The organism is Caballeronia sp. (assembly GCF_028292365.1).
In the GTDB taxonomy this organism is placed as follows: domain Bacteria; phylum Pseudomonadota; class Gammaproteobacteria; order Burkholderiales; family Burkholderiaceae; genus Caballeronia.
In genome coordinates this window covers 1-57,671 of record NZ_JAQGMM010000173.1, presented here as the reverse complement: position 1 = coordinate 57,671, position 57,671 = coordinate 1, and the positions used below count along the sequence as shown (strand labels likewise).

At 60.0% G+C, this 57,671-nt stretch carries 42 protein-coding genes and 3 pseudogenes (1 of these 45 running past the window's edge); 24 read left to right on the top strand and 21 right to left on the bottom strand.

Features of this window, described 5'->3' with window-relative positions:
* The 3 genes in view from JWR14_RS10730 to JWR14_RS10720 are tightly spaced (at most 59 nt apart) and all read left to right on the top strand, a layout consistent with a single transcriptional unit that may run on beyond the window.
* Positions 1–354 carry the 3' portion of a response regulator transcription factor gene (locus JWR14_RS10730; RefSeq protein ID WP_299705673.1) on the top strand. The gene continues 327 nt to the left of window position 1, outside the view, so the window shows 354 of its 681 coding nt (coding positions 328–681); the start codon falls outside the window, past its left edge; its stop codon occupies positions 352–354.
* Between the two features lie 21 nt (positions 355–375).
* Positions 376–1,791 (top strand): HAMP domain-containing sensor histidine kinase, encoded by a 1,416-nt coding sequence (locus JWR14_RS10725; protein ID WP_299705670.1) that lies wholly within the window; start codon positions 376–378, stop codon positions 1,789–1,791.
* A 59-nt stretch (positions 1,792–1,850) separates the two neighbouring features.
* Complete coding sequence (locus tag JWR14_RS10720; RefSeq protein WP_299705667.1) at positions 1,851–2,528, top strand: response regulator transcription factor; 678 nt, start codon at positions 1,851–1,853, stop codon at positions 2,526–2,528.
* A 480-nt stretch (positions 2,529–3,008) separates the two neighbouring features.
* Here JWR14_RS10720 and JWR14_RS10715 read toward each other — a convergent pair whose 3' ends face one another.
* A complete protein-coding gene (locus JWR14_RS10715; RefSeq protein ID WP_299705664.1) occupies positions 3,009–3,272 on the bottom strand; it encodes a DUF4148 domain-containing protein in 264 nt (87 codons plus the stop codon).
* Positions 3,273–3,643: 371 nt separating this feature from the next.
* Here JWR14_RS10715 and JWR14_RS10710 point away from each other — a divergent pair, with 371 nt between their 5' ends.
* A complete protein-coding gene (locus JWR14_RS10710; RefSeq protein WP_299705662.1) occupies positions 3,644–4,822 on the top strand; it encodes a porin in 1,179 nt (392 codons plus the stop codon).
* Between the two features lie 90 nt (positions 4,823–4,912).
* Here JWR14_RS10710 and JWR14_RS10705 read toward each other — a convergent pair whose 3' ends face one another.
* The 5 genes from JWR14_RS10705 to JWR14_RS10685 all read right to left on the bottom strand — a co-directional run bounded on the left by JWR14_RS10705 (position 4,913) and on the right by JWR14_RS10685 (position 12,622).
* Positions 4,913–6,328, bottom strand: coding sequence for an efflux transporter outer membrane subunit (locus JWR14_RS10705; RefSeq protein WP_299705659.1), 1,416 nt, complete (start codon positions 6,326–6,328; stop codon positions 4,913–4,915).
* Positions 6,321–7,520 carry an efflux RND transporter periplasmic adaptor subunit gene (locus tag JWR14_RS10700; protein WP_299705656.1) on the bottom strand — a complete coding sequence of 400 codons (1,200 nt, stop codon included), beginning with the start codon at positions 7,518–7,520 and terminating at the stop codon, positions 6,321–6,323. Before JWR14_RS10700 ends, JWR14_RS10705 begins: the two co-directional genes overlap by 8 nt.
* Complete coding sequence (locus tag JWR14_RS10695) at positions 7,510–10,740, bottom strand: efflux RND transporter permease subunit (protein ID WP_299705653.1); 3,231 nt, start codon at positions 10,738–10,740, stop codon at positions 7,510–7,512. The genes JWR14_RS10700 and JWR14_RS10695 overlap by 11 nt, the downstream gene beginning before the upstream one ends.
* Before the next feature lie 244 nt (positions 10,741–10,984).
* Positions 10,985–11,659: a response regulator transcription factor gene (locus JWR14_RS10690; protein ID WP_299705650.1), complete on the bottom strand. Its 675-nt coding sequence runs from the start codon at positions 11,657–11,659 to the stop codon at positions 10,985–10,987.
* A gap of 39 nt (positions 11,660–11,698) precedes the next feature.
* Positions 11,699–12,622, bottom strand: a complete 924-nt coding sequence (locus JWR14_RS10685) for a LysR family transcriptional regulator (protein WP_299705647.1) — start codon at positions 12,620–12,622, stop codon at positions 11,699–11,701.
* A gap of 448 nt (positions 12,623–13,070) precedes the next feature.
* On the opposite strand from JWR14_RS10685, the gene JWR14_RS10680 reads away from it, so the two are divergent.
* Complete coding sequence (locus tag JWR14_RS10680) at positions 13,071–14,237, top strand: porin (protein ID WP_299705644.1); 1,167 nt, start codon at positions 13,071–13,073, stop codon at positions 14,235–14,237.
* Between the two features lie 202 nt (positions 14,238–14,439).
* Here the strand turns inward: JWR14_RS10680 and JWR14_RS10675 are convergent, their stop codons facing one another.
* From JWR14_RS10675 to JWR14_RS10650, 6 genes and pseudogenes are all read right to left on the bottom strand, one after another.
* Complete coding sequence (locus tag JWR14_RS10675; protein ID WP_299705641.1) at positions 14,440–14,814, bottom strand: hypothetical protein; 375 nt, start codon at positions 14,812–14,814, stop codon at positions 14,440–14,442.
* Positions 14,815–15,036: 222 nt separating this feature from the next.
* Positions 15,037–16,250: pseudogene (locus tag JWR14_RS10670) on the bottom strand (glycosyltransferase).
* A gap of 11 nt (positions 16,251–16,261) precedes the next feature.
* Positions 16,262–18,103 (bottom strand): ABC transporter ATP-binding protein, encoded by a 1,842-nt coding sequence (locus JWR14_RS10665; RefSeq protein WP_299705637.1) that lies wholly within the window; start codon positions 18,101–18,103, stop codon positions 16,262–16,264.
* Between the two features lie 449 nt (positions 18,104–18,552).
* Positions 18,553–19,374: an isocitrate lyase/phosphoenolpyruvate mutase family protein gene (locus JWR14_RS10660; RefSeq protein ID WP_299705635.1), complete on the bottom strand. Its 822-nt coding sequence runs from the start codon at positions 19,372–19,374 to the stop codon at positions 18,553–18,555.
* A gap of 157 nt (positions 19,375–19,531) precedes the next feature.
* Positions 19,532–20,654, bottom strand: a pseudogene (locus JWR14_RS10655) (PLP-dependent cysteine synthase family protein).
* Positions 20,655–21,141: 487 nt separating this feature from the next.
* Complete coding sequence (locus tag JWR14_RS10650; protein ID WP_299705632.1) at positions 21,142–21,273, bottom strand: hypothetical protein; 132 nt, start codon at positions 21,271–21,273, stop codon at positions 21,142–21,144.
* A gap of 920 nt (positions 21,274–22,193) precedes the next feature.
* Here JWR14_RS10650 and JWR14_RS10645 point away from each other — a divergent pair.
* Positions 22,194–23,255 (top strand): NAD(P)-dependent alcohol dehydrogenase, encoded by a 1,062-nt coding sequence (locus tag JWR14_RS10645; protein ID WP_299705629.1) that lies wholly within the window; start codon positions 22,194–22,196, stop codon positions 23,253–23,255.
* Positions 23,256–23,560: 305 nt separating this feature from the next.
* On the opposite strand, the pseudogene JWR14_RS10640 reads toward JWR14_RS10645, so the two are convergent.
* Positions 23,561–25,333, bottom strand: a pseudogene (locus JWR14_RS10640) (NAD(P)/FAD-dependent oxidoreductase).
* A gap of 309 nt (positions 25,334–25,642) precedes the next feature.
* Between JWR14_RS10640 and JWR14_RS10635 the strand changes: the two are divergent.
* A complete protein-coding gene (locus JWR14_RS10635; RefSeq protein WP_299705626.1) occupies positions 25,643–26,410 on the top strand; it encodes a helix-turn-helix transcriptional regulator in 768 nt (255 codons plus the stop codon).
* Positions 26,411–26,806: 396 nt separating this feature from the next.
* Positions 26,807–27,040, top strand: a complete 234-nt coding sequence (locus tag JWR14_RS10630; RefSeq protein ID WP_299705623.1) for a hypothetical protein — start codon at positions 26,807–26,809, stop codon at positions 27,038–27,040.
* Between the two features lie 308 nt (positions 27,041–27,348).
* On the opposite strand, the gene JWR14_RS10625 is transcribed toward JWR14_RS10630, so the two are convergent.
* Both JWR14_RS10625 and JWR14_RS10620 read right to left on the bottom strand, forming a co-directional pair.
* Positions 27,349–27,945, bottom strand: a complete 597-nt coding sequence (locus JWR14_RS10625; protein ID WP_299705620.1) for a TetR/AcrR family transcriptional regulator — start codon at positions 27,943–27,945, stop codon at positions 27,349–27,351.
* Positions 27,946–28,038: 93 nt separating this feature from the next.
* Positions 28,039–28,905, bottom strand: a complete 867-nt coding sequence (locus tag JWR14_RS10620) for a LysR family transcriptional regulator (protein WP_299705617.1) — start codon at positions 28,903–28,905, stop codon at positions 28,039–28,041.
* Between the two features lie 353 nt (positions 28,906–29,258).
* On the opposite strand from JWR14_RS10620, the gene hpaC reads away from it, so the two are divergent.
* Positions 29,259–29,771 (top strand): 4-hydroxyphenylacetate 3-monooxygenase, reductase component, encoded by a 513-nt coding sequence (gene hpaC, locus JWR14_RS10615; protein ID WP_299705614.1) that lies wholly within the window; start codon positions 29,259–29,261, stop codon positions 29,769–29,771.
* Positions 29,772–29,795: 24 nt separating this feature from the next.
* On the opposite strand, the gene JWR14_RS10610 is transcribed toward hpaC, so the two are convergent.
* Positions 29,796–30,599, bottom strand: coding sequence for a transglutaminase family protein (locus tag JWR14_RS10610; protein WP_299705611.1), 804 nt, complete (start codon positions 30,597–30,599; stop codon positions 29,796–29,798).
* Between the two features lie 85 nt (positions 30,600–30,684).
* Entirely contained in the window at positions 30,685–31,833 is a 1,149-nt protein-coding gene (locus tag JWR14_RS10605; protein ID WP_299705609.1) for a putative zinc-binding metallopeptidase, read from the bottom strand.
* Positions 31,834–32,104: 271 nt separating this feature from the next.
* Here JWR14_RS10605 and JWR14_RS10600 point away from each other — a divergent pair, with 271 nt between their 5' ends.
* The 3 genes from JWR14_RS10600 to JWR14_RS10590 are packed head-to-tail and all read left to right on the top strand — an operon-like array spanning position 32,105 to position 39,066.
* Entirely contained in the window at positions 32,105–35,554 is a 3,450-nt protein-coding gene (locus tag JWR14_RS10600; RefSeq protein WP_299705607.1) for a transglutaminase family protein, read from the top strand.
* 24 nt (positions 35,555–35,578) lie between these two features.
* A complete protein-coding gene (locus JWR14_RS10595) occupies positions 35,579–38,152 on the top strand; it encodes a circularly permuted type 2 ATP-grasp protein (protein WP_299705604.1) in 2,574 nt (857 codons plus the stop codon).
* Entirely contained in the window at positions 38,149–39,066 is a 918-nt protein-coding gene (locus JWR14_RS10590; protein WP_299705601.1) for a transglutaminase family protein, read from the top strand. Before JWR14_RS10595 ends, JWR14_RS10590 begins: the two co-directional genes overlap by 4 nt.
* Before the next feature lie 45 nt (positions 39,067–39,111).
* Here the strand turns inward: JWR14_RS10590 and JWR14_RS10585 are convergent, their stop codons facing one another.
* Positions 39,112–40,671 carry a methyl-accepting chemotaxis protein gene (locus tag JWR14_RS10585; protein ID WP_299705597.1) on the bottom strand — a complete coding sequence of 520 codons (1,560 nt, stop codon included), beginning with the start codon at positions 40,669–40,671 and terminating at the stop codon, positions 39,112–39,114.
* A gap of 169 nt (positions 40,672–40,840) precedes the next feature.
* Positions 40,841–41,464, bottom strand: coding sequence for a glutathione S-transferase (locus tag JWR14_RS10580; protein WP_299705594.1), 624 nt, complete (start codon positions 41,462–41,464; stop codon positions 40,841–40,843).
* A 156-nt stretch (positions 41,465–41,620) separates the two neighbouring features.
* Here JWR14_RS10580 and JWR14_RS10575 point away from each other — a divergent pair, with 156 nt between their 5' ends.
* Together JWR14_RS10575 and JWR14_RS10570 are read left to right on the top strand one after the other, a co-directional pair.
* Positions 41,621–42,514, top strand: a complete 894-nt coding sequence (locus JWR14_RS10575; RefSeq protein WP_299705591.1) for a LysR substrate-binding domain-containing protein — start codon at positions 41,621–41,623, stop codon at positions 42,512–42,514.
* A 64-nt stretch (positions 42,515–42,578) separates the two neighbouring features.
* Entirely contained in the window at positions 42,579–43,202 is a 624-nt protein-coding gene (locus JWR14_RS10570) for a trimeric intracellular cation channel family protein (protein WP_299705588.1), read from the top strand.
* Between the two features lie 28 nt (positions 43,203–43,230).
* Here the strand turns inward: JWR14_RS10570 and JWR14_RS10565 are convergent, their stop codons facing one another.
* Positions 43,231–44,160 (bottom strand): LysR family transcriptional regulator, encoded by a 930-nt coding sequence (locus JWR14_RS10565; RefSeq protein ID WP_299705585.1) that lies wholly within the window; start codon positions 44,158–44,160, stop codon positions 43,231–43,233.
* Between the two features lie 285 nt (positions 44,161–44,445).
* Here JWR14_RS10565 and JWR14_RS10560 point away from each other — a divergent pair, with 285 nt between their 5' ends.
* The 10 genes from JWR14_RS10560 to JWR14_RS10515 all read left to right on the top strand — a co-directional run bounded on the left by JWR14_RS10560 (position 44,446) and on the right by JWR14_RS10515 (position 56,225).
* Positions 44,446–45,990 (top strand): MFS transporter, encoded by a 1,545-nt coding sequence (locus JWR14_RS10560; RefSeq protein ID WP_299705582.1) that lies wholly within the window; start codon positions 44,446–44,448, stop codon positions 45,988–45,990.
* A gap of 126 nt (positions 45,991–46,116) precedes the next feature.
* The gene (locus tag JWR14_RS10555; protein ID WP_299705579.1) at positions 46,117–46,335 is read left to right on the top strand and encodes a hypothetical protein; all 219 of its coding nucleotides are present in this window, start codon (positions 46,117–46,119) and stop codon (positions 46,333–46,335) included.
* Between the two features lie 377 nt (positions 46,336–46,712).
* The gene (locus tag JWR14_RS10550) at positions 46,713–47,699 is read left to right on the top strand and encodes a MurR/RpiR family transcriptional regulator (protein ID WP_299705576.1); all 987 of its coding nucleotides are present in this window, start codon (positions 46,713–46,715) and stop codon (positions 47,697–47,699) included.
* Positions 47,696–48,691 carry an isoaspartyl peptidase/L-asparaginase family protein gene (locus JWR14_RS10545; RefSeq protein WP_299705573.1) on the top strand — a complete coding sequence of 332 codons (996 nt, stop codon included), beginning with the start codon at positions 47,696–47,698 and terminating at the stop codon, positions 48,689–48,691. Before JWR14_RS10550 ends, JWR14_RS10545 begins: the two co-directional genes overlap by 4 nt.
* A gap of 82 nt (positions 48,692–48,773) precedes the next feature.
* On the top strand, positions 48,774–50,687 hold the full coding sequence (locus tag JWR14_RS10540; protein WP_299705570.1) for a dipeptide ABC transporter ATP-binding protein: 1,914 nt from the start codon (positions 48,774–48,776) through the stop codon (positions 50,685–50,687).
* A gap of 87 nt (positions 50,688–50,774) precedes the next feature.
* Positions 50,775–52,337 carry a glutathione ABC transporter substrate-binding protein GsiB gene (gene gsiB, locus JWR14_RS10535; protein WP_299705567.1) on the top strand — a complete coding sequence of 521 codons (1,563 nt, stop codon included), beginning with the start codon at positions 50,775–50,777 and terminating at the stop codon, positions 52,335–52,337.
* Positions 52,338–52,480: 143 nt separating this feature from the next.
* Positions 52,481–53,401 (top strand): glutathione ABC transporter permease GsiC, encoded by a 921-nt coding sequence (gsiC, locus tag JWR14_RS10530; RefSeq protein WP_299705564.1) that lies wholly within the window; start codon positions 52,481–52,483, stop codon positions 53,399–53,401.
* Between the two features lie 7 nt (positions 53,402–53,408).
* Positions 53,409–54,317, top strand: a complete 909-nt coding sequence (gene gsiD, locus JWR14_RS10525) for a glutathione ABC transporter permease GsiD (RefSeq protein WP_299705562.1) — start codon at positions 53,409–53,411, stop codon at positions 54,315–54,317.
* Positions 54,314–55,372 carry a P1 family peptidase gene (locus JWR14_RS10520; protein ID WP_299705559.1) on the top strand — a complete coding sequence of 353 codons (1,059 nt, stop codon included), beginning with the start codon at positions 54,314–54,316 and terminating at the stop codon, positions 55,370–55,372. Before gsiD ends, JWR14_RS10520 begins: the two co-directional genes overlap by 4 nt.
* A gap of 19 nt (positions 55,373–55,391) precedes the next feature.
* A complete protein-coding gene (locus JWR14_RS10515; RefSeq protein WP_299705556.1) occupies positions 55,392–56,225 on the top strand; it encodes a M55 family metallopeptidase in 834 nt (277 codons plus the stop codon).
* Between the two features lie 76 nt (positions 56,226–56,301).
* On the opposite strand, the gene JWR14_RS10510 is transcribed toward JWR14_RS10515, so the two are convergent.
* Positions 56,302–57,246: a PhzF family phenazine biosynthesis protein gene (locus JWR14_RS10510; RefSeq protein ID WP_299705553.1), complete on the bottom strand. Its 945-nt coding sequence runs from the start codon at positions 57,244–57,246 to the stop codon at positions 56,302–56,304.
* Between the last annotated feature and the right edge of the window lie 425 nt (positions 57,247–57,671).

Sequence of the window (57,671 nt, the reverse complement as noted above, 5' to 3'; positions counted from 1 at the left end):
CTCACCGCACGTCTCGAAGTATTGTTGCGACGCCGGCGCGAGACGCCCGCACGCAATGAAACAACGCTGAACGCAGGACCGCTTCTCATCGACCTGATCTCGCGCAAGGTGACACGCGACGGCATTGAAGTGTCGCTGCTGCTAACCGAGTACCGGATCCTGGAGTTCATGATGCGGCACGCCGGCCAAACCATCACGCGCACCATGCTGTTCGAAGCAGTGTGGGGTTATCACTTCGATCCCGGCACGAACCTGATCGACGTTCACATGGGACGCTTGCGCAAGAAGATCGATCCCCCCGGTGCTACAGCAACGATTCAGACCGTGCGTGGTTCGGGCTACATCCTGACGTGATCCATCTCCTATAAGAACACCTTGGCTGACTCAACGAATCGAACGCATCCCGTAGAATTGGGGCGCCGCTGGCATAACACGACCTTCAGGTGGCTTTCGGTCTACGCCGTGATCTTCGCGCTGTCGGTCATGGTGCTGATCGGATTTATCGGCTGGTCTGCAACCACGCGCATGGAGTTCGACGCGGACTCGGTGCTGCATTGGCAGCTCTTCTACTTCGGGTCCATCGATGACCCGGAACTTCCGGCGACCATTCATCGGCGCACGGAAGGCGAACACCTGAATACAAACTACTTCGGGCTGTTCGCCGCCGACGGCACGCATCTCGCCGGTGATATCCGCGTGTTGCCGTCAGACCTGCCGCTCGACCGTCAAGGTCATACGCTCAACAGCAGCCTGACCCTCGCCAACCAGGCAAAGTCGCCGGTTGTGCGGGCCATGGGCATACGGCGGCAGAGCGGCGAACAGATCGTGGTGGCCCGCGACCTCACGCAAGTGCTGCACGTTCGCGAGACGATGATCAATGCGTTGGTTGGTGGGGGTTTGTTATGTTTGCTGGTGAGCATAGCCAGTGGCTTGTTGCTCAACCTTCGGCAGATGCGGCGTGTCCGTGATATTCGCAACGTAACCTTGCGGATCGCCGAGGGTGACCTGAACCGGCGTTTGCCGATCGGCGGACGAGACGAGCTGGACATGCTCGCCCATCTGGTGAATCACATGCTCGAGGAAATTGAACGGCTGATGACGGAGGTCAAGAGCGCATGCGACGGAATAGCGCATGACTTGCGTACTCCCGCCGCGCATATTCGCACCTTGCTCGCCAATGTGGCTGAACGCATGCATGTGATCCAGGACGACGGCGTCGCTCAAATGCTCGACCGTGCGCGCGTTGAAGCCGACATGCTGCTCGATCGTTTCGGTGCGATGCTCCGCATTTCGGAGATTGGCGCATTGAAGCGGCGTGGTGGTTTTTCGTCGGTGGATCTCACTACGCTGGTTAATGAGTTAAGCGAACTGTATGAACCGCTCGCCGAGGACCGGGGAATTAGCTGGGCGGTGGTGGTCGAACAGGTTCCCACGGTGCATGGCGATCGGGCGTTGCTATTCGAAGCATTCAGTAACTTGCTCGACAACGCGATCAAGTTCGCGCCTGACAACGGGGCCGTGCGTATTGAACTGACGGATCATCCGCAGGGTGCGGTACTGGTCATTTCGGACAATGGTCCAGGTATTCCGGAGCGCGAGCGGGAAGCGGTATTGCAGCGCTTCTACAGAGCCGATCAGACGCGTCATCTGGCAGGCTCGGGACTTGGTCTCAGCATTGTGTCGGCCGTGATGCGGCTGCACGATTTCGCGCTTCGTGCTGGCGCGAATGGTACCGGTACCACCCCCGGCACGACCATGACGGTCGAATGCTGGCCCCACGCGCTCGAATGATGCGCATGGTGATCGTCGAGTTTCCCTGATTAACTGATTAACGAGTAAGAGCCACCCCTATGCGAGTTCTACTCATTTCCACCGTCTGCGCTGAAGGCGCTTATCTGCATAAGGCTCTACGTGAAAGCGCGCACAGCCTGCAAATGACCGACGACTTGCGCGACGGGCTTCATCTTGCATCGCACGATACCTTTGACGCGGTCCTGATCGTGGCGGTCGATACTGAATCCATTTGCAACCTGGCTACGCTCTTGTCCGATTTCGCGGGTTTGCCGGGTTCGCCCGCGATCCTGGTCGTCCTTGGTCGCGCGACGCCTGTAGAAAGAGCGCGCATGCTGCGCGCTGGTGCGGACGCGTGCTTCGTGCAGCCGTATTCGTTTATCGAAATGCAGGAGCGGATGCTGGCGTTGTATCGATCGTCGGCGCAGGGCTCGGGCGACTCCACGCTCGACCTTTCATTGAGGCTGGATCCGCTTACGCGGGAGCTGGTGGAAGGAGACAAGCGCTTCCCCCTGACCAAGCGCGAGTTCCTGTTGATTGAGTCGCTGCTGCGCCAGCCCGATGCCCCCGTCGCGCGCGACCAGTTGATCCGGTATGCGTGGCCTGACAAGGACGTCGTGGACCCGTCGAGCGTGAATCTGGTTGTCTCACGGCTGCGCCGCAAGCTTGAGTTGCATACCTTCGGTGCGCGTCTTGAAACCGTCAGCCGCTTCGGTTATCAGATCAACACGACATAACGGTCGCCTGTTCGTGCCTTTTCCGTTTCTCGATCAAACGTTTGAAAGTGCGTAAAAATTCGCAAGCGCGATACTCCCGTGCAGGCAGCACGCGCATCACGCTACACATCACGTACGCATGGTTGGGGCGAGATCAGGAACCGAAGAAAGGCTGGCAGTAATCCACCGGCCCCACACACGCATTAGGATCGGTCGACGCGCCTTGCATCGACGCGCAACCGGCGAGGGAAAGGCCCAACGCCAGTGCGCACAGTGGCAATCGCAGGGCGGAGAGTATGCGTCTTAACCGGCTCATGGCATCACCTTGGCGAAAACGCCTGTCACTCGAATCTATGGTTGAACGTAAGCATTGCGGCGAATCAGGATGTGCGCCGGGAGTGCATGACCGAAGGCGTAAAGCCGCGGCGGCGGCACGGGGAACGGTTATCGCGCCCCCGCTCATTGCATCCGTCACGGCCGGCGGCGATTGACGCTTCATGCCTAGTGATGCCAGTACAACGTGCGGTTCAGGTAGTCGAGTTGGCCATCCTGTTCGGACTTCACGAGTTCCTGATAAACCTCGGCGCGTGTTTTAGGCGCAATGGTTTCTCCATCGGGGGGTACCCATTGACCTGTCTGGGCAAGGGTGGTGGGAGCGGCTACCTGAACAGGCGCCTGAGCCGGGGCCGTGCTCTGTGCAAAGGCTGAGCCAGTGGTGGCCAGGCCGGTGCAGGCAAAGGTGAGGGCGATCATCATGGTTTTCATGGTGCTTTCCTAAAAGTCCGTTTAATGAGTGACCGGGCTTCGATGCAGAGCTGCGATCGTTGTCCGGTGAATGCAGATTAACGAGTCGGCCCTGTCGGGAAAGACGCTCAAATGTGAAGAGTTGTTTATGTAGAGCGGTTTATGAACCGTAAAAACTTCGGCTAAATAACATCGGATAACTAAATTAAATATTTTGTGTCTGCTTTATAAATTATTCTTCATGAAGTAGCGCAATTCCGACACGTCCACGTCATGCCCGCCGCCTAAATTTGCCCCGGTCCGCATGGCGAGTCGGGCGGCTGCACTTCGCCATCCTGTCTCCACCGTGCCGGGGAGCGGAACAGCAGCCGCATCATCCTGGAATTGCACACATGAACAAAGCGTTGATCGCCTCCTTGAGCCTGATCGCGGCTGCGGTCTCTCAAGCCGCGAACGCACAAAGCAGCGTTACCCTGTACGGCACACTTGATACGGGTATCGACTATATTTCCAACCAGAAAGCCGCAACGGGCGGCAATGCCGCGTGGGGCTTGCAAAGCGGCAACGTGAGCACGAATCGATGGGGACTGAAGGGCACGGAAGATCTTGGCGGCGGTCTCGCGGCGGTGTTCGACCTCGAGAACGGTTTTAACATCGACAACGGCAAGCTCTCGAACGGCGGCGACGAGTTTGGCCGTCAGGCATGGGTCGGTATTTCAAGCTCCGCTTACGGAACTGTTACGCTGGGCCGTCAGTACGACTCCATGGTGGACTTCGTGGCGCCGTTGTCGGCAACCGGCTCGGGCTTCGGCGGCAACATAGCCGATCACCCGTTCGACAATGACAACCTGAACAACGACTTCCGCATGAACAATGCGGTGAAGTTTCGCAGCGTGAACTACGGCGGGCTCGTGTTTGGCGGTGCGTACGCCTTCAGCAATTCATCGAATGGCTTCAGCAACAACAACGCCTATACGGCGGGCGCGTCGTATAACAACGGTCCCTTGAGTCTTGCTGCAGCGTACTTCCAGGCTAACAATCCGGGCGGGGTCACGCCCCCGGCCAACACGGGTGGCGCGCTCTCAAGCGGCGACGGTAATGCGACGCTGGTCGGCGGCCGCCAGCGCATCATGGGCGCCGGTGCACGTTACGTCATTGGTCCCGCGACCATCGGCGCCGTGTTCACGCGCACGACGCTCGACGACCCGAGCGAGATCTCGCAGGGCGGCGCTTACACGGCGCTTTCCGGCAACAAGCTCACGTTTAACAACTATGAACTGAACGCTCGGTACGCCTTGACGCCGGCATTGACCCTGGGCGGCTCGTACACGTTCACCGACGGCAGGTTCGACACCGCCACGTCGAGCCTCTCGCCGAAGTGGAACGCGTTCATGCTGCAAGCGGACTACGCGCTGAGCCGCCGTACCGACGTCTACCTTGAAGGCGTCTACCAGCATGCAACCGGGGCAACGGGCGTGAACGCACTCGGCAATGCGTCGATCTACAATCTGGCCGCATCCTCGAACGGCAAGCAGGCGGTGGTAGCAGCAGGGGTCCGACTGCGCTTCTGATTCTGCCCGTGCGGGGTACGACGTAAAAACGCCGCCGGGGTCATGAACTGCACCCCGGCGGCGTTCTCACTTCTGCGGCTGAAATAAGCTTCAGGCGGGCTTCCCGGTCCATCCCCCACCCAGCGCCAGGATCAGTGAAACGGAGGCCGTCAGCTGCCGCGTACGCAGGTCCAGCGACGAAATTTGCGCGGTCAGTTCAGTCGTCTGCGCCGTCACCACATCCAGATAGCTCACGACACCGTCGCGATACTGCGACGTCGCCAGCGCGAGCGTCTGCTGCGCGGCGCTCAACGCCTGATCCTCATTGACCGATTCATCGCCGAGATGATGCAGCAGCGCCAAGCCGTCCTCGACCTGCTGGAACGCGACGAGCACGGTCTGGCGGTACTTCGCACCATTCTCGGCGAGTTGCGCCCGCGAATTGGCCACGGCTGCGCTGCGCTTGCCGCCATCGAAAATAGTGAAAAGCAACTGCGGTCCCACCGACCAGATTTCGTTGGGTGCCGCCAGCCAGGGCGAGAAGGTATCGCTTTGATATCCGCCGTCCAGGCCGAGTGAAATGTCAGGATAGAACGCGGCCTTCGCCACGCCAATATTTGCGTTCGCCGCGGCCACCTGCCGCTCGGCCGCCGCAACATCGGGCCTGCGTTGCAAGAGTGTTGAAGGCAGCCCGAGCGGAACGTGGGGCAGATAGTTGAACCCGACGTCCGGCGCCAACGAGAACGACGATGCCGGCGTTCCCGTGAGCGTCGCAACGGCATGTTCGAGCAGCGCGCGGCTCGCCTGGGTATCGTCGGCGGCGGCACGGGCGGATGCGAGTTGCGTCTGTGCCCGCGACACGTCCATGCCGGAGGCCAGGCCGCCGTTGTGACGGCTCACGGTCAGCTTCAGCGCACGCTTGTAGGTGTCGATGGTGTCGTTGAGCAGCTTGGCGCGCTGATCGAGGCCGCGCAGTTCGAAATAAGTCGACGCAAGGCTCGCCTGCAGGCTGAGGCGAAGCGACGCGAGATCGTCGGCACTGGCTTCTTCCTGTGAACGGCCCGCGCTTACCTGATTGCGCACCTTGCCCCACAAATCAAGGTCATAGCCTATACCGACATCGACCGTGGCCGAGTTGTAAGCCGTCGGCTGATCCGTGCCGCGCAACGGCCTGTTATCCGATTGCCGTTGCCGCGAGACATCGGATTCAGCACCAATGGTCGGGAACAGTCCGGAACGCGCTTCCTGAAGGTCCGCGCTCGCTTCATCATGCCGGGCAACCGCTGCGGCCACATTCGGATTGGCTGTGGCAATCTTCGCTTCGAGCGCGCTCAATGCCGGATCGCGATACATCGTCCACCAGCCATCACGCGGGATGCGATCGGCGGGATGTGCCGGTTGCCACGGACCGGCTTCCTTGAAGGTGGTGGGGATCGCCGTGGCGGGCACCTTGTAGGTGGGCGCGAATGAACACGCGTTCAGTGCGGCAGCGCAGGCCACCGCTACCAGGAGACGGCGCTTAACCATGCTCATGCTCCGGCTGCCCGGTCGCCGCGGTGGCCACCGCCGTCGCGGCTCTACGTACGAGTTCGCCTTCAGCAAGCGAGTCCGGCGGGTTGTCGATGATCCGGTCGCTTGCCGACAGTCCCGATGCAATCAGGACATGGGTGCCGAGGTCCGTCGCGATCTTCACGTCTTTCAAATGCACGTGGTTGTCTGGATCGATGACCGCAACCTGCATGTTGTTGGTGCGGAAGATCAGCGAGCTGGCTGGCACCAGCAACGCACTGCCTGTGTTCGGCAGTGCGAAGTGAACCTGGGTGTATTCACCGGGCAGCAACAGGCCCGATGAATTGTCCACCGATAACTGCACCAGCAGCGTGCCGGATGCGGGCGTGATGGCGTCATCGGTATCCACGAGTTTCGCGTCGAAGGTCATGCCCGGACGTTCCGGCACGGTCAGCTTGGCAGTGAGCCCTGGTTTGATCGCTGCTGCGTCGCTTTGCGGCACGTTCACATAGAGCCGGAGGCGGCGCGCGTCGGAGACGGCGAACAACTCGGGGCCGGTACCGCCGCCCGCATCGATCAACGCGCCGATGTCGGTTTTGCGCGCGGTCACAATACCGTCGAACGGCGCTGTGATGCGCTTGAATGACTCGAGCGCTTCGAGGCGCGCGACGTTGGCGCGGCTGGCGTCGACAGTCGCCTGCTTCGCGGTCAGGTCGCTGGTCTTTTCATCGGCGTCCTGCTGCGAAACCGAGTCCTGCTTCAGCATCTGCGTCCAGCGTCTTGCGGTGGTCGCCGCGAGGTTTTCGTTCGCGACTGTATTGGCGAGGTCGGCTCGTGCCTGCTGCAGTTGCTGATCTAGATCGGGCGTGTCGATCAGGCCTAGCAGCTGACCCGCCTTCACGTGCGTGCCGATGTCGGCGTACCACGTTTGCAGGTAGCCCGACACGCGGGCATAGATCGGCGCATTGACGAAGGCCGCGAGCTGTCCCGGCAGTTCCAGTGACTGCTCGGCCGCGGGCAACTGGGGCGTGACGGTCGCCACCGTCGGGACCGCTTGCGCGTCAGTCCAGGTCGTCAGGTCACGCTCGGCGTGCGAGCGGCTGATGATGCCGTCGGTCACCACCCCCGCGGCAATCAACGCGACGATCACGCTGACCAACTTCAGATGACGCAAGCGCTTAGGGGGATTGATTTCAATTTCAGTGGACATGCGATTCTCCCGATCCGGAAAGTTGGTGATCCTCTTGAGTCTTGTCGTTGCGATGCACAAGGCTGAATACGACGGGGACGAACAGCAGCGTGGCGATAGTGGCGCACATCAGGCCGCCGATCACCGCACGCCCGAGCGGGGCGTTTTGTTCGCCGCCGTCGCCGAGGCCCAAAGCCATCGGCAACATCCCGATGATCATCGCGAGCGCAGTCATCAGCACCGGGCGAAACCGCGTGAAGCCTGCTTCCATCGCGGCAACTAGTGCGTTGCCGGTAATGGCGAGCCGTTCGCGGGCGAAGGTGACGACCAGAATGGAATTCGCCGTGGCCACCCCCATGCAAAGGATCGCGCCAGTCAGCGCAGGGACGGACAGTGGCGTATGCGTAATGAACAGCATCCACACGATGCCCGCTAGTGCCGCTGGCAAGGCGGTCACGATCACGAACGCATCACTCCACGAATGGAAGTTCACCACGATCAGCAAGTAGATCAGCACGATTGCCGCGACCAGGCCGAGGCCCAGTCCCATGAACGCGCTGTTCATGGTCTGAACCTGGCCACGCACGGTCACTTGCGACCCCTTCGGTACTTCCTTCGTGGTCTGGTGCACGACCGAGTTGATCTGCGCCGCAACGGCGCCGAGATCCCGGCCTTGCGTGGTCGCATAGATATCGAACAGGGGCTGGATGTTGTAGTGCGAGACAACCGCATCACCCACGCCGCGTTTTATCGTAGCGATGCCGCCGAGAATCTGTGCCTCACCGGTTTTGCCGGTGACCATCAGGTTGCCGAGATCGTTGAGCGAGGTCATGCGGTATTCCGGGGTTTGCGCAACCACCGCATACGACACGCCGTTGAGCGGGTTGAGCCAGTAGGTCGGCGCCACCTGGCTCGTGCCCGAGAGATTGGCCACTACCGAGTTGGTTACGTCGCCCTCGGTGATGCCCAGTTCGTTGGCACGTGTCCGGTCAACCGAGACGGTGAACTGCGGATAGGTTGTGGCCTGTTGAATACGCGTGTCGGCAATGCCCGGAATCAGTTGTACCTTGCGCAGTAGTTGCTGCGCATACGCGTAGTTGCCGGCTTGATTCGGACCGGCGACCTGGATATCGATCGGGGCGGGTGAACCGAAGTTAAGAATTTGCGAAATGATGTCGGCCGGCAGGAACGAGAAGGTCACACCCGGATAGGCACGCGGCAGCAGCCTGCGCAATTTCTTGACGTACTCGGCCGTTGGCGCGTGGTCCTCGTTAAGCGAGATGAGGATGTCGCCGTCTGAAGGTCCCATCGTGCCGCTGTTGTTATAGGTTATGTTGATGCCGCTGTTGGGCAGGCCGATGTTGTCGATGACAGCACGCAACTGGTTCGGCGGAATGGTCCGGCGAACGGTGTCCTCGACATGATCGAAGAGGTCTGCGGTCTGCTCGATCCGCAAGCCGACCGGACCCCGCACATGCAACGCGATTTCACCCGAGTCGATGTTCGGAAAGAAGTTTCGCCCAAGATAAGGTGACAATAAAAAGGACGCTGCGACCACCGAGAGGAAGCCGATTATGAAAAGCTTGCGGCTGCTGAGCGCCATCCCCAGCAGGATGCGGTACATGCCGCGAAAGCGCCCGAACAGTGCTTCAAAGCCGCGCTGGAACCGGACCAGCGGATTTTTCGAAGGCGCGTGATGCGTCGTGCCGTGCGGGTCCATGCTCGCGGCAAGCTCACCGGACGCATGACCGCCTGACACGTGCGGCCGCAGCAGGTATTGCGCCATCATCGGCACGAAGGTACGTGAGAGCACAAACGAGGCGATCATGGCGAAGATCACGGCCTCGGCCATGGGCACGAACAGGAAACGTGCAATACCGTCGAGCAGCAGCATGGGTACGAACACAATGCAGATGCACAGCAGTGAGACCAGCGCAGGCGTCACGATCTGTGCGGCGCCGTCGAGGATTGCGTCCCTGACAGGCTTGCCCTGTTCCAGATGCCAGTTGATATTTTCAATGGTGACAGTCGCGTCGTCGACGAGAATACCCACCGCAAGCGCGAGTCCTCCGAGCGTCATGACATTAAGCGTCTCGCCCATCGCCGAAAGCGCTGCAATAGCGGCTAGCACGGCAAGCGGGATGGACGACGCAATGATCAGCGTGGAGCGCCAGCTTCCCAGGAACAACAGGATCATGAGCGAGGTGAGGGCAGCGGCAATGATGCCTTCGCGCGCCACGCCGCTAACCGCACCCTTCACGAATACGGACTGATCGCCCATGGTCTCGAGCTTGAGGCCAGGCGGCAGGGTCTCGCGAATCAGCGGCAGCTTCGCCTTGACGCCCGCGATAATGTCGAGCGTGGAGGCCGAACCGTTTTTCAGAATGCTCATCAGCACGGCGCGGTGGCCGTCGAGACGCACGATATTGCTCTGCGGAGGATTGCCGTCGCGAACGTGTGCTATATCCCGGATATAGATGGTTGCGCCATTGATGGTCTTGACGGGCAGGTTGTTGAGTTCGTCAAGCGCAAGCGGACTGTTGTTCAGCTTGATGTTGTATTGGAAGTCGCCAATCTTCTCGGTCCCCGCCGGCACGATCTGGTTTTGCTGCGCCAACGCGTTCGCGACGTCCGTAGCGGACAGCCGGTCCGCCTGCAATGCGTTCGGATCGAGGTCGATCTGTACCTCTCGCGTCTTGCCGCCATACGGCGTCGGAATCGCCACGCCGGGTACGCTCAGCAGCGCAGGTCGAATGAAGTTGGTAGCGTAGTCGGCGAGCTTCTGCTCATCAAGTGTGTTGCTGGTGAGTGCGATCTGCAGGACCGGAACTGTCGATGCGTTGTAGTTCAGGATTTGAGGTGGCGTGATGCCCGGCGGCATTTGCTTGAGCACCGTCTGCGAGACCGAAGTTACCTGAGCAGTCGCCGTCCGGATGTCGACGGTCGGCTGGAAGAAGATCTTGACGATGCCATAACCGCTGAACGACTGCGACTCAATATGCTCGACGTCGTTGACAGTGGTTCCCAGGGTACGTTCGTAGTACGTGACAATCCGTCCCGACATGTCGTCCGGTTGAAGCCCTGCATAGTTCCAGATGACACTGATGACGGGAATGCGGATATCGGGGAAGATGTCCGTCGGCGTACGGAGTGCCGCGAGCGGGCCGATCAACACGATCAGCATCGCCAGCACGATGAACGTATAGGGCCGAGTCAAAGCTAATCGGACAATTTTCAACATTGAGAACGGCTCCGTGCAGGGCGCGCATGGTTCGCGCTGACATTAGTGACTTGATGGCTTAAAGAAATCGGACTGATTGCCCGATGACAGCGCCGGTGTCAGTCATTCTGGAAGGATCGGGTTAACACCCACGCGCGGGAAAAATGAAACTAGTTTTAGTTTCGGCAAGGAGGAGGGCATGACAAAATTCGAGCGCAGTCACAAGGCGCCAAACACCTTGTGGTTACGCTCGATGTTGAAGGAGTTAGTCCAGCAAATAGCCTGAGCCGCGAATCGTGCGAATCGCTGGGCGGCCACTGGAGTCGTCCACTTTTTTTCTCAGACGCCCCACGTGGACATCGATCAGGTTGGTGCCCGGATCGAAACGGCAGCCCCACACGCCCTCGAAGATCATGGTACGTGTCAGCACCTGGCCAACATGACGCATCATGAATTCGAGTACGCGAAACTCGGTCGGCTGCAGGTCAAGCACGCGACCGTGAAGCGTGGCGCGGCGGCGCACGAGATTGAGCTCAAGACCATGCACGCGCAAGACTGTGTCGTCGGATGCAGGTCCGGCCTTGCGTCGAAGCAAGGCTTCCACTCGGGCGCGCATTTCATCGTGAGAGAAGGGCTTGGTGAGATAGTCGTCGGCACCTGCCCGTAGCCCGCGCACGCGATCATCCACGTGACTCATTGAACTGACGACCAACACAGGCGTGTCTATGCCAACGCCTCGCATGGTCGTCACAATGGTGAGACCATCCAGGTCCGGCAACATGCGATCAAGCGTGACGATGTCGTAACCGCCGCCAATGGCCTTGGCGATACCGTCGCGGCCTGTGCGGGCAACCTGGACCGTATAGCCCGGTGCGGGTAATGCACGCAACACTTCCTGCGCCATCAGTTCGTCGTCTTCTATGGCAAGTACTTTCGGCATTACAACGCGCTCCAGAGTGGGGGATGCACGGAATGCACGTTACGCGGCGGCACGCAGTCCCACCGCGTAATCGGGGGCACGGTACTGACTCACCGAGAAGTCGATGAAATGCCGGACCTTCGCCGCCAGATAGTTGCGGCCCGTGTAGAGAATGGACACCTGGCGCACGCCACCCGCAATCTGAAACTGGCCGAGGATGGGAAGCAAGAGGCCCTTTGCCAGGTCGTCCTTCACGAGCGGTACTGGCAGCAACGCGATCCCCATGTCCGCCAGCGCTGCGGAACGAACCGTTGCACTGCTGGTTGCATGCAGCGCGTTGCCCGTCGCCACGCGATACACGCCGTTCTGGTCCGAGAACTCCCAATTGCGTGCGGAGCCGTCGGAGATCGACAGCAGATGATGGTGCGCGAGCGCCGCAGGATTCACGGGCGTGCCGTGTTGAGAGAGATAACCGGGCGAGGCGACTGCGACCTCCTTGAATGTGGTCAGCTGACGGCATACCAGTGACGAGTTGGGCAGGTTGCGATCGGCGGAAAAACCAACATCGAAGCCGCCTTCTATTAACTCTATTGGCGAGTCATAGGTCGTCACGTCAAAGCCAATGCGCGGATACGCTGCGCGATACGCCGCGAGCAGATTGCTCAAGCCGCATGCGGCGTACGTGGTCGACGCCGCTACGCGTAACGTTCCGCTGAGATCGCGGGTCGAGCGCACGAGGCCCTCTTCAATCGTATCGAGTTGCTGGATGATCGTGCGGCAACCATCCACGTAGGCTTGTCCCGCCTCGGTCAACGAGAGCCGGCGCGTGGAGCGGTTCAGGAGGCGCATGTTCAGGTGCGCTTCCAGCATGCTGATACTACGGGTGACCGCGGCGGCCGACATGCCGAGTTGCTTGGCGGCCAGACTGAAGCTGGTGAGATCGACCACGCGGGTGAACACGCGCATTGCTTGTAGCTGATTCATGACGGGCAGCCTGTATCGATTTGACTGCGAGCATGATCTGCTTCGCGACGTAACAAGGACACGCCTGCTTTATTAAGTCTTTTTTAATTTTGTCGGCTGTTCTTAAGGCAACCATAAATCAACGGCGTGGCGCGTTCGATACACACAAACCCTCAATGATGGAAACACCACAAAACAAGAATATCGCGCCAACCTGGCGCACGTCTGCGCTCGAGCTCATTGCCCAAGCCTTGATTGCGGAAACTGAAAATCTGTCATTCAGTTCGACCACGCTGCCTGGCGCAGCTCGCTCCGTAGACTTCGATGCTCTGAGGTCAGGGCCGCACTCAACGCTGCATGTCCTCCCGCTCGAAGCGTTGTGGGCCTTGCTTAAGCGCAATGTCCAAGTCACGCAGCATTGCAAGCCGCCTCCTGGCCCGGAACCCGTTATCTATGTGGAGAGTTCAAGATGAAGAAAGTTCTGTTGGCTGCAACTGTTTCCGGCCTTTTCGCCGTAGCCGCTCATGCACAAAGCAGCGTCACGCTGTATGGCGTGATTGATGCCGGCGTGGTGTATGCGAACAACTCGCACACGCCGGGAACGGCCTCGTCGGGTCAATCGTGGGGTGTGGGTAGCGGCAACGTCAGCAACACGCTGTGGGGTTTGAAAGGCAGCGAGGACCTGGGGGGCGGCATGCACGCCATCTTCAAGTTGGAAGATGGTTTTAATGTGAACAACGGTGCGTTTGCGCAGTCGAGCGAAATCTTTGGCCGTCAGGCGTATGTGGGTTTGCAATCGAACCAGTACGGTACGGTGACGCTCGGCAAGCAATATGATTCCACGGTTGATTATCTGGCGCCGCTGTCGGAAGCCGGCCAGGGCTTGGGCAACAACCTTGCCGCCCATCCGTTCGACAACGACAATCTGGACAACAGCTTCAGCATCAGCAACTCGGTGAAGTTTGCGAGCATTGATTACGCCGGTTTCAAGTTCGGCGGCTTGTACGGCTTTTCGAACAAGGCGGGCGCGTTCGCGGACAATCGTGCTTATAGCGCAGGCGCGTCTTACTCCAATGGCCCGTTGAGTATCGCTGCGTCGTATTTGCAGATCAACAATCCCGGCCAGGGCGATAACGCGAATGGTGCGGTGTCAGGAGCGAACAACACATCAACCTTCGTTGCTGCGCGTCAACGCACGTTCGGCGGTGGTGTTAACTACGCTTTCGGCCCGGCCACGGTCGGCTTCGTGTACACCCACACGAAGCTTGACGGCCTCGATGCGATCAACATGAACGACGGTTATACGGCCTTGTCGGGCAATAGCCTGCGTCTGGACAACTATGAAGTGAATACGCGTTACGCGCTGACACCGGCCATGAGTCTCCAAGGCGCTTACACGTTCACCAACGGCTCGTTCAACACGGCGGCCGGCGATGCCAAGCCGAAATATCACCAGTTCTCGCTGCTTGCTGACTATGACCTGAGCAAACGCACGGACGTGTACGCGGAAGGTGTGTTTCAGCACGCATCCGGTGGCGATGGCACGGTGCTGGGCGATGCGGCGATCAACGGCCTGAGCCCGTCTTCCACGAACAAGCAAGTGGCTGTGACGGTTGGCATGCGTCACCGGTTCTAAGTTGCACGGTTTAAGTCAGGAATGGTCGACGCCGCGTGGTTTCATGTGGCGTCGACCTTTTCTTATGGATGGAAATGCGACGTGAATAGAAACACCTTAAGGCCAGACGACAATAAAATCGGCTAGCCTCAGGGTTTTTTCTAGCAATGCCGCTAGCGTTGCATCCGCGCGCGCCCGACAAACCTGCCGGCTGCACGCATCGTCAACTCGGTATCTGGCTCACCTCGAATGTCTGTGGCACAGGCTTGACGATAGCGTCCTGCAGGCGTTCGAGACTGGATTGAGGAATCGCGAACCCGGCCCAACCCAGCCCGGTATGACGCAATAGTAAAACGACCCCGTCGAACAGCGGGTTCTTGTCGAGATACCAGCACGGATCAATTTCGATCACATAGTTATGCGTGCGCGACGGTTCTTGCGGTAAGGCCGGCGACAGCCCCGAACGAATGTGACCGAGACGTTCGATCAGCAAGTCGATATCCTTGACATCGAGGATTGCCGCGTTCGAGCCAATATCGAAGCGTACCGCCTGCCGCCCGGAATCGTGGACTGCCTCGACTAGTAATGTTTGATACATCGCGAAACTCCCAATGTGTAATCGGTCCATTCATTATGGAATTCCGGAAGTCGTGAAGTCTGAAACAATGCTATCGAAGCATGAAATTTTATTTATGTTTGATCGGGTCGTGGGCATTCCGGCGGTGGCTGCGGGTCATCTGCCGGGCATCGAATAGATGAGCGGTCTGTTGATATGTCGAGCAATGCGAAGTAATTGACGATGAAGATCCAGAAGCCGGGTTCATATGTTTAGGATGATCTCAATCTCCGCAACAGCTGTCGCTGTTCCGTTTTCCTCCGACATTTGTCGCCCGAGTGTGGAAGCCCGCTGCCTGGTCTCCGCACCCTGCGCGAATCTGATCGCCTGTTCAAGCTTCTCGCGGTCCAGCTTGCGCGTCGATACCGCGTCGTCTGCTACGCCCAAGCGGTTCAGTTGATGAGCCCAAAAGAACTGGTCTCCTGCAAAAGGCAACACCACCGATGGCACCCCTGCGCGGCACGCCGAGTGGGTCGTGCCGCTACCACCGTGATGTATCACCAGCGACGTACGTGGGAACAGCCATTGATGAGGTGTTTCTTCGATGATGAAGAAGTTATCGGGCAACGCCATGTCAGGGGTGCCCGACCAGCCCGGATACAGCAGCACCCGGAGCCCTTCCGATGCGGTTATGAAAACATCAAGCAGGGCTTTCTGGTCGAATCCGACCATGCTGCCGAACCCCAGATAAACGGGCGGTTCACCCGCATCCAGAAAGGCTTGAAGAGCAGCAGGCGGCAGCCAGGAATCTGCAGGAGCCAGCCATTGCCCGCATAGTCTGGTGTGCGCAGGCCAGTCCCGCGGTTCAGGCACCAGAGCAGGGGAGACGCCGTACAGCATGGGATGCGTGGTCCATGGCTTCCGGCGTGGCGGCAGTCCTAGCACCGTCCGTCTTGCCTGATTGGTCGCTTTGCGGAAAGCGTGCCATAGCAGCCTGTTCAATGCCTGATGGCTTGCCCGATTCAACGCTGCCGGGATCCAGCGAGCAGGAAGGAACGGCGAGGCAAACGCATGGGTCGGAGAGATGGGTATGAGGCCCGCGCCAATAACGCTTATGCCAAGATGCTCGCCTACTGATAAGCCCACGAACGCGGCTAGCCCGGAAACAATAAGACCATCGCAACCTATAGCCGCTTGGGCGATCTGTTGCATCCAGCTGTGCGCATTGGCGTTTGCGATCCGCGCCAAACCCGTCACGGTAGCGTTGACACCCTTGCCGCTGGACACCAGGGCAACCAGCTCGGCTCTGATGTTTCCGCTCAACGCCGCATGAGGAACCCCAGGGCGCCGGCGCTCCCCAGGGTCGTTCCATCGGCGAGCAAAGTGACTTCGTGTCCCGCATCCATCAACGCGCGGCACAGCACAGCGAGGGGTCTTGTGTCGCCCTCGGTGCCGTAGGTCAATGCCAGGAGTTTCATCTAGATCCCTCTTATTGTGTCAGCTCGGCTTTGACCACGCTCGCCGGGTCCGCGCGATCGGTCGTCAGCCCAAGCGCTTGCCGTTCGAACAACCGCCGGTACAAGCCGTTGTGAAGCTGGATCAGCTTCTCGTGGCTGCCTTCCTCCGCAATCCTGCCCTTGTCGAGCACCAGCAGCCGGTCCAGCGCACGCACCGTTGAAAGCCGGTGAGCAACCACCAGGGTCGTGCGGCCGATCATCAACCGCTCCATTGCCTGCTGGATCAGCACTTCGCTTTCGCTGTCGAGGCTCGACGTTGCTTCGTCGAGGATCAGGATGGGCGCATCGGCGAGGAACGCGCGAGCGATGGCCACGCGCTGGCGTTCGCCACCCGACAACTTGATGCCGCGCTCACCCACTAGCGTTTCATAACCCTGGGGCAGCGCCGCGATGAAATCGTGGGCGCTGGCCTGCCTCGCGGCCCGCTCGATTTCCGCGCGGGTTGCGCCCGGCCGGGCGTACGCAATGTTCTCCGCTAGTGAGCGATGGAACAGCACCGGCTCTTGCTGAACGATCGCAATCTGACCACGCAGCGACGCCTGGCTGACATCGGCAATGTTCTGCCCGTCGATCATGATTCTGCCACCCGAGATGTCGTACAGCCGCTGGATCAGCTTGATCAACGTCGTCTTGCCGGACCCGGAGTGCCCGATCAACCCTACGCGCTCTCCCGGCGCAATGCGCGCCGAGAAATCGTGATAAAGCGGCTTCGCGTGGCCGTCGTAGCTAAAAGTCACATGCTCGAAGCGGATCTCGCCTTCACGGATCGCGATAGGGCCCGCGTCCGGTTTGTCTTCCACTCCCAGAGGCTGACCTTCAAGCGACACCAGCTCTTCCATGTCGTTGACCGAGCGCTGCAGATTGCGCACGTGCATCCCGACTTCGCGCAGATAACCCTGCAACATGAAGAACATGGTCAGCGTGAACGTGATGTCACCGACGCTGGCCTTGTCGGCTTCCCACAGCAACAGCGCGGCACCCAGGATTGCCGCCTGCATGGCCACCAGCATGCCGCCCTGCACGCCGCCGTTGATCGTGCCGCGTGCCCACGTGCGCCGCGTCCGGTGACGCCACTTGCCGATCACGCGGGCAAGCCGCGCTTCCTCACGCGTTTCCGCACCGAAGGCCTTGACCACGGTGTTGCAGCTCACCGCATCTGCCAGCGCACCGCCCATGCGGGTATCCCAGGCGTTGCCCAGGCGGGCTGCGGGCGCCACGAAGCCGAGCGACAGGGCGACCGTCACCGCAATATAGAGCAGCGACCCGACGCCCACGACGACGCCCATGACGGCCCAGTGCATGCCGAGCAGCACGGTTGCGCCGACCAGCATGACCAGCGACGGGAGAAGGGCGATGAGCAACGTGTCGTTGAGCAGGTCGAGCGCCCACATGCCGCGCGTGATCTTGCGCACGGTCGAACCGGCGAAGCTGTTGCCGTGCCAGTCAGCGGAAAACCGTTGCACGCGATGAAACGCGTTGGCGGCAATTTCGCTCATCATCTTGAGTGTCAACACGATGATGTTCATGAACACAAGCTGACGCAGCAGCGTGCCGGCCAGCCCGAGGCAGGCCAGGATGCTGAACGCGGTTGTGGCCGCGTGCCATGCCAGCTCCTTGCCGGCCGCGCCGGCGGCGAGTGCATCCACGAGCCGGCCTGCGTAGAGCGGCGTAAGGACGTCGGCGAGTGCCGACAGCAAGGCGAGCACAACAATGGCTACGATGCGCCACGGTTGTTTGCCCCAGTGAACCACAGTGAAACCGAGAACGTCTTTGAACGCCCGTCCGCCGAAGTCGAGTTTTTTTGTGTAAGCCATTTGCCACAGCCCGAGGCGCCAAGCGCAACAGGGCTATTCCGGTCGAGAGAAAATGAGAGCGACAGCCAGAGCACGCCTGCAAGAGCGGGCGAACTGTAACGGACTGTCTGGAAATGGCGCGGGCTGCAGTGCCCGCGCTGACGGCGACCTAAACTGGCCGGCGCATCAGGCAAGGGACGGCGCAATTGAATGTGAGCATCTTTTCGCCTCCCTTTGAGAAATGAAACTTGAGTGATGTGGGACCTGACGTGGGACCGGGCGGTCATCCACGACTGAATATTATCAGGCGCTTATGGCGCTTGCCAACCCCTTTCGGCCACGCACATGTTGTCGAACCGATACAGCGCGAGCGAGCGCACCATGGCCGCTGCAAGATTGACCCCGATGCAGAATGTCCCTGCGCTGCAGGGACATTCATGCAAGGAGCGGACGCGCACCGAGCCTTCGGCTCAGGCGAAGCCGTCGAAAACATCGTTTAACTGCTTGCCGGATGCGGCGCCGGCGAGGCCATCGAACGACCCCGCTTTCATTTGTTCGGCGGCCGTCAGCATGGCCTGCCACGCAACCCGTGCCAACCCTCCACCAACACTGATTCGACGCACGCCAAGGTCAGTCAGTTCGGCGACGCCCAGGCCGGGCCGCATCATGAGTACGTTGAGCGGCTTGGGCGCCACGGCGCGCACCATGACTGCTATATCGGCCTTGTCGACCACACCCGGTGCGTATAAACAGTCGGCACCTTCGGCCGCAAAGGCCACGAGTTTGTCGATGGACTGGCTGAGCGCGCCCGGATCACTGAGCAGGATTTCGGTGCGCGCAACCAGGATGACGTCGTCGCCAGACCGGTCGATCGCCGCACGGGCCGCACGTACGCGCTCGACTGCAAGCGCGGTCTCGTAGAGTCCGAACGGGGCTTCCACGTCGCGGTCTTCAATCGACAAGCCCGCCACGCCCGTCTGGATCGCGAGGCTGACATTGGCCGCGAGCGTGGCCGGGTCGGAAGCGAACCCGGACTCGAAATCGGCGTTGACCGGCAGGTCCACAGCCTCGCAGAGGGCACCCAGATGTTGCAGGACGTCGGAACAGTTCATCGCGTAGTCGGGCCGTCCTGTGGACCAGGCGAAGCCTGAACTGGTCGATGCCAGCGCGGCGAAACCGAGATGCTGCAGCATGCGCGCGCTGCCGGCATCCCACGGGTTGGGCAACACAAAACAACCTTGCTGGTGAAGCGCGCGAAAGGCAGCGCGTTTTTCGGCGACAGTACGGGTCATCGGAACCTCATCGTGTGTGGACGAATAAATTGGGGTTGCAAGGACACGAGTCCGCAAAAGTAGGCTTGGGTGCGGGAAACCTCGTGATTCATCTGCTGCGGACCGCGTTGGTATGGTCATACGGCACGGTCATGTGTGATCCCAAACGAACCGCGCTTTAAATTCCCACTCCCGCAGCTTCCATCCCCGCAATGCTCTGCTGGGTCAGCACCGCTTCGCCCGCTACCGCGCGAGCAATCAGTGCGTCGGGCTGCGCGACTGGAATTCCCTGCGCCTGGTACCAGGCATTGTCGTAGTAGGTGTTGCCATAACGTTCACCGCTCGCACAGCAGGCTGACGATGGAACCCTGTTTGCCCGCCTGCTTCATGCGCTCGGCCAGATACAGGACACCGACGAAATTGGTCCCTGTCGAGCCGCCAACACGACGCCCAAAGCGCCCCGCCAGATAGCGCATTGCAGCAAAGGACAACGCGTCGGGCACCTTGAGCATGGCATCGATACATGTCGGAATAAAGGAGCGCTCAACCCGCGGACGGCCGATGCCTTCAATCTTCGACCCGGCATCGAGTGTCAGGCTGCTGTCGGGCGTGCCCGCCAACGTGCTTTTAAAGTAATCGAAAAATACCGAATTCTCGGGGTCGGCGCAAAGAATGCGCGTGGTATGCCGCCGGTACGCGACGTAGCGGCCCAACGTGGCAGTCGTGCCGCCGGTGCCGCCGCTGGACACGAGCCACGTCGGCACCGGGTATTCCTCGTCGTCCATCTGCTTGAAGATCGACTCGGCGATATTGTTATTGGCCCGCCAGTCGGTCGCACGTTCGGCATAGGTGAACTGGTCCATGAAATGACCGCCGGTTTCCGCCGCGAGCCGATGCGATTCCGCGTAAATGTCCGCGGGGTTCGCCACCAGATGGCAGCGCCCGCCGTAGAACTCGATCGCCTCGATTTTCATCCGGGACGTGCCCGCCGGAATCACCGCGACAAACGGCAGGCCGAGCAGTCTTGCGAAATACGCTTCGGAAATGGCCGTTGAACCGCTCGACGCTTCAACAATCGTGCTGTGCTCGCGCAGCCAGCCATTGCAAAGCGCATAGAGAAACAGGGATCGCGCCAGACGATGTTTCAGGCTGCCGGTCGGATGGCTCGATTCATCCTTGAAATAGAAACGGATGTCCGGATAGCCGGGCAGGTCGAGTGGAATCAGATGGGTATCAGCGGAGCGGTTGAAGTCCGCTTCAATCTTGCGAATGGCTTCACGGGTCCAGTCGGAACGCGGCATGGAAATCCCCACCCAGTGACGGCTAACAGCGGATCGTCGCGCGAATCCGGCTCAGGCGCGCGGGCTATTGCACCGTGCTCGGGGCATGCGTTGTGCGTAACGCCCGGTTTGCCTCGGCTCGATATGAGGCCATCGTACACGAGAGCGGCAGGCCGGTTTTCAGAATCGCTACTGACTGGTTTTTCGGTGTGCTCTCGGTAGGGTGAGAGGATCCGCAGCATTCCGATTGAGCGGAAACATGGGATGAATGACCCATTCGATTCGCCCGTTATTGACGATGACCGTGAGACCTTTTAGCAGTGTGATGCCTGCTGCCACGAAGGTTGGCAGGGACGGTTTTCGTGTGAAGCGCAGGTGTTGATCCGACAACAACATCAACTTCAGATAACGATGGCCGATCGTTTCTTGCCGATCGACCACATAGTGCGTCGACACCCCCGCCGGAATCTTTGGAGCGGGGGCGCCGCACCGGCAGCCGCCGAATTCGCTACTCGCTCGTTGACAAGGCGTTCGGGAGTGGCAGTCTTGTCCCACGCATGGACAGTGCGCTCAGGAGCAGTACAGCGCCCATCAGCATCACCAGATATACCCCAACCATCGGCCAGTCCAAGTCTGTCATGTTCCTTCTCCCCGTCGCAGCGCAGAACGTTTCCGCCTCGTTATTCACAATTACGGCACGCCGGCAGAAATCTTGACAAGGCCGCTTGGGGGAAGGGTATTTCACGACCGTCACGACGATTCGTATGAGGATCGGTGTGCGCGAATGGCGGCTGGCTTGCAACGGACATTTATCCTGGGCCGTGCACGAACCGCCAATGCGTGTTCAGCAGCTTCCTCCGGGGACACTCAATCCCGAGTTCGGATGGGATACGCCGGCGAACTGACGCATGAGAATACTTCACGACATGTAGGATGACGAAACGTTATGGTGGCCAAATCGCTCCTGCGTGACTAGAAGCAGACTGGCGCGTTTACATCTTCAGGCTGCGATGCGAACGCTGAACGCCTCGATATCGAATTTGGGTGCGATCGTAGAGACGCGCGTCACCCGGCTAGCGCAAAGAATGCGATGATCGTGGAACAGGCCTGATCGAACCGCTCTCACAAGGCGCGTCTCTTTCCTTCGAATAACGCCCTGATATCAATCGCATAATTGCTGCAACTCCACATTCCATTAATTGGAATTGTGAAATCGCAATATTTCCATTGAGTGGATGGTCCACAATTCGCATACTGTCCTGCGAAGGGGGCGCTCGGGTCTCCCGGGTGTTCGACTGCAGATCAGGTTCGGAAACGAAACTCTGTAGTCAGCACGTCATTCGCGGCAGTCATTGTGCAATCGCACAGCCGGGCGATATCGATACAAGTCAGATCGAGCCTTGGCGCAGTTTCAGATGTCGTCAAGTCGAGAACGCCTTTTACCAAGCTTGTTGCCTTTCGTTCCAGCCGTTATGACGCGGGGTAACAGGATTGCACGGACGGCGCCCCCTGCATCGACGAACGCACCTCGAATCAACGAACTATTTCAAGGATCACACCATGTACAAGACCTATGGCTACGCCGCGCATTCCGCCAAGGAGCCGTTTGCTCCCTTCGCCTTCGATCGCCGGGATACCGGTCCGCACGATGTCCGCATCGAGATCCTGTATTGCGGCGTGTGTCATTCGGACCTGCACACCGCGCGCGGCGAATGGGCGGGTACGGTGTACCCGAACGTGCCAGGACACGAAATTGTCGGCCGGGTGACTGAAGTCGGCTCTGAAGTCACGAAGTTCAAGGTCGGCACGCTGGCGGGTGTCGGCTGCATGGTCGATTCGTGCCGGACGTGCCCTTCGTGCCAGGAAGGCCTCGAGCAGTATTGCGAAGGCAGTGGTTTTGTCGGCACTTACAATGCGCCAGACAAGCACACGGGTGGCGTGACCTACGGCGGTTATTCGAAGTCGATCGTCGTGGACGAAGCCTTCACGCTGCGTGTTCCCGAGAACCTTGAACTCGCAGCCGTGGCGCCATTGCTGTGCGCGGGGATCACCACTTACTCGCCGCTGCGCCACTGGAATGTCCAGGCCGGGCAGAAGGTCGGCATCGTCGGCCTGGGCGGGCTCGGTCATATGGGCGTGAAGCTCGCGGCTGCATTCGGCGCGCACGTGGTGCTGTTCACCACGTCCGCTAGCAAGATTGAAGATGCGAAGCGGCTGGGCGCGCACGAGGTCGTTATTTCGAAAGATCCGGAGCAGATGGCGAAACACGTCAACTCGTTCGATTTCATCCTCAACACCGTTGCTGCCTCGCACGACCTCGATCAGTTCACCGCGCTGCTCAAGCGCGACGGAACGATGACGCTCGTTGGCGTGCCGGAGCATGCGCATCCGTCGCCGTCTGTCGGCAACCTGATTTTCAAGCGCCGTACGCTGGCTGGTTCGCTGATTGGCGGCATTGCGGAAACGCAGGAAATGCTCGATTTTTGCGGCAAGCATGGCATCACGTCGGACATTGAGATGATCCGCATGGACGAGATCGACAAGGCCTACGAGCGCATGGTTAAAAGCGATGTGAAATATCGCTTCGTGATCGATATGGCGTCGTTGAAAGAAGAGGCCTGAGCACGGTCGAGCTGAGTTTGGGCCGAAACCAGCGGTTCTCAATCCACCTGTTTCGGCCGCGTCCTCACTTCTTATCCTCAGAAATGAGGACGCGCAGCGCATGTTAATCAGTTAAGTTGTCACCAAGAGCCGGGGGGGCTTCACAGGTCTACACCGAACTCCGATGGCTAAGCGAACGTGCCAAAGAATGCCCGCGCGTTCCGCCATACGAAACTGAGAGACTAAGACCCGCCTTGTGCGGGTCTTTTTTTTGGCCGCCTCTTAGGCTGTCTTTTAGCGCTTTTACAGCCCCCCGAACGTGAGTCTCAACGCCCGCCGCTGGCCTCGCGGTCCTCGTTAGTCGATGCGCCGCTGTAGTCATACGGAGGCGACATATTATCCAGCGGGTTGTTCGGCACGACACTGCCGCCCAAGCTGCGGATGACGGCGCACACCGCGTTAATCCCCGTTTGCAGCGCGCCTTCCACCCATCCGCCGGTAAATGAGCAACTGTCTCCAGCGAGATAGATGAAGGGGTCCGTCTTAGGCTGCAGGCTGTCCTGGAATTGGAAGAACAACTGCTGGCTCTGGGCATCGCCACCGGCAAAATTCAGCTTGAACGCGCCGTAATACCCCTGCTCCAGATCCCAGTCGACTGTCTTCACATAGGTCTCGTAGTCGTTGTTGATCGGCACGACATACTGCGCGAACGCGGCATTGGTCTGCGCCAGATCAGCCACGAGCCGCTGCACACGCTGCTGATTGTTTCCGAGCGCAAGCTGCTTGATCGCGTCGTCTTCCCACGCGTAACTGAGCAGCACGACGCCCGGTGCATTGGGGTCGGTCGGCGCATAATCGAGGCAATATACGCCCCGTACCAGCGTATCGGTCTGGATATTCGCGGGCAGGTTCTCGTCGAGCCAGAATTTTCGCGGCGTCATCACGAACACTTTCGACGAGCTGGTCAGATGCACATCATTCACTGCCGAGCGCTGCTGCGCCGAGAGCGCCGACGCGGGCGCGGTCAACGCCATGTCGATCTGCATCGCGCGCGTGCTGGCCGTCATGATCACACGGTCGGCGAACTGGATCGACCCGTCTGCCAGCGTGAGCATCACACCCTCGCTATTACGGGTCACGCGTGACACCGGCGTGTTCACGACACGTTGCGCAATCGAGCGACCGCCGAATACCCGCGCGCTAAATGCGTCCGCCAGCGATTCAATGCCCGCTGGAATGAACAACTGATCGGTTTCGAGTTCATCGACCATCAGGCGCACGATTTCCAGGAAGGCGACCGGGTACATCGGCCCCAATCCGCCTGACCCAACGCCGAGCGCGCCGAACAGCTCGTAGTCGTCCGGGTTGCGCTATGGCTTGCCGCCGGGAGGATTCGCGCCGCTGAAGAGGGTCTGCAGCGCACTATAAAAGCTCTGGTTCCCGAACATGTCGATATACGCCTGCCACGCGCTCCGCGCCGCCCCTAACTGTCCGTTGCGCAAGAGCTCGGTGATCGCAACTGGCGCCAGCAAGGCCGGTCCGGAGGAGGGCGTGAAGCCGTCGCTGATAAACGCGCTCCAGCCCGCATGGACGGTCGCGAACATATCGGGCGGATTGCCTTGGGCCGGCCATGTGTAGGTCTGTCCTTGATAACCGAGGTTGGTCAGCACTTCGCCTGGGTCGGGGAAATTCGAATTTGCCTGGATACCGAAGCGGTCAAGGTAATCGAACAGGCTGTATTCGCTGGGAGGGAAACGCATGGCGCCGAGTTCGGCCAGGAATGCCGGCGCCTGGTTCGTAAAGGGAACGCTGTAAGCGCGTCCGCCAGTGCGCCCGGACGCTTCATACAACACGACGTTCGCCGCACCGGCACGCAGAAGTTCATACGCCGACACGAGGCCGCTCATGCCCGCACCAATAATCGCGATCGTCGGATTGCCGGCCGCCGGGAGTTTGCCCAGCGAATCTGGCGACGCTGCCAGCAACGCGCCATAGTCGAACAGGGTATCGATATAACCGAAGGTGGGTTGTACGGCTGGAGTAGTTTCGCCGGCTGTAATAATCGGCTTGCGGCGACGTAGATTCGGAATGAAGGCCATGCATTTCCCCGTTTAATAGACGTTGATGGACGTTTAGTCGACGTTTGGTGGAAGTATTTCGGCATTGATATAAGTTGGGACTGAGCGCAGGCGGCCTGATCTTGTTCTCCGCCGCCTCGCAATGCGTTCAAACAATTGGCCCGTCAGGTGAAATGACGGCGAACTATTTAACGGCACGGATAGAACAGACTTGAATCGGAAATATCGTCCGTGTAATCTGCGAGGCAAGATCAAAAAAAATATGGAGGCTTGCGCGTGGAGAAAACGTCCGCGAGCCATTGACCCGGGACCCACCAGCATGTCCGTGAAATGTATTTGACGAGCCGAGAAACCGGCCTGGTTTCCGATATCTTCGCCGTGCTTGCCGACTCACTTCCTGAGCAGTTAATGCGGCAGGAAGTGGGCGTGCGCATGCTCAGCTTGCTGCGCGCGGATCATCTCGGGTCGTATGTCTGGGACGAGACGAAGAAGGAATTCGTCAATCGGGTCTCGTTCAACATGTCGGACGACAACCTGTCCGAGTACGAGAAGTACTATCAGTACCGCGATACCGTGACCCCCCGGTTGCAGAATTGCCGCCAGGCGGTTCGTGTGACCAACGTGATTCCGCAAGGCGAATTAATGCGGACTGAACTGTTTAACGACTTTCTGCGTCGTGACGGTTTGCACTGGGGTATGAATGTGTATGCGTGGGCCGGCGATGAGAATATTGGCGATCTGCGTATCTGGCGCGGTAAGCATCGGGAAGATTTCTCCGATCACGACCTCGCCATGGCCGAGTTCATTCGCCCCGCTTTTACCGCCGCACTCGCGCGAGCACGCGCCGCAGCTGGCATGGCACAGGCGTCTGGACCGCAAGCCAAGCTGATTTCAGAGGACGTGCTGAAGAACCTGACGGCGCGTGAGCGCGATGTGGTCGGCCTGGTAGTGGAAGGGTTACTCGACAAGGAAATTGCATTCCGGCTGGGCATCTCTTATACGACGGTCCGTACGCATATTGACCGTTCTTTCCATAAACTCGGTGTTGGAAGCCGCTCCAAACTGATTCGCGCCGTCCAGACAAACCGACACCAGTAAGGCGGCGCGCGGGCGAAAAGTATTTTTATAAATGCCCTCTATTCGGAAATAATATTCGCTGAATGCTGCGCCCAGCCATCGTGCTGCTTGAATTGAATGCGAAGACGGTTAGATAAGCGCTTCAGCAGAATGCCCGCGAAAATGTAAGCCTGGTGAGCCAACGAAATTGAATTCGGCCTGTGATGCGCAACGCTCGCACGCCCTGGACAATATTCCCCTTCGCCCAATAACGGTCTTTTATCGCACTGGCCCGGTGCGCCTCTGCATTTTCATTTATCGTTTTTTGCCTCTAGGCGATCACTAGACGTTATTGCCTAACGTAAATCCTCAGAATTGAGGATTCGCTATCGGTGAAGACCCGGTAATGTCGGCTCCTTTGCTACTGGAGCATGAGCCGTGAGCTTTGACCAGACCTTCCAAATCGCCCCCCGACATCCATTATTGGTCGAGCAGGAGATCGCACATCTGGAGCGGATCGTTCCGCGCTGGAGCGACGACGGTGGCAGTTCGCTTCTCGGCCAGGCTTATTGGCGCAAGCGTGTCATTGATCTGACGCGTTGTTCGGAATTGACGCCCACTCAGCACGCAACTGTGCAGCGAATACTCGAATGCGTGAACACGGCAATTTGATCGTGGCGCAGAAAGTTGTGGAGCAAGTCGTAGAACGAAAATTTCTGATTGTTACTCCAGCTTCCATTGCATCAACCTAACGAGAGAGGGCTGAATATGGAAATGCAATACCGAGGATCGACTATACGACCCATGGTCGCTCCCGCCCAAGGCGCCTTCGATTCATCCGTGATCATCCGGGACGAGCATGGAAATCAACGCTCGCACGGCACGCTCGGTCGTTTCGCTTCGCATAATGCCGCGACGAATTTTGCTGTCGTCTGGGCGATAGCCAGTCTGGATGGAGATGCAATGCCACGAGCGCCGTTTCAGGTGGTTTGACGACGCGGGCCGGTACCGCTTGGGCCTGAGTATAAGTATCGGTATCGGCCCGGTTCTACGAACCGGCAGCCATGCGTCGCGTGCGGCGGCGTAAATAGAGGTTGTTGAGAATCAGCGCCGACGGCTGCTGTCAGTTGGGCGCCAATACGCTGGAGCGTGGTTTCGATGTAAGGCCGCAATACTTCGTCTGCCGGAAGCAGTTCGAGTGCCGCATTGGTGATGAAACATCCATGGCGCCCGGCCAGGTCGGCGCTGAGCCGGGTGTAATGAAGCAGCGCCTCGCGCAGGCACTCACGCGGCGGCAGATCGGCTGCCAGACGCTCTTTGAGGCGGGCAACCGCACCGTCGGCATAACGTTCGAACGCCGCGATCAACAGCCCGTGCTTGTCGCCGAATGCGCCGTACAAGCTCCCTCGCAGCAGGCCCGTCGCATCGCATAAGGTTCCGACCGAGGTCGCGTGATAACCGCCTTCCCAGAACACCCGGCCGGCAGAATCGACGACTTCGTCGAGGTCGAACTCACGGGGTCGACCACGTTCTTGCGAGCGGTCGGCAGGTTGTGGCAGAGAAGAGGTTTTTGTCATGCGTGGATATTATGACCTGTCGTTCAATAAATCACGACGGCGTTGTTCTGGCTCAAACAACCCAGGCACCCGTTTCCACTAACGCGGCATCCCTCATCGCGGCAGAACAGCACAGACGGACCCGGCGAATTGCACGGTGACGGTTTGCTCGTTTCTCGTATGCCGCTGGACGAGGCCGATTTCACGCGTGAAGGTCTCGTCATCAAGAGACAATGCGCGCACCGTTTCCGGCACATGGAGCGCGGACGATTGCGGGATGATCGCAATGCCCACCCCGTGCGCCACGAGCCCGACAATTCCCTGCAATTCATCCAGCTCGACCACGTCCTGCACCGTGACGCGAATTCTTCTGAGAAAGCGGTCGACGAGGCGGCCTCCAAATGAGCTCCGGTCGTATCGAATAAAAGGCTCTGACTTGAGCAGCGCGCGCCACGGCTGGTCCGCCAGTTCGCGCGGGACCAGCAGCACGAAAGTTTCGGTGAGCAGCGTGCGCCAGTGCAGTTCGGCCGGCAGCGCGAAAGGGGGTTTGATGATCACCGCGACGTCGATCTCGCCGGAGTCCACCTGCGCGAGCAAGTTGAGCGACACCCCAGGAACCACGCGGATTCGCCACCCGGGCGAAGTCTGCCGGAACAGTTCAATGGCACTAACCAGAAACGACGCCTGCGCCGAAGCAATAGCCCCAACCCGCAGCAGACCGGACTGTTCCGCTGTACCGCCACGCGCCGCGAGGCGGGCGTACACCGACAACAATTCCTCGGCCGACTCGACCGTTTGCTTGCCCGCAGCGTTGAGCGTGGCGGAGCGCCCGGTCCGGTCGAATAGCGGGAAACCCAGGTCTTCCTCCAACCGCTGGATCTGTGCGCTGACAGCCGATTGCGTCAGCCCGATATGTGCCCCGGCGCTCGCGAAGGTCCCGAAACGCACCACCGCCAGAAAGGTTTTTAGCTCTCGCATCATGGTTTTATCGACCGCTTGAGTGGATTTTTTGCAGATTTCAATCAATCGATTTTATTGATGCTGAGATAAAAATACTATTGTTATTCAACTATTTTCGTTGATCTTAAGGCTGAAGCTGCGCGTCCGTTCCCCGATCATTTATCCGCGGATGTGGTCCAGCAGGCATACCGGCCTGCCAGGATCGCGGCACTCTACCGCCATTACCGGATGTAGCCGCCTGTCTTGCCCATTGCGTGGTTGGCACGGTCGTAGATAGTCAAGCGACCCGACAGCGCGAGGCGCGGCAAGACTCTGAAACGAGCCCGTTGCATTCCGGTGTTTCAGGTGTATTTGCGTGAACCGGGGAACAGGACATGAATAACGAAAGCACCCGCAAGCTGTTTCGGGAAGCCATGGCGTACCTGTCGGCGGCCGTCAACATCATCACCACCGACGGTCCGGGTGGCCGCTGCGGCATGACCGCAAGCGCGGTATGTTCGGTGACCGACACACCGCCCACCATGCTTGTGTGCGTGAACCAGTCGAGCTTTGCCCACTCCGTGTTCGCGGGCAATGGCAACGTCTGCATCAACGTGCTGCCTGCCAATCACCAGGAGTTGGCGCGTCATTTCGCCGGCATGACCAACCTGCCGATGAGCGAGCGCTTCGAGCAGCAGACCTGGACCGCGGGGCGCCTCGGTTTGCCCGTTCTCGCCGATGCGCTTGCCAGCCTTGAAGGACGTATTGTCGATACTAAAACGGTCGGCTCGCATTCGGTGATGTTCGTGGAAGTGGACGACATCGTGGTGCGGGGCGACGGCGACAGCCTGATTTATTTCGGTCGCCACTTCCATCGGCTGGCTCGCACGGCGCCCGCGCTTTGCTGAGTTTGGTTGAATAACTAACGCAGATCACTGAGGCTCGCAGACCACGCTGAACCTGACCAGCGTGGTCGTTCCGAAGGTGTTGCTCAATGCGACATCGGCGGCGTCGCGGCCTCGAGCCATCAACACACGTCCGGTGCGCGGCGCATTGTTGCGCGGATCGAATGTCTGCCACGTATTGCCCAGGTACACCTCGATCCAGGCGCAGAAATCCATGGGTGCGTAGGGCGGCGGCAGACCGATATCGCTGATATACCCCGTGCAGTAGCGTGCCGGAATATTCATCGCGCGGCATAACGCGACCGCGAGATGCGCAAAGTCCCGGCACACGCCCACACCTTCCCGATACGCTTCGAACGCCGTCTTGGTCGGACGCGCGCAGTTATAGTCAAAGCGAATGTGCCGATGAACAAAATCGCAAATGGCCTGCACCCGGGCACGTCCGAGCGGCGTATGGCCGAACATCTGCCAGGCGGCATCGGACAGAAGGTCGGTCTCGCAGTAGCGGCTGCCGAGGAGGAACTGCATGCACTCGTCGGGCAGCTCTTCAACGGCATGCTGATAACCGTTTGGCTCCGGCAACTCCGGATAAGGCGGCACGTCGATCAATCCCTCAGTGGACAGCGTGAGCCAGCCTTGCGGTGCAACCAGCCGGCTGCACAGATTGCCGAATGAATCGTGATACTGCGAGTAGGGCACCGGCGGGTTGACCCTCAGGATGTCCGGGACAAGGATGCTCTGCGCACGCGACGCGTGCATGTTCAACATCAGCAGCATCGGTGTCGGCTGCACGCATTCATAGACCAGTTCGTAACCAACGCGGAGCTTCATCGGACTGACCTTTTTAGGTTGGGGCGCTTGGGTTGAGGCGTGAACGGCAGGAGTCAAATACATCGAACTCCTGATTAAGCCATGATCAACCGGCTGCCGCCGCCGGCTGGTCTTGCCTGGTTTCCTGCTGAACGTCATCCTTCACCTGCTGCCGAGCACCCACGCTCGCAATCACCTTATGCACGAAACGCAGCTTGGCGACGACCTTCGGCGAGAGCGTGAACGGGTACGCATCGGCTAGTCCCAGGCTTCGGTTCAAGCTGTTCAATGCATACATGAGCGGAAACCATTGCTTCATGAGCTCATCGAAGCTGGTGTTCTCGACCGGCTCGATCTCGGTGAGCGACGGTTCGTTGTCGGACTTCGGATCGAGTTTGAATCCGCAGGCCGCAGCGGTGTCCACCGTATCGACGATATGCAGGTAATGTGCCCACGTCTCGGCCCAGTCTTCCCACGGATGCGTGGTGGCGTACGCGCTCACATAGGACTGGTCCCAGTCGGCGGGCGGTCCGTTGTCGTAATGCGCCTGCAGTGACTGGGCGTAGTCGACCCGCTCATCGCCGAACATCTCGCGAAACGGCTCTTCCCACGGTGTATTCGCCACGAGTCGATCGAAATAATAGTGGCCTATCTCATGCCGGAAGTGCCCGAGCAGGGTGCGGTACGGCTCATGCATATCCGAGCGCATGCGTTCGCGCAGGGCGTCATCGGCCTCGGCTATGTTCATCGTGATGAGGCCGTTGTCGTGACCGGTCAGGACCTTCGCCCCCATGTTGCCGTCTTCAAGAAACTCGAACTGCAAACCGGCTTCGGGATTGGTCCGCCGCGAGTCCGTGTTCAGGCCGAGTGACGAGAGCGCAAACAGCAAGCGCCGCTTGGCCGTCTCCAGCTTGTACCAGTAGACCCGGTTGTTTGGCTGAGTGAGATTGGGGATGGTCTGCGTCAGGCTGCACGCCGGGCATAACACGTCCGGCGAGTCGGCCGGGATCATCCAGTTGCAGACATTCTCCAGCGCGTAGTTATTGCACTGCCGAAACTGCGCGCCATTAGCCGATGGATTCAGGGCGCGCCATAGCGTGTTACCCGCCGGGTTATTTGTCGTGTCGCCGGCCGGTTCGAACGCGCAAACTTCCGACAATTCAGGTACGAAGCCCAGCAATGCCGCGCAGGATTCGCATTTCACGTTCTCGAAAAAAACGTGATGCTGGCAACGGCCGCAATGGAATGTTTTCATATTGAAGAGATAGGCTGGAATATAGGGCGTGGTGGCGTGATGCCGGCTCGATGGTGCCTATCAAGCAAGCCACGTGCCGCCGCAGGAACGGTCTGGCCCAGACGCAAAGGGCGTTTTGCGCGCTAGTTTGGTGCATCAACGGACATTTGAAATGGCTTAACCGCAGTATTGCGTGCATGGAAGTTCCCCGCAGCCTTGCCCGATGGTGCGTTCGGCCAAACGGCATGGAGTTTGCTTTTGAAGATTGCCAAAATTCGTCCAGGAGTCAGGTGTGTCAATCCGTGTCGCGTTGAACCATGTCACGCACTACCGTTATGACCGCCTCGTCGGCCTTTCACCGCAGGTCGTGCGCCTGCGGCCCGCGCCGCATTGCCGTACGCCGATCATTTCCTATTCGATGCGGGTCGAGCCAGCCGAACACTTCATCAACTGGCAGCAGGACGCGTTCGCGAACTATCAGGCGCGGCTTGTGTTCCCCGAGAAAACGCGGGAATTCAAGATCACAGTCGACCTGGTCGCCGAGATGGCGGTGTACAACCCCTTCGACTTCTTTCTCGAGCCCTACGCCGAGAAATTCCCGTTCGCGTACGAACCCGAACTCGCGGCTGAACTTGCGCCGTATTTGATCAAGCGCGAAGCAACGCCGCTGCTGGCCAAATTAGTCGAGAGCATCGACAAAACGCCTCAAACCACGGCCGATTTCCTGGTCGCGTTGAACCAGCGGCTGCAGCAGGACATTGGCTACGTGATTCGCATGGAACCCGGCGTTCAGACGCCGGAGGAGACGCTCGACAAAGCGTTGGGATCATGTCGCGACACAGGCTGGTTGCTTGTCGAAACCTTGCGTCAGCTCGGGCTGGCCGCGCGTTTCGTGTCGGGTTACCTGATCCAGCTTGCCCCCGACCAGAAGTCCCTCGATGGCCCGAGTGGCACCGAAGTCGACTTCACTGACCTGCACGCGTGGTGCGAGGTCTTCCTGCCCGGCGCGGGCTGGATCGGACTCGACCCGACCTCCGGGCTGCTGGCCGGCGAGGGGCATATCCCCGTCGCCTGTACGCCTGAGCCTGGGAGCGCCGCGCCGATCTTTGGCGCTGTCGATGAAAGCGAAGTCGAGTTCGAGCACATCATGCAGGTGCAGCGGGTGCTCGAAACGCCACGCGTGACGAAACCGTACACGGAAGAAGTGTGGACCGCGGTTCAGAAGATGGGCGCGCAGGTCGACCAGCAACTGACCGACATGGACGTGCGCCTGACGATGGGCGGCGAGCCCACGTTCGTCGCCGTGAGCGACCGCGATGCAGCGGAATGGAACACCGACGCACTGGGTCCGACGAAGCGTGGTTATGCCGTCTCGCTGATGGACAAGTTGCGTGCGCGTTATGGCGTGGGCGGCTTCCTGCATCTCGGTCAAGGCAAGTGGTATCCGGGCGAGCAGTTGCCGCGCTGGGCCATGTCGCTGTTCTGGCGCGCGGATGGCGAGCTGATCTGGGAAGACCCGAAGCTCTTTGCCGATGAGCGCGATCCCGGCCAGTACACAGCAGAAGATGCACGGCGGTTTATCGAACATCTGGCGGACAAGGTCTCGCTTGATCCTGCGTATATCCAGCCCGGTTACGAAGACACGTTCTATTACCTGTGGCGTGAACGCCGCTTGCCGGTGAACGTGGACCCGTTCGAATCTGAACTCGATGACGAGATGGAACGCATGCGCTTGCGTCGTGTGTTCGACGCAGGCTTGTCGCAGGTAACGGGCTATGTGCTGCCTATTGCGCGCGAGCGCGATGTTCCCATGCAAGCGCCAACATGGGTCAGCGGCCCCTGGTTTTTCCGCGATGGCCGCATGTACCTGATTCCCGGCGACTCGCCGATGGGGTATCGGCTACCCCTTGAATCGCTGCCGTGGGTGAGTGCGGGAGATTATCCGCATCAACATCCACACGACCCGTTCGGACCGCCGGCGCCGTTGCGCCAGGCGATGGAATTGCGCATGCAATATCGCGGCGGCGCGGTTCCTGGCGAGAGTATCGAAGGAAGAAAGGGCGAGGGTTTGGAAGCGGGAACAGCGGCAACAGCGAGCACGGGGCAACGGCCCACAACCTCAACCCGCGAGCCGTCACGCGGCGAGTCCGCGTCGTGGATCAGGCGTACGGCACTATGCGTTGAAGCCCGAGATCCGGCGCGTGCGGCAGGACCGGACGTTGAAGCGAAATCGTTTGGAAGCGGCAAGAGCCTGCTGCATGTGTTCATGCCGCCGCTGACCGAACTCGATGACTACCTCGACCTGCTCGCGGCTATCGAAGCAACCGCAGCTGATCTGCGCATGAAGGTGGTGATCGAAGGTTATCCACCGCCACGCGATGCCCGTCTCAAGATGCTGCAAGTGACGCCGGACCCGGGCGTGATCGAGGTGAACATTCATCCGGCGTCGAGTTGGGATCAACTCGTCGATCACACCGAGTTCCTGTATCAGTCGGCGCACGAAAGCTATCTCAGCACCGAGAAGTTCATGACCGACGGCCGGCACACCGGCACGGGCGGCGGCAATCACTTCGTGCTTGGCGGCGCGACGCCTGCCGACAGCCCGTTCCTGCGGCGTCCCGACCTGCTTGCAAGCCTGATTGCGTACTTCATCAACCATCCGTCGATGTCGTACCTGTTCTCGGGATTGTTCCTCGGACCCACGAGCCAGGCGCCGCGTGTTGATGAAGCGCGCAACGACCAGCTCTACGAGCTGGAGATCGCGTTCAAGGAGATCGAGCATCAACTGGAACGCCTGGGCGGGCGCGATAGCGCGTTGCTGCCGCCGTGGCTGATCGACCGGACATTGCGCAACCTGCTGATCGATGTGACGGGCAACACGCACCGCGCGGAATTCTGCATCGACAAGCTGTATTCCCCCGATGGCCCGACCGGCCGCCTCGGCCTGCTTGAACTTCGGGGCTTCGAAATGCCGCCGCACGCGCGTATGAGCCTCGTCCAGCAATTGCTGTTGCGGGCGCTGGTCGCGCGGTTCTGGGACAAGCCCTACACCACGCGCCTCACGCGCTGGGGCACGGAACTGCATGACCGTTTCCTGCTCGGCACGTTCATCGAAATGGATTTCCACGACGTCATCGCGGACCTCAATGAAGCCGGTTATGCGTTCGATACCGCGTGGTTCGCGCCGCATTTCGAGTTCCGTTTCCCGCTGGTGGGCGCGGTCCAGACGAACGGCATTGAACTGACGGTGCGCAGCGCGCTGGAGCCGTGGCATGTGATGGGCGAGCAGGGGTCGCCGGGCGGGACGGTGCGCTACGTGGATTCGTCGGTGGAACGGATGGAAGTGCGGGTGCTTGGGCTCAACGACAACCGCCATGTGGTGACGGTCAACGGCGTGCCATTGCCGTTGCAACCCACCGGGCGGGTGAGCGAGCATGTGGCCGGCGTGCGCTTTCGGGCATGGTCGCAGCCGACGGCGCTGCATCCGTCGATTGGCGTGGATGCACCGCTCACCTTTGACATAGTTGACACCTGGAGCAACCGGTCCATAGGCGGATGCCGGTATCATGTAGCCCATCCGGGTGGCCGCAATTACGTGACCTATCCGGTCAACGCATACGAGGCGGAAAGCCGGCGGCGCGCGCGCTTTTTCAGAATCGGCCATACGCCTGGACGGATGGTCGTGGAAGAACCGAAACGCAGCCTGGAGTTTCCTTTCACGCTCGATTTGCGCCGACGGTAGCCTCATCAACGATAACTGCTCAATTTGGCCTTCCAATCCACGCTTCCATTTGAAGCAATCACGAACCGCGCGAGTGTGTCGTCACGCCTTCGCGCGGTACCGGTCCGGGAGGGCCATTGGGACGAACTGCGCGACGCGTCGGGCCAGTTGCGCGCGCCCTGGCGGCAATTCTTCGAGCTGCTCGGCGACGACGGCATAGCCGGCCTCGACCGGGCAACCGCGTCCATCGCACAGCAGGTCCGCGACAACGACATCAGCTACAACGTCTATGCGGACAAGGGCGAGCCTCGTCCGTGGGCGCTGGACCTGCTGCCGTTTCTTATCGAAGAAGGCGAGTGGTCGGTGATCGAGCGCGCGGTGACACAGCGCGCGAAGTTGCTGAACGCCATAGTCGCCGATATCTACGGGCCGCAGACGCTGCTGCATGATGGTCTGCTGCCGCCCGCGCTCGTGTTCGGACATCCAGGGTATCTACGCTCGGTGAAGGGCTTCGTGCCGCCCGGCGCGCAGTACCTGCAGCTTGTTGCGGTGGACCTGACGCGTGCCCCCAACGGCGCATGGACCGTGATGGCGCACCGGACGGAAGCGCCCTCCGGACTCGGTTATGCGCTGGAAAACCGGTTGATCGTCTCGGATGTATTCGCCGAGCCGTTCCGGTCGATGAAAGTTCAAAGGCTCGCTCCGTTCTACTCGCAACTGATCGCAGCATTGGTCCAGGGCGGCCGGGCGATGATGTCGGGCGAAGGCTCGCCGCACATCGCGCTGCTGACCCCCGGCCCTTTCAGCGAAACCTTCTTCGAGCATGCGTTCCTTGCTCGCTATCTCGGCGTCACGCTGGTCGAAGGCAAGGACCTGACCGTACGCGACGACATGTTGTTCCTCAAGACATTCGCCGGACTGGAACGGGTTCATGTATTGATGCGTCGCCTCGACGATGCATTCTGCGATCCGGTCGAATTGCGCGCTGATTCGACCATCGGCGTGCCCGGCCTGTTGCAGGTGATGAGGGCCGGCAACGTCATGGTGTCCAACGTGCCCGGCTCGGGTTTTGTCGAATCGCCGGCGCTGCATGGTTTCCTGCCGGCCATCTCGCGCGCGCTGCTGAACGAGCCGCTGGAGCTCGCCAGCGTACCCACCTGGTGGTGCGGTGAAGAAGCGGCGCGTGAAGCGGTGCTGGCACGTCTGGACAAAGCGTTCGTGATTCCCACCTGGCCGGGCTTGCCACTTAACGGCGGCGGCCCGCGCGGTTTCGGCGACGGCCTGCAACCGCTGGCCGGCTGGCGCACGCGGATCGACGCCATGCCGGACGCGTTCACCATCCAGAACCTGTTCCCGAGTTCGCACGCGCCGCGTTATGAAGACAACACGTTGACCGGACGCCCGTCGGTGCTGCGCGTTTATGCAATTGCGAACATCGATGGCGGCTGGTCTGTGATGCCGGGCGGATTCACGCGGCTCGGGGCGGAGCGCCAACCGTCGGTATCGATGCAATACGGCAGCAGCAGCGTCGACACCTGGGTGCTGTCGAGCAAGCCGGGTTCGAGCTTCTCGCTGCTCCCCACGCCGATCAAACCAGCGGACCTTGCACGCAAGCATCGGACTGTATCGAGCCGCGCCGCAGAAAACCTCTTCTGGGCCGGACGATACGGAGAGCGCGCCGAGAACAACGTGCGCTTGCTGCGCGTGATCCTCTCGTCGATCGACAGCAACGACTCCGAGGGCATGCTGGAGACCATGGTGGACCTCGCGTGGCAATGTGGCCTGCTACCCCCCGGCACGCCGCTGCAGGGGCACACGGCGCGTGGGCTCGAACGTTTGCTGGTCGCCAACATTGGCGAGAATGGCGCAGCGGCGAGTATTGGCCAGAACCTCGCGAGCCAGGTGCGCGCGAGCAGCGAGATTCGCGGGCGTCTTTCGACCGATCACTGGCGCACGATCCTGGCCGCGCGCAACGATTTCCGCGACGCCATCCAGCAGTTCAAGCCGGGGCCGGGCGTGGAGCGTTATGACCGCGTGAAGCTCACGCGAACGCTTGAAACATTGTCGACACAACTGCTCGCCATCAGCGGTGCCCAAGGCGACCGCATGACGCGCGACGAAGCGTGGAAGCTGGTGTTCGCGGGACGGCACATCGAACGTGTATGGACCATGACCACCTTCCTGCGCGTGGCCGCCGAACATGGTCAGATGACCACGCCAGCCGGGTTCGACCTGCTGCTGCAATTGTTCGACAGCACGCTCACGTATCGATCGCTTTACCCGGGGCGTTTCGAAGTGCCCGCACTGATTGACCTGCTGGTGGTCGAGCCGACCAACCCGCGCGGCCTCTACGGCGTGTATTCGCGCTTATGCACGAAGCTAAACGAGATTTCGGTTGCGGCCGGCAACACGAACCACGGTGCGTTCAGCGACGCGACGCTGTTGCTGAAGTCGCTGCGAGGGCTCGAGCAACTGTGCACGACCGACGAAGACGGCAACTATGGCGAACTCATCCAGGCTTGCGAGGCGCTCGGCGATCATGTGAGCGCCGCCGCGCATGAAATCAGCGCGCGTTACTTCAGCCACGCGAATACGCAGGCATTGCAGGTGTCGTCGTGAAGATTCCGAAAACCGTGTTGTGGGTCTCGCACCGGACAACCTATCGCTATTCAACGTACGTAGAGACGGCTCAGCATCTCGCGACTATCCGGCCACAGAACTGCGCATGGCAGCGGGTGATCTCACACACCGAAAGCATTGAGCCGAAGCCGCCGTACATCAATCATCGCGTGGATACCTTCGGTAACGACGTGCTGTATTTTTCGCTCGAGTCACCGCACCGGTCATTGCAGATGGTCAGTGAAACGACCGTTGAACTGACGCCGCGATGGGCCTCGCTCGATCCGGCGACCACGCCGGCATGGGACGAGGTCGCGGAGGGCATGCGTTTTAGCGCTCACTCGCCGTTTCGCCCTGAGACCGAGTTTTGCTTTGCGTCGCCCAATATCAGTCTCGGGCAGGATTTGCGGGATTACGCACTAAAAAGTTTTCCTGTGGGCAAGCCGCTGGCGGAAGGGGCGATCGACCTGATGCACCGGATTCATGGCGACTTCAAGTACAAGCCTTTGGCTACGTCGTATGACACGCCTGCCCATCGCGCGTTTGAAATGCGCCATGGCGTCTGTCAGGATTTCGCACAGGTGATGATCGGATGCATGCGCGCGCTCGGGATGCCGGCACGGTACGTAAGCGGATATCTGCGTAACGATCCCGCGCCAGGGCAGGAGAAGCTGATTGGCGCAGATGCATCGCATGCGTGGGTGTCGGTGTTTTGCCCCGGCAGCGGATGGATCGATCTTGATCCGACGAACGATGTGCTCGCCGATCTCGAACATGTGACGCTTGCGACGGGCCGGGACTATAGCGATGTGTCCCTGCTGCGCGGGATGATTCTCGGCGGCGGGTCACATCGGATAGATGTGGGCGTGACCGTGCTGGCGCTGGATGCCGAGTCTGATTTGGACGCTGATTAAGCTACGTTGTGCGCTCGCATTAACGTACCGCGAGCGCTCCTCTCATCAATGCCCAACCGTGAATAAACGTACCGCGTCATCGAGCACGTCCGCTCGTTCCGCCAGCCGCTGCGCAGTGGCCGCAGCCTGCTCGACCAGTGCGGCGTTCTGCTGCGTCGAGCCATCCAGATGCGCGACCGCCTGGTTCACTTGACGAATGCCCTCGGCCTGCTCACTGCTCGCATTCGCCACCTCGCCGATGATCGTCGCGACCCGCAGCACGGCGGCATCGATTGCACGCATCTGGCTGGTCGTGCGTGACACCAGGTCGGTCCCTTCCGCAATCTGCGCCACGCTCGTTTCCACCACCGCCTTGATCTCCTTCGCCGACGCCGCGCAGCGTTGCGCCAGGTTGCGCACTTCGGTTGCGACCACTGCGAACGAGCGGCCCGCTTCACCCGCACGTGCTGCTTCCACCGCCGCGTTCAATGCGAGGATATTCGTCTGGAACGCAATGCCGTCGATCACGCCGATGATGTCCGCAATACGCTGCGAAGCCGTATGGATGCCGGCCATGGTCTGTTCGACCTGGATAGCAATCTTGCCGCCGTCGCTGGCTGCGGACTGCGCGTCCTTCACCAGATCCAGCGCGCGTACGCTCGCGTCCGCGTTGCCCTTTACCGTGGCGGTCAGCTGATCCATCGTCGCGGCGGTTTGTTGCAGCGATGCTGCCTGCAGCTCGGTCCGGCGCGACAGATCCATGTTGCCGCTCGAAATTTCCCGCGTTGCATCCATCATCCCGCCGATCTGCCCACGGACATCGAGGACGATGGCGGACAGGTTCGCCTTGAGCTGATTCAGCGCGCGCTGGACGTCGCCGAGGTCGTCGCGAGCGCCGGTTTCCATCGCCGCCGTCAGATCGCCGGCTGCCATGCGCGTCGCGAATCGGGACATGATGCGTACGGGCGCGCCGACGTGATGTGAAACGGTCGCCCAGCCGATCGCGCCCACCAACGCGCTTACGCCAAAGGCGATCCACAAGGGTAGCGGCGGAAGTCCCTGGTACGCGATCAATCCGGTCGCGAGCACCGCCAGTGGCCCGGCTGCATAGCCGATTGCAATGCGCGACGCGACCGGCATGCGCGCCAGTTCCGCAAGCTTGCCGGCGAGTCCCGTGCGTACAAGCGCGCCTTGTTTGAGACGCAGCGCACCCATTGCACCGGCGCGCATCCGCGCATACAAGTCGGATGCACTCGCCACTTCGTCGCGGCCCGGCTTCACGCGCACGCTAAGAAAACCGACTGCCTTGCCATGCTCGATAACGGGTGTCACGTTCGCGCGAACCCAGTAGTAGTCGCCATTCTTGCGGCGGTTCTTGACGAGAGCAGTCCAGGGGCGGCCTTCCTGGATCGTCGCCCACATGTCGCCGAAAGCCTCGCCCGGCATGTCGGGATGACGGATCAGATTGTGCGGCTGGCCGATGAGTTCTTCTCTCGAATAGCCGGAGACTTCGATAAAGGCGGGATTGCAGTATTTGATGTTGCCTGAAAGATCCGTGGCCGAAACGAGCATGTCTGATGCCGGAAAATCGTACTCCTGCTGCGAGACGGGCTGGTTATTTCGCATTGATTGTGTCCTTTCTCCGATCTGGAACGTGACGCGAGAACGGCTTGTCGTTTCTCGCGTTACAAGGACATAACGGCAGTTAACCACTTTAACTTTAGGGTTTTTACGCTTAAAAGTGAGTGCTGATATCCGCTAGCGGGGATCGACACCTCGCCACGGCTCACACTGCTCATTCAGGCGGCGTGCTCTCGAACGCAGGCGTTTGCTCGGCGAAAGCCGAGAACGATCGCAGCTTGGGATAGTCGGCCGCGACAACAATCTTCGGCACCATCATCTGCGTAAATCTCCAGGCGACAGCGACCGTCACGCCCGCCTGTCCAAGCCGTTCTGGGTCCAGGGGCAGGGTACTCAATGAGACATCCGCCATATCGGCTTCGAGCTCCGCGTACGCCGCTAGCAACTGAGTACTGATGCGATCGATCCACGGCTCGTGCTGTTTTTCGGCAGGGCGCAGGTTGCGTTCATAGACAATCTGAACCGTTTTTTCACACGCCGCCAACGCGAGGCCCGTGAGTCTGGTTGCGCGCAAACGATCCTCCGCGCGGTCCGGTGCCGGCTTGATGGATGACCTGGCAACGCCCGTCACATAGTCGAGGATCAGCGTGGAATCCATCAGGCTTTGACCATCGTCGAGGATCAAGGTGGGAGCCTTCACCACCGGGTTGAGCTTGCGGAATTCCTCGAAGTCACTGAACACGGAAACCGGGCGATGTTCGAAATCGAGCTCAAGCAGCTTGAGGCAAATAGCCACCCGGCGCACGTATGGCGAGTCCAGCATTCCGATCAGTTTCATTGGCTTCCCGTTAGAATATCTATCATGTGGATGTCTTTGAGCGTGTTGCTAAAAGTGTTGATGCAAGGAATCAGGACCGCCATTCCCGTTAGGTTAACCATTTAACCGACGCATGAAAAGCGACATAAACAAACGTCTTCGGTAAGACAAACTTACATGAACAACATTCCGCCTTTAACCGCGCTCCGATGTTTCGAGGTGGCTGCCAGGCTCGGCGGCGTCACGCTCGCTGCGCGCGAACTTCACGTGACGCACTCGGCAGTCAGCCAGCAGATCAGGATTCTCGAAGACACCATGGGTGTTGCACTCTTCGTGCGTGAAGCGAGAGGATTGCGGCTGACTGAAGAGGGGCGCCTCTATGCGCTCGAGATACGCTCGGCGCTTCGCGACATTGCCAACGCAACGCTTCTGGCCCAGGCCCGGCCTCAAGAGAGCGAACTGGTCATCGCAACGCTGCCTTCGTTTGCCTTGCATTGGCTGCTGCCTCGCTTATCGAGTTTCCGCGAGCGTCATCCTTATTACCGTGTGCGCTTGCAGACGAGTCTTGAGATACAGGACATGCGGCACGGTCTGGCCGATGTCAGCATTCGAATGGGACAAGGGCACTGGCCCGGTCTCGCCCAGAAAGAGTTGTTCAGCGACGAACTGCTGGTCGTGGCTGCGCCGCATTTCAATGGCGGTCAGCTTCCTCGCTCGGCTGTTGAGATCGTGGCGTGCCCATTGATACGGAGCACCGATGCTCCCTGGACCGACTGGTGCCGCGCGGCCAACGTGCGCGAACCCGGCAACGTGAGCGGGCTGTTCGCGAACGATTCGAACATCGTATTGGGGGCGGTGCTTCTGGGACAGGGCGTCGCGCTTGAACGGCGCACGCTCGTTGCAGATGCCCTTGCTCGCGGCGAGCTTGTTCAGATTACGGATACACACGTTCCATACCCGTATCCGTATTGGCTCGTCTGGCAGCAGCGTGAAGTGTTGAGCGTGAAGCAGGCGCATTTCATGGAATGGATCGACGCCGAAGTGAAGCGCTATCTTGACCGTGCCACTTGATGGCAAGCTGCGCGTTTCCCGATACTCCGGCGACACCCCAAAATATCTATCGCAGACCTGAACGATGAAGAAAATAGAAACGATAGTCCTGGTAGCCGATCTTGCGGGCACGGCCGTGTTCGCCGCCGAAGGGGCGATCAGCGCCATGCAGAGTGGACTCGACCTGCTCGGCGTGATGGTCCTGTCGTTTGTCGTGGCGCTTGGCGGCGGCGTGATTCGCGATCTGCTGATCGGCGCGACGCCACCTAACGCAGTGCGCGACTGGCGTTACCCGGCGCTTGCGTTCCTCACGGGCTTACTGACTTTCATCTTTCACAGCGAGGCGCGCACGCTCTCGCCGAACTTGCTCATGGCGCTGGACGCGGCCGGGCTGTCGTTATTCGCCGTCGCGGGCGCGCAGAAGGCGCTGAGCTACGGCATTGGGCCTTTCATAGCGACGCTGATGGGTACGATCACCGGCGTGGGCGGTGGCGTCATACGCGACATCCTGCTGGCCCGCGTGCCCATGGTTTTGTCCGCCGATATTTACGCTAGCGCCGCGTTCGCGGGAGGGGTCGTCCTGGTCGTCAGCCGCCGCTTCGGACTTTCGCCGATGGCCGCCGCGCTCCTTGGCGGCGCCGCGTGTTTCATCTTGCGCGTGGCGTCTGTCACGTATGGATGGCAGTTGCCGAAAGTCGCACACTGGTGAAGGTGAAAGACACGGACTTTCCGGCGGCTTAGTCGCCTTTGCCGCTTTGGTTTTTGCCCGCGATCATCTCGGGAATCTCGGCGACCAGTGCGTCAATAGCGCGGCGCGTCTTCGAGGGCAGGTAGCGCGTCTGCGGCCACACGGCATGAATATCCTGCGGCTGCATCCCGCAGCTATTCATGACCACCACCAGTTCACCGGTCTTCTCGTAACGCGACAGCAGCCAGCCAGGTAGCCATGCCAACCCAAAGCCTTCGATGGCCGCCGCGGCTATCGCCTGCACATCGTCCAGGCTCACCTGCCGCTGGATGTTCACCTGCCGCACCTGGCCGTCGATATCCCGTACCTGCCAGGGCGAAGTCGCGCCGGAGCGCGAGTAAGCAATGCCTGCATGTCCATCCATTTCTTCGGGACTCGCAGGCAACCCGTGCCGTGCCACATACGATGGCGCGGCGCCGATGCTCGAGTACTGCACGCCCAGACGGCGCGCGGCGAGGCTCACGCTGTCGCGTAACTCGCCGATGCGAACGGCGAGATCAAAACCTTCTTCCACCAGATCCACCGCACGATCGGTGAACGAGATGTCGATCTGCAATTGCGGATGCCTCGATGCGAGGCGCAACAGAACCGGCGCCACGCAGAGATGGCCGAAAGCGATTGGCACGCTGACGCGCAACCTGCCGCGCGGTTCGCGCCGACCGCTTTCCAGATCGGCCTCGGCCGCATCGAGTTCGGCCAGCGCCCGCACGCACCGATCGTAGTAAGTCTGCCCGTCTTCGGTCAGGCTCTGGCTGCGCGTGGTGCGATGGAGCAGGCGCACACCGAGGCGCGATTCGAGCCGCGCGATTACCTTGCCGACGGCCGAGCGCGTCAGGTTCAGCCGTTCGGCGGCCAGCGCAAAACTGCCGGATTCGACCACTTGGACGAACGTACTCACGCCGTGGAGCTTGTCACTCATACCCGACCCTTATTGGTTCCGTTACGGATTCATTGTTAGGAAATCAATGAATCAATGACGACTTCAGTTCCCTCTATATTACCTTTTCACCCGCTAGCGCCATGCGTTGCCCGCATTACTTTTTATCGCGGGTCCATTCAACCTTCCTGTCGGAATCAACATGCAGAGTTATCGAATCGATCTCAGTGGTTTATCCCGTGTGAATTGTAAGTCGGCATCCCCACGTTTTACGTCGACATACGGGAGGCGCGGGTAGCCAGAGCATCTGGCCATCCCTTGATATTCATGACACTCACTCATCCCAACAAAAACGCCATCGCATTGGCTGGCATTTGTCTGGCTTCGCTCATGTTCGGCCTGGAAATTTCCAGCGTGCCTGTGATATTGCCAACCCTGGAAATAGTATTGCGGGGTAGTTTCAAGGAAATGCAATGGATCATGAATGCGTACACCATCGCCTGCACGACAGTTCTGATGGCGACCGGAACGCTTGCGGACCGGTTTGGCAGGAAGCGTATTTTCATGATCGCCATTGTGCTGTTCGCGATCACCTCACTGATATGCGGATTCGCGCAGAGCGTTTCCGTGTTAATCGTGAGCCGCTTTCTTCAAGGCATGGCCGGCGGGGCAATGCTGATTTGCCAGGTGGCAGTTTTATCGCATCAGTTCCGGGAAGGACAAGCCCGTACCCGAGCCTTTGGCGCCTGGGGCATCATATTTGGCATTGGCCTGGGTTTTGGGCCGATTGTGGGCGGAATAATTGTCGCGGTGTCGGATTGGAAGTGGGTGTTTCTCATCCACGTTCTGATCGCGATAGTGACCGTGATTCTTGTGTTCAAGGGGGTTCAGGAATCCAGAGATCCACAGGCAAAAAAGCTGGACCTGCTGGGAATGGTCACGCTTTCGCTGTCGGTTTTCGGTCTGGCGTATTTCATCACGCAAGGGTCCGATCTTGGTTTTACGAGTATTACGGGTATCGGGATCATTACCGCGTCTGCGATCAGCTTTATACTTTTCATATTCGCGGAAAAGATCAACGCTCATCCGATGTTCGATTTTTCCGTGTTCCGGATACGCAATTTTTCGGGGGCGCTATTTGGATCGATGGGCATGAATTTCAGTTTCTGGCCATTCATGATTTATCTGCCGATTTATTTCCAGAGCGGCCTCGGATACAACAGCGTGACTGCCGGATCAGCACTTCTGGCTTATACGCTTCCTACCCTGGTCATACCGCCGCTGGCCGAACGCCTTTCACTTCGATATCACCCGGGTGTCGTCATTCCGCTTGGCCTGTTCACCATTGGTACGGGCTTCATCCTGATGAGGGCCGGCGGCGGCGCGGAGCATGCCAGTTGGCTGACCATGCTGCCCGGCTGCCTGTTGGCCGGCATCGGATTGGGACTGACCAATACGCCTGTGACCAATACGACAACCAGCTCGGTGCCGAGCACGCGCGCAGGCATGGCGTCGGGCATCGACATGAGTGCGAGGCTCATCTCGCTGGCCATCAATATCGCGTTGATGGGGTACATCCTGATTGAAGGCATCTTGTCGGAATTGAGGAGCACGTTTTCCGGGTCGTTCGATGGACGGCAATTGAGATCCCTGGCTGAACGAATAGCCGCAGGCGATGCTGTCTCGCTGAAGCACGGCTTTCCGGGGCTGGCGTCGCTGGATTCGTCAGGAGCGGCCGTTCATGCAGCGCTCGTGCATGGCTTCGGTCTGGTCATGCTGTACGGCTGTGTCGGCGCATGGGTGCTGGCCGTGGCCAGTTTCGTGATGTTCGGCCCGAGAGGACAAGTGCGGGAAACCAGTCCGGTGGTTTGATGCGAGGTTGGTGGTTCTTTGTCGAAGGAGGCGGGAAGCGCCAGGAATTTGCAGTCTGACCACTTACTCTTAAGCCTCTGTTTACCTATCATGTAGAGGTAGGTGCAGAGGACGTGGGAGGGCATCATGAACGAGTTTGTGAATACCGTAATGGACATTATTGGAACCGCGTCTCGACTAACCCTGCACAGTTCCGCCATCGATCTGATCAACGTCCTGGTTGGCCTCGGCGGCCTGGCGTTGGTGGCAATTATCCTGTTAATTAACGAGTCGAAGTGGCCTGGAGAAAAGCGCGAGCGCATGGATGACCATCCTCGGCATTGGTGGATGCATCATCGGCACTGAGCAGGATTCGGGCGTTGTTTTCGGCACGGCTTGAGCAGACCTCTGCGCCGGCCGATGGAGTGTTGATCTCGCCAACTCAAGCCGCTCGAGATGATAATAAGGATGCCTACTGTTTTCAGAGGTATCGCCATTTTCTTAGCATCCATTCCGCGCCCCGAGACGCTCCCTTCCATCTCAGAAACAGCAAATCCTGCACGCTTCTAACCGCGTGATAACGCGGTTAGAAGCGTCGCAACTTCGTCCCCCACCGTCGGAGTATTGCGCCCTCCCGATCCACTAGGGGAAACCCTCCTAATGAAAATACATTTTTTTCAACAAGAATTTTATGTAAATATACTTTCATCACGACTTCTTCGGCTTCTGGCTGATCCTTCTTCATGGCAGATCACCCGCCCGTTGTATCCGGTCCGTCCGGACTGAGTATCGCGGCGCTTATCGTAGCGGCAACGCCGGGCCTGACGCCGATCCATCGCCGCATGGGCGCCTATGTGCAGGCCAACTTGTTCCGCGCGGCGACCATGCGTATCGACGAACTGGCGGATGCTGTCGGCGCCTCCGTGGCGACTGCAAACCGCTTTGCGCGGGCGCTCGGCTTCGACGGTTACCCGGCATTTCGGAGCGCGCTGGTGCGTGGTTTCGAAGCGACGCTTGCACCGGTTGAACGCTTGCGTTCAGCGCAGGAATCGCCAGCGAGCGGTGACGAATTGCTCGGCGCGTCGCTTGAACAGGCCGAAGTCAATCTGCGGTTGACACGCAGCGCCATTGACGGCGCCGCCGCGGATGCGGCGGTAGACGCCATTCTTGCCGCGCGCCGTGTGTTCGTGCTCGGAGCAGGCGCAAGCGCGTTTCTGGCCGGGTTGATGGAGCATGGCCTGATGCCCTATCACGACAACGTGCAATCGCTTGCGTTCGTTGGCGGCCCGACACACGCGGCGCGCCGTCTCTTCAGCGCAGGCGAGGGCGATCTGGTAATCGGCATTGCATTTCCGCGATATGTAGACGACACCATCCAGCTCGCACGCCGCGCCGCGAGCCTGGGTGCCCGCGTACTTGCCTTGACCGACAGCGTCAACTCGCCGCTCGGGCAGTTCGCGGACCTGACGCTGTGCGTCCGCTCAGAACGGCGGCTCGCGGCCAACTCCGACGCGGCGGTGCTTGCCGTGATCGAAGCACTCTGCGACGCGGTTGCGTATCGCACTAAACGCTCGGCGAAAGCGGCAGCGGACATGACTGAATTCGTGTTGCCGTGGCTGACCAAGACGCCGTCCATCGAAAGCCCGTCAACGCCAGGCCCGTCGAATCGTGCTGCGAGCAAACCCCGGACATCCGCTACCCCACGAACCAACAGAAAACCGAAACAATGAATTCGACCGCAGTCATTGCCGTTCACGGCGGCGCAGGCACGATCTTGCGCACGCTGATGGAGCCCGAAGCAGAGCAGCGCTATCACACAAGCCTGAATGACATCCTGGCAGCAGGCCAGAGTGTGCTGGCCGCTGGCGGCAGCGCGCTCGACGCCGTGAGCGAAGCCGTTCGTCTTCTCGAAGACAACCCGCTATTCAATGCGGGACGTGGCGCGGTGTTCACGGCCGACGGCACGCATGAACTGGACGCTTCAATCATGGATGGCAGCACGCTCGAAGCCGGCGCGATCTGCTGCGTAAAGCGCGTGCGCAATCCAGTCCTGGTCGCGCGCCGCGTGCTCGAAGCAAGCGAACATGTCATGTTCACAGGCGCGGGCGCAGAAGCATTTGCGGTAGCACAGGGGTTCGAACTGGTCGACCCTTCGTACTTCCATACCGACGCCCGTCACAAGCAATGGCTGCTTGCACGCGGCCAGCAACGCGTGATGCTCGATCACGACGGCGCGACACTTTCCGCCCCCTCTTCGGATGACGATGGAGAAGATCCCACGCCACACGAACCCATCGATCCGAATCGCAAGTTCGGTACGGTTGGCGCGGTCGCGCTCGATCAGCATGGACACCTTGCTGCCGCAACATCGACAGGCGGTGTCACCAACAAGCAAGTCGGGCGGGTGGGCGACGCCCCGTTGATCGGCGCAGGCTGCTATGCGGACGATGCAACCTGTGCCGTGTCCACCACAGGTTCCGGCGAGATGTTCATGCGGATGGTCGCGGCTTACGATGTCGCGGCGCAAATGGCGTATCGCGGTGTATCGCTGGAAGAAGCGGCAGCCGATGTCGTGATGAAACGCCTGCCGCGTATTAATGGCCGTGGTGGATTGATCGCCGTCGACGCGCTCGGCAACGTCACGTTGCCGTTCAACACCGAGGGCATGTACCGCGGTTTTGCGCGGGTAGGCGCTGCACCGGTTACGGCGATTTATCGCTGACGTTTGTTCATCTGTCTGGTTCCACGCGTGGTCACTGCGCGAATCATCGCCCGGGCCGCGTTCATTCCTTAAGGAAAACATCGTGCCGATTTCACCGCACATTGCACGCTCGCGTCTCGACACCTTGCCGCCGCAATGCGTGCTCGCCGTTGACGATCTTTCGATTGCGTTCCGTGAGGGCGACAAAGCTTTCAATGCGGTGCGCAACCTGTCGCTGACGGTCGATCGTGGCGAAACACTGGCGATCGTCGGTGAATCGGGGTCGGGCAAGTCGGTGACGTCGCTTGCGCTGATGCGCCTGATCGAGCACGGCGGTGGGCGCATCGCCAGCGGATCCATCGCGTTCCGGCGGCGTGACGGCCACGTGCTCGATCTCGCGCGCGCCTCGTCCAGCACGATGCGTTCGATTCGTGGCGCCGACATTGCGATGATCTTCCAGGAACCGATGACATCGCTGAACCCGGTGTTCACCGTGGGCGATCAGATCGGCGAGGCAATCGCGCTGCATCAGCACAAGAACCGCGGCGCCGCCCGCGCAGAAACCTTGCGTCTGCTTGACCTCGTACGAATTCCCGAAGCGCGCCGCGTGGCAGCGCGGTTTCCGCACCAGTTGTCCGGCGGCATGCGCCAGCGCGTGATGATTGCGATGGCACTGTCATGCAAGCCCGCGCTGCTGATCGCTGATGAACCAACCACCGCGCTCGACGTCACCATCCAGGCGCAGATCCTGCAACTGATCCGCGGCTTGCAGGACGAGATGAACATGGGCGTGATCTTTATCACGCATGACATGGGCGTGGTCGCCGAGGTGGCTGACCGTGTGCTGGTGATGTACCGCGGCGAGAAAGTGGAGGAGGGCGTGTCCGGAGCACTGTTCGCAGCACCTTCGCATCCCTATACGAAGGCGTTGCTGGCTGCGGTTCCCCGTCTGGGTGCGATGTCGGGCACGGACTCGCCTGCCAAGTTTCCGATTCTCACCGTGGAACAGGCCGGCGCCGATGAAACGCTGGTTCCAGCGCCAGCGGTCGCGCACGAAGCGCAGCCGACTATTGCCGACACCACGCCACCGATCCTTCGCGTGCGTGATCTGGTCACGCGTTTTCCGGTCAGGACAGGTTTGTTCGGCCGCGTGACAGGCCGCGTGCATGCCGTGGAGCGTGTCAGTTTCGACTTGCGTCCGGGAGAAACGCTCGCGCTGGTGGGTGAATCGGGCTGCGGTAAATCCACCACGGGCCGCTCGCTGCTGCGACTCGTTGAAAGCCAGAGCGGCTCCATCGAGTTCAACGGAAACGAGATCAGTTCGCTGACAGGTCCCGCCCTGCAGGCATTACGCCGCGACATCCAGTTTATTTTCCAGGACCCGTTCGCGTCCTTGAATCCGCGTCTGACTGTCGGCTTCTCGATCATGGAGCCCCTGCTCGTGCACGGCGTATCGCAAGGCGCCGAAGCGCAGGCGCGGGTTGCATGGCTGCTGGACAAGGTCGGTCTGCCGGCCGAAGCCGCACGCCGTTATCCGCACGAGTTTTCTGGCGGACAACGCCAGCGCATAGCCATTGCCCGTGCGCTCGCATTGAACCCGAAAGTGGTGATCGCCGACGAATCCGTGTCAGCGCTCGACGTGTCCGTGCAAGCGCAGATCGTGAATCTGATGCTCGATCTGCAGCGTGAACTCGGTGTGGCTTATCTGTTCATTTCGCATGACATGGCAGTGGTCGAGCGGGTCAGTCATCGTGTCGCGGTGATGTATCTCGGCCAGATCGTCGAGATCGGGCCGCGTCGCGCGGTGTTCGAAGGACCGCGCCATGCCTACACGAAAAAACTCATGGGCGCGGTGCCGGTTGCCGACCCGGCGCGGCGGCACGCGAAGCGCGTGCTTGCGGTCGATGAAATGCCAAGCCCGATCCGTGCACTCGACGACGAGCCGGTGTTCGCCCCGCTTGTGATGGTTGGCCCGGACCATTTTGTAGCCGAGCATCGAATTGGCGGAGCGTACTGATCGCTGCCGATCACTCTACGCGCCGGACGTTTTTATTGCGACTTTGCTTACCTGTTTTTCTTACCAAGCTGCCTGGAGCCCACCCCTATGAACTCGCTTGTCCCGTCTTCTTCATTTCGTTTGCGTGCGCTGCTGGCCGGTAGCGCGGTAGTTTTCTCGATGCTCGCGAGCGGGTCGGCGCACGCCGGACAAACGGCCGTGATGGCCGTTGCATCGACTTTTACGAGCCTGGACCCCTACGACGCCAACGACACGCTTTCGCAAGCTGCCGCGAAATCGTTCTACCAGGGCCTGTTCGGTTTCGACAAGGAGATGAAGCTCATCAACGTGCTGGCAACCAGCTACGAAGCCAGTCCCGATGCGCGTGTCTACACGTTCAAGCTGCGGCAAGGCGTCAAGTTCCAGGATGGCACCGACTTCAACGCTGCGGCGGTGAAGGCCAACTTCGACCGGGTGACAGACCCGGCAAACAAGCTCAAGCGCTACAATCTTTTTAGCCGTATCGAGAAAACCGAGGTGGTCGATCCCTATACGGTCAAGGTCACGCTCAAGACGCCGTTCTCGGCGTTCATCAACGTGCTCGCGCATCCATCGGCGGTGATGATCTCGCCGGCTGCCATGACGAAGTGGGGCAAGGACATCGGCTTTCATCCGGTGGGCACGGGCCCATTTGAATTCGTGAAGTGGGACCCGGCGGGCGACCTGACGGTGAAGAAGTTCGCCGGCTACTGGAAGACGGGGTATCCGAAGATTGATGCTATCGACTGGAAGCCAGTGGTCGACAACAACACACGTTCCGCGCTGATGCGCACTGGCGAAGCCGACTTTGCTTTTCAGGTTCCCTATGAACAGGCCGCCATGCTCAAGACCGATCCCAAGGTCGACGTGTTTGCGGGACCGTCGATCATCGCGCGGTATATCAGCCTTAACACGACAAAGAAACCGTTCGACAACCCGAAGGTTCGCGAAGCACTGAACTACGCAGTGAACAAGGACGCACTCACGAAGGTGGCGTTCTCAGGCTACGCTACGCCGGCCGACGGTGTCGTGCCTCAGGGCGTGGATTACGCGACGAAAACCGGGCCTTGGCCGTACGATCCCGCGAAGGCGCGCGCCCTGCTGAAAGAGGCCGGTTATCCGGACGGTTTCGAGTCCACCCTCTGGTCGGCGTATAACAATTCGACTTCGCAAAAGGTCATTCAATTCGTGCAGCAACAACTCGCGCAGGTCGGCGTGAAGGTGCAAGTGGAAGCGCTCGAAGCAGGGCAGCGCGTGGCGAAGGTCGAGAGCGCACCGGACCCGGCAACCGCGCCCGTGAGGATGTATTACATCGGCTGGTCGTCCTCGACCGGCGAGGCCGACTGGGCCATCTCGCCGTTGCTGGCGTCGGCGTCAATCCCGCCAAAACTCACGAATACCGCTTACTACAAGAACGATGCAGTCGACGCTGATCTGTCGAAGGCGCTCGAGACCCCCGACCGCGCGCAGAAGGCGGCGCTATACACGGACGCGCAAAAGCGTATTTGGGCCGACGCGCCGTGGATCTTCCTGGTCCAGGAAAAACTGCTCTATGCACGCAGCAAACGTCTGTCGGGTGCGTATGTAGCGCCGGACGGTTCGTTCAACTTCGACGAGATCGCGATCAAGTAAGCGTGTTCGCTTCGGGTCCGGCTCTTAGTGCTCTTAGTGCTCTCAATGTTCGTTAAGCCGGACTCCTCCGTATTCTCTTTTGCTGTTGTGCGCTGTGGCCGGGAGCGTCCGGCCACAGCGCGCAACACAGCCGGGTCGCCTTCATGCTGAACTTTCTCGTCAAACGTCTAATGGGGCTGCTGCCGACGCTTTTCATCGTCGCGGTGCTCGTGTTCCTGTTCGTGCACCTGTTGCCGGGCGATCCGGCGCGGCTGGCCGCCGGTCCCGAAGCCGACGAAGCCACCGTTGCCCTTGTACGCAGCGACCTCGGTCTCGACAGGCCGCTGCCGCAGCAATTCGTGCATTTTTTCTGGCGCATCGCGCATGCCGATTTTGGTATCTCGACACGCAGCAAGCGGCCTGTCAGCGCCGAGATTGGTGAGCGGTTCATGCCGACGTTGCTGCTGACGCTGGTGAGCATGGCGTGGGCGGTCATCTTTGGGATGGCAATCGGGATAACGTCTGCGGTGTGGCGTAATCGATGGCCAGACCGCCTCGGCATGACCCTCGCGGTATCGGGAATCTCATTCCCGGCATTCGCGCTCGGCATGCTGCTGATGGAAGTCTTCTCGGTGAAGCTGGGCTGGCTGCCGGTGGTCGGCGATGGCTCATGGAAGAGCTACGTATTGCCTTCGCTGACACTTGGCGCAGCGGTCGCCGCGGTCATGGCGCGCTTCACGCGTGCGTCATTTGTCGAAGTGATGCATGAGGACTTCGTGCGCACTGCACGTGCCAAGGGTGTGCCTGAGTGGCTTGTGATTGTGAAACATGGCCTGCGCAACGCGATGATTCCAGTCGTCACCATGATGGGGCTCCAGTTTGGCTTCCTGCTAGGCGGCTCGATTGTAGTTGAAGTCGTATTCAACTGGCCGGGCCTTGGACGCCTGCTGATCGATGCTGTGTCCATGCGTGACTATCCGGTGATCCAGGCTGAAGTGCTGCTGTTTTCGCTTGAGTTTATTGTCATCAACCTGGTTGTCGACGTGCTGTATGCCGTCATCAATCCGACCATCCGTTTCAAGTGAGGTCCGCATGAGCACGACAGGCAGTGAGACGAATAGTGTGGTGCCGGTAACGCAGGCAGACAGCGCGATCCGCACGCCCTGGGGCGAGTTCTGGCGCAAGTTCCGCAAGCAACATGTTGCGCTCGCGGCAGGAGTTGTGGTGCTGCTGCTTGTAGTGGTGGCGATCGTGGCTCCGCACATCGTTCCGTACGATCCGGAAAACTACTTCGACTATGATGCGCTGAACGCGGGGCCCTCCGTAGCGCATTGGTTCGGCGTTGATTCATTGGGCCGGGATATCTTTAGCCGAATCCTGTCGGGCACGCGCATCTCGCTTGCTGCGGGTTTCCTGTCGGTTGCCATCGGTGCGGCGATCGGCACTTTCTTCGGTCTGCTTGCCGGTTACTACGAAGGCTGGTGGGATCGCATCACCATGCGCGTGGCAGACGTCCTGTTCGCGTTTCCCGGCATCCTGCTCGCGATCGGCGTGGTGGCAATTCTTGGCAACGGCATGGTCAACGTGATCTGCGCGGTATCCATCTTCAGCATTCCGGCGTTTGCACGACTCGTGCGCGGCAATACGCTGATGCTCAAGCAACTGACGTATATCGAGGCGGCTCGAAGCATAGGCGCGTCGGACTGGACCATCATCATGCGGCATATCCTGCCGGGAACCATATCGTCGATCGTCGTCTATTTCACGATGCGTATTGGAACGTCGATTATCACCGCGGCCAGCCTGTCGTTCCTCGGGCTCGGCGCGCAACCGCCCACGCCGGAGTGGGGCGCGATGCTCAACGAAGCACGTGCCGACATGGTGACGGCACCGCATATCGCGCTGTTTCCGAGTCTCGCTATTTTCGTGACCGTGCTTGCGTTCAACCTCCTCGGCGATGGCTTGCGGGACGCGCTCGATCCAAAACTCGACCGGCCATGAGCGATATGCGTTTGGCGCTTCAGCCCACTATTGGCGTATTGACGTGCGGTCCGCTTGGAACTATTGCCGATGTTGCCGGCGTGAGGGTAGGCCATTGCACGCTGGAGGACGGACCTGTACAAACCGGTGTCACGGTCATTCATCCGCATGGGGGTGATCCGTTTCGCGGCAAGGTGCCGGCTGCCATTACCGTGGTCAACGGGTTCGGCAAGAGCATCGGTCTGATGCAGGTTGAAGAACTTGGCGTGCTCGAGACGCCCATTGCGTTGACGAACACGTTTGGTGTCGGGGCGGTTGCTGAGGCACAGATTCGTGCGGCGATCCGTGCCAATCCACAAGTCGGGCGCGAATGGTCAACGGTGAATCCACTTGTCTTCGAATGCAACGACGGTTATCTAAACAATATCCAGGCGTTGGCGGTCACGGGCGAACACTTTCGGCAAGCAAGTGACGCCGCAAGCGCCAATGTCGTCAGCGGTTCAGTGGGCGCGGGGCGCGGCATGTCGTCCTTCGATCTGAAGGGTGGCATAGGCACCGCGTCGCGCGTGGTATCTGTCGCGGGGAAGACGGTCACGCTCGGCGCTCTGGTGCTGGCGAACTTCGGCCGGCTGCCTATGCTCACGCTTGCAGGCAAACCGGTCGGCCGGATACTGGCTGAGCGAAGCGCTCATGCCCCCTATGCAAAACCGGAGCAAGGCTCGATCATCATGATCATCGCGGTAGATGCAGCGCTCGATGCACGGCAACTGAAACGCCTGTCCATGCGTGCGGCCGCGGGTCTGGCGCGCACCGGTTCAGTCTACGGACACGGCAGCGGAGACATTGCCCTGGCGTTCTCGACGGCCTACACCATCCCACACGACGCCACCCACATTTCCTTGCCGCCCATCCTCGTCGACACCTTCCTCGACCCGCTCTTCCAAGCCTGTGCGGATAGCGTCGAACAGGCTATCGTCGATGCGCTTTGGAGCGCTACCTCGCTGTCGGGCCGCGATGGTCATCGACGTCTATCCTTACTCGATGCTGCGCCGGATATCGCGCAACTCCTGATCTGACCTGGCTTGGCTTTCCCCAATGAACATCCTGATTTCAGTCGATATAGAAGGCGTTGCCGGTGTATTCCATCCCGAGCAAACGCGTGCGGGCAACGGTGAATATGAACGCGCTCGCCGCTGGATGACGCTTGAGGCAAACGCCGCCATACAAGGGGCATTTGCGGGCGGCGCTGCCCATGTCTGGGTCAACGATTCGCATGGCGGGTTTCGCAACTTGCTGCCGGACCTGCTCGATGCACGTGCGCAAGTTGTGCTCGGCAAACCCCGGACACTCGGCATGATGGCGGGGCTGGAATACGGAGCCGAACTGGTATTCATGATCGGCTACCACGCGATGTCGCAGAGTCGCGGCATTCTTGCCCACACGATCAACAGCTTCGCGTTTGGGCGGGTGCTGTTGAACGGTGTGGAGACCGGTGAAGCAGGGTTGTACGGCGCACTGGCTGCGGAATACGGCGCACGGGTCGCGCTGCTTTCGGGCGATGATGTCTTCGCTGAAGAAACGCGAGCCCAGTTTCCGGACGCCAGTTTCGTCGTGACCAAGACCGCGACCGGTCATGGGAGCGGCATTACGCAGACACCGGAAAGCGCGTGCATGGAGATCGAGCGCGCGGCACGCTCGGTGGTTGAACGTCACGTGGCGGCGGGCACGATCAGGAATTCCGCGCATGTGTTAGCCGCACCGGTTGAATGCGAACTGCGTGTGCAGACTACTGCGCTTGCCGATCTGTTTTGTCAGTGGCCGTCGATTACGCGAATGGATGGCGTGACGCTGCGCTTTAACGCAGCGTCCGTCGAACATGTGGTGCGCACGTTGAACTGCTTGTCGGCGATGTCGTTCATGCTGCGGTGAAGGGGCAGAGACTGGTGCGGTGCACGGTGCATTGCCGGGAAAAGGCTACGAAGCTCTACGAAGCGCCGCGCAGCCACTAACAGGCCACCGCGCTGCCTCTTAGGTTCGGGTCAGACGCTGCGAGCCAAAACGAGCCCTCCATCACGCTGACACATTTGCCGCCAATGCGAATCCTTGTCTTGCCGTTGTCAGCCTCCACGCTGGCGATCAGGACGCTCGGCCGCCCCATGTCTACGCCTTGACCCACTCGTAACACGAGATTCGACTGACCCCGGACCTGGGCCACGAGTGCCGCCATGGCGGCAGTTGCGCTGCCGGTCGCCGGATCTTCTGTCATCCGGGGCGTGAACATGCGAGCTTGCAGATCGCAGCCGGCGTCAGTCGTGTCCCCGCCAGCATCGCGTGTATAGGCGTAGATAGATGTCGCGCCGTCGATGGGCAGCAAGCCTTTGTAAGCGATCGGGTTAGGTGTACATCGGCGGAGTACATCTCGGGACGCAAGTTCGACCACGACAAACGGGAGGCCGACCGAGGCGACCTGGGGTGGGTGAGCGTTGATAAGGATATCGGTGGAATTGAGCGAAAGACATTCTGCTACGCGACCTTGCGGCACTTGCGACAGCACGCTTAGCGGCTCCGGCGTAATGAGTTCTGCTCCAACCAGTTTGCCGTTCTCTTTCAGTTGAGTGACCGGAACCAGGCCCGCGGCTTCCTCAAATACGAGTTGATCTGGCAGAGGTGCTTGATTCGATGCCGCTCTAGCAGCAAGTACGAACGCCGTACCGATGTTCGGATGTCCGGCGAAAGGAATCTCGCGGCTCGGCGTAAAGATTCTCACCCATGCCGTGTTGGCGGGATCGCGGGGTGGCAATACAAACGTAGTCTCGCTATACCCGAATTCGACTGCGATTGACTGCATCTGGTCCTTCGACAAACCTTCTGCGTCCAGCACGACAGCGACCGGATTGCCTTTGAATTTTTTGTCGGTGAATACATCTGCCGTGACATAGCGACGGTTCATGAATGCCTCCCTGTTTGATGGCGTCGACAAATGACGAGCCACTATTATTGCTTAACGGACAGTCAAGGCGCCCTATACGCATAGGCGAGGTCGGACCGGCCAGTAGCTGGGATTAATGCACTTCACTTGCCCTCACTTGCGCTGATTTGCACTCGTTTGCAATCACGTACGAGTGGCTTGCAGACTGTTCTTCAGATGCTCCAGCCGATCAATATTTCCTTGGGCAAGCGTCTTGCTCGCGCAATGTCCACGGCATCGCGGCGAACATGGCTCCCCGCGATGCCAGCAGAGCTAACGCTAGTTGCTCGTTATGAAGCGATCCACGCCCCGAATTCCACAGTGCGCCAACCCGCAAGCGAAGGGCACGGCCGGTCAACAAGGCCTCTTCACTCAGTCTGCAGCAATCCGCGTTTGCGCAACATGGG

What these genes read in the sequence shown, in the direction of transcription:
- JWR14_RS10675 (WP_299705641.1), bottom strand. Translation starts at nt 14,814, where the DNA reads ATGTATCAAACATTACTAGTCGAGGCAGTCCACGATTCCGGGCGGCAG.
- JWR14_RS10520 (WP_299705559.1), top strand. Translation starts at nt 54,314, where the DNA reads ATGAGCGATATGCGTTTGGCGCTTCAGCCCACTATTGGCGTATTGACG.
- JWR14_RS10565 (WP_299705585.1), bottom strand. Translation starts at nt 44,160, where the DNA reads ATGAGTGACAAGCTCCACGGCGTGAGTACGTTCGTCCAAGTGGTCGAA.
- JWR14_RS10680 (WP_299705644.1), top strand. Translation starts at nt 13,071, where the DNA reads ATGAAGAAAGTTCTGTTGGCTGCAACTGTTTCCGGCCTTTTCGCCGTA.
- JWR14_RS10650 (WP_299705632.1), bottom strand. Translation starts at nt 21,273, where the DNA reads ATGACAGACTTGGACTGGCCGATGGTTGGGGTATATCTGGTGATGCTG.
- JWR14_RS10720 (WP_299705667.1), top strand. Translation starts at nt 1,851, where the DNA reads ATGCGAGTTCTACTCATTTCCACCGTCTGCGCTGAAGGCGCTTATCTG.
- gsiC (WP_299705564.1), top strand. Translation starts at nt 52,481, where the DNA reads ATGCTGAACTTTCTCGTCAAACGTCTAATGGGGCTGCTGCCGACGCTT.
- JWR14_RS10605 (WP_299705609.1), bottom strand. Translation starts at nt 31,833, where the DNA reads ATGAAAACATTCCATTGCGGCCGTTGCCAGCATCACGTTTTTTTCGAG.
- JWR14_RS10660 (WP_299705635.1), bottom strand. Translation starts at nt 19,374, where the DNA reads ATGACCCGTACTGTCGCCGAAAAACGCGCTGCCTTTCGCGCGCTTCAC.
- JWR14_RS10690 (WP_299705650.1), bottom strand. Translation starts at nt 11,659, where the DNA reads ATGCCGAAAGTACTTGCCATAGAAGACGACGAACTGATGGCGCAGGAA.
- JWR14_RS10585 (WP_299705597.1), bottom strand. Translation starts at nt 40,671, where the DNA reads ATGCGAAATAACCAGCCCGTCTCGCAGCAGGAGTACGATTTTCCGGCA.
- JWR14_RS10715 (WP_299705664.1), bottom strand. Translation starts at nt 3,272, where the DNA reads ATGAAAACCATGATGATCGCCCTCACCTTTGCCTGCACCGGCCTGGCC.
- JWR14_RS10625 (WP_299705620.1), bottom strand. Translation starts at nt 27,945, where the DNA reads ATGACAAAAACCTCTTCTCTGCCACAACCTGCCGACCGCTCGCAAGAA.
- JWR14_RS10550 (WP_299705576.1), top strand. Translation starts at nt 46,713, where the DNA reads ATGGCAGATCACCCGCCCGTTGTATCCGGTCCGTCCGGACTGAGTATC.
- JWR14_RS10635 (WP_299705626.1), top strand. Translation starts at nt 25,643, where the DNA reads ATGTATTTGACGAGCCGAGAAACCGGCCTGGTTTCCGATATCTTCGCC.
- JWR14_RS10700 (WP_299705656.1), bottom strand. Translation starts at nt 7,520, where the DNA reads ATGTCCACTGAAATTGAAATCAATCCCCCTAAGCGCTTGCGTCATCTG.
- JWR14_RS10705 (WP_299705659.1), bottom strand. Translation starts at nt 6,328, where the DNA reads ATGGTTAAGCGCCGTCTCCTGGTAGCGGTGGCCTGCGCTGCCGCACTG.
- JWR14_RS10580 (WP_299705594.1), bottom strand. Translation starts at nt 41,464, where the DNA reads ATGAAACTGATCGGAATGCTGGACTCGCCATACGTGCGCCGGGTGGCT.
- JWR14_RS10575 (WP_299705591.1), top strand. Translation starts at nt 41,621, where the DNA reads ATGAACAACATTCCGCCTTTAACCGCGCTCCGATGTTTCGAGGTGGCT.
- JWR14_RS10695 (WP_299705653.1), bottom strand. Translation starts at nt 10,740, where the DNA reads ATGTTGAAAATTGTCCGATTAGCTTTGACTCGGCCCTATACGTTCATC.
- JWR14_RS10665 (WP_299705637.1), bottom strand. Translation starts at nt 18,103, where the DNA reads ATGGCTTACACAAAAAAACTCGACTTCGGCGGACGGGCGTTCAAAGAC.
- JWR14_RS10645 (WP_299705629.1), top strand. Translation starts at nt 22,194, where the DNA reads ATGTACAAGACCTATGGCTACGCCGCGCATTCCGCCAAGGAGCCGTTT.
- JWR14_RS10515 (WP_299705556.1), top strand. Translation starts at nt 55,392, where the DNA reads ATGAACATCCTGATTTCAGTCGATATAGAAGGCGTTGCCGGTGTATTC.
- JWR14_RS10560 (WP_299705582.1), top strand. Translation starts at nt 44,446, where the DNA reads ATGACACTCACTCATCCCAACAAAAACGCCATCGCATTGGCTGGCATT.
- JWR14_RS10545 (WP_299705573.1), top strand. Translation starts at nt 47,696, where the DNA reads ATGAATTCGACCGCAGTCATTGCCGTTCACGGCGGCGCAGGCACGATC.
- JWR14_RS10620 (WP_299705617.1), bottom strand. Translation starts at nt 28,905, where the DNA reads ATGATGCGAGAGCTAAAAACCTTTCTGGCGGTGGTGCGTTTCGGGACC.
- JWR14_RS10610 (WP_299705611.1), bottom strand. Translation starts at nt 30,599, where the DNA reads ATGAAGCTCCGCGTTGGTTACGAACTGGTCTATGAATGCGTGCAGCCG.
- JWR14_RS10510 (WP_299705553.1), bottom strand. Translation starts at nt 57,246, where the DNA reads ATGAACCGTCGCTATGTCACGGCAGATGTATTCACCGACAAAAAATTC.
- gsiD (WP_299705562.1), top strand. Translation starts at nt 53,409, where the DNA reads ATGAGCACGACAGGCAGTGAGACGAATAGTGTGGTGCCGGTAACGCAG.
- JWR14_RS10710 (WP_299705662.1), top strand. Translation starts at nt 3,644, where the DNA reads ATGAACAAAGCGTTGATCGCCTCCTTGAGCCTGATCGCGGCTGCGGTC.
- JWR14_RS10555 (WP_299705579.1), top strand. Translation starts at nt 46,117, where the DNA reads ATGAACGAGTTTGTGAATACCGTAATGGACATTATTGGAACCGCGTCT.
- hpaC (WP_299705614.1), top strand. Translation starts at nt 29,259, where the DNA reads ATGAATAACGAAAGCACCCGCAAGCTGTTTCGGGAAGCCATGGCGTAC.
- JWR14_RS10570 (WP_299705588.1), top strand. Translation starts at nt 42,579, where the DNA reads ATGAAGAAAATAGAAACGATAGTCCTGGTAGCCGATCTTGCGGGCACG.
- JWR14_RS10685 (WP_299705647.1), bottom strand. Translation starts at nt 12,622, where the DNA reads ATGAATCAGCTACAAGCAATGCGCGTGTTCACCCGCGTGGTCGATCTC.
- gsiB (WP_299705567.1), top strand. Translation starts at nt 50,775, where the DNA reads ATGAACTCGCTTGTCCCGTCTTCTTCATTTCGTTTGCGTGCGCTGCTG.